59 protein-coding genes, 1 tRNA gene and 1 pseudogene (1 of these 61 running past the window's edge) are annotated in these 56189 nt (G+C 60.4%); 41 read left to right on the top strand and 20 right to left on the bottom strand.

All coding sequences use genetic code 11. The annotated features are described in order from the left end of the window. From rdfA to BMX17_RS14400, 3 genes are all read left to right on the top strand, one after another. Positions 1 to 196, top strand: the end of a protein-coding gene (gene rdfA, locus BMX17_RS14410) for a rod-determining factor RdfA (RefSeq protein ID WP_092661277.1). Its footprint begins 482 nt before the window's first position; the window shows 196 of its 678 coding nt (coding positions 483–678); its start codon lies beyond the left edge, outside the window; it ends in the stop codon at positions 194 to 196. A gap of 67 nt (positions 197 to 263) precedes the next feature. Continuing rightward, complete coding sequence (locus BMX17_RS14405; RefSeq protein ID WP_092661275.1) at positions 264 to 2093, top strand: archaea-specific SMC-related protein; 1830 nt, start codon at positions 264 to 266, stop codon at positions 2091 to 2093. Between the two features lie 103 nt (positions 2094 to 2196). Beyond that, positions 2197 to 3030: an HpcH/HpaI aldolase/citrate lyase family protein gene (locus BMX17_RS14400; RefSeq protein WP_092661273.1), complete on the top strand. Its 834-nt coding sequence runs from the start codon at positions 2197 to 2199 to the stop codon at positions 3028 to 3030. 8 nt (positions 3031 to 3038) lie between these two features. Here BMX17_RS14400 and BMX17_RS14395 read toward each other — a convergent pair. From BMX17_RS14395 to BMX17_RS14350, 10 genes and pseudogenes are all read right to left on the bottom strand, one after another. Further along, positions 3039 to 5053 (bottom strand): annotated as a pseudogene (locus BMX17_RS14395) (AMP-binding protein). Between the two features lie 29 nt (positions 5054 to 5082). After that, entirely contained in the window at positions 5083 to 5547 is a 465-nt protein-coding gene (locus BMX17_RS14390; RefSeq protein ID WP_092661271.1) for a MaoC family dehydratase, read from the bottom strand. Positions 5548 to 5562: 15 nt separating this feature from the next. Then, positions 5563 to 7281 (bottom strand): acyl-CoA carboxylase subunit beta, encoded by a 1719-nt coding sequence (locus tag BMX17_RS14385; RefSeq protein ID WP_092661269.1) that lies wholly within the window; start codon positions 7279 to 7281, stop codon positions 5563 to 5565. Between the two features lie 6 nt (positions 7282 to 7287). Beyond that, positions 7288 to 9054 carry an acetyl-CoA carboxylase biotin carboxylase subunit gene (locus BMX17_RS14380; protein ID WP_092661267.1) on the bottom strand — a complete coding sequence of 589 codons (1767 nt, stop codon included), beginning with the start codon at positions 9052 to 9054 and terminating at the stop codon, positions 7288 to 7290. Continuing rightward, positions 9054 to 10220, bottom strand: coding sequence for an acyl-CoA dehydrogenase family protein (locus BMX17_RS14375; protein ID WP_092661265.1), 1167 nt, complete (start codon positions 10218 to 10220; stop codon positions 9054 to 9056). The genes BMX17_RS14380 and BMX17_RS14375 overlap by 1 nt, the downstream gene beginning before the upstream one ends. 34 nt (positions 10221 to 10254) lie before the next feature. After that, positions 10255 to 11937, bottom strand: a complete 1683-nt coding sequence (locus BMX17_RS14370) for an acetate--CoA ligase (protein ID WP_092661263.1) — start codon at positions 11935 to 11937, stop codon at positions 10255 to 10257. 261 nt (positions 11938 to 12198) lie between these two features. Next, positions 12199 to 13569 (bottom strand): UbiD family decarboxylase domain-containing protein, encoded by a 1371-nt coding sequence (locus BMX17_RS14365; RefSeq protein WP_092661260.1) that lies wholly within the window; start codon positions 13567 to 13569, stop codon positions 12199 to 12201. Continuing rightward, entirely contained in the window at positions 13566 to 15071 is a 1506-nt protein-coding gene (locus tag BMX17_RS14360) for a UbiD family decarboxylase (RefSeq protein ID WP_092661258.1), read from the bottom strand. Before BMX17_RS14360 ends, BMX17_RS14365 begins: the two co-directional genes overlap by 4 nt. 3 nt (positions 15072 to 15074) lie before the next feature. Continuing rightward, positions 15075 to 15569: a ubiD operon protein gene (locus BMX17_RS14355; protein ID WP_092661256.1), complete on the bottom strand. Its 495-nt coding sequence runs from the start codon at positions 15567 to 15569 to the stop codon at positions 15075 to 15077. 134 nt (positions 15570 to 15703) lie between these two features. Continuing rightward, the gene (locus BMX17_RS14350) at positions 15704 to 16615 is read right to left on the bottom strand and encodes an MBL fold metallo-hydrolase (protein ID WP_092661254.1); all 912 of its coding nucleotides are present in this window, start codon (positions 16613 to 16615) and stop codon (positions 15704 to 15706) included. Positions 16616 to 16828: 213 nt separating this feature from the next. On the opposite strand from BMX17_RS14350, the gene BMX17_RS26165 reads away from it, so the two are divergent. The 16 genes from BMX17_RS26165 to BMX17_RS14275 all read left to right on the top strand — a co-directional run bounded on the left by BMX17_RS26165 (position 16829) and on the right by BMX17_RS14275 (position 29009). Further along, entirely contained in the window at positions 16829 to 16978 is a 150-nt protein-coding gene (locus BMX17_RS26165) for a hypothetical protein (protein WP_170845420.1), read from the top strand. Further along, on the top strand, positions 16975 to 17289 hold the full coding sequence (locus BMX17_RS14345) for a hypothetical protein (RefSeq protein WP_092661252.1): 315 nt from the start codon (positions 16975 to 16977) through the stop codon (positions 17287 to 17289). Before BMX17_RS26165 ends, BMX17_RS14345 begins: the two co-directional genes overlap by 4 nt. A gap of 106 nt (positions 17290 to 17395) precedes the next feature. Continuing rightward, positions 17396 to 17770 carry a hypothetical protein gene (locus BMX17_RS14340; RefSeq protein WP_092661250.1) on the top strand — a complete coding sequence of 125 codons (375 nt, stop codon included), beginning with the start codon at positions 17396 to 17398 and terminating at the stop codon, positions 17768 to 17770. Positions 17771 to 17833: 63 nt separating this feature from the next. Further along, positions 17834 to 18883, top strand: a complete 1050-nt coding sequence (locus BMX17_RS14335) for a hypothetical protein (RefSeq protein WP_092661248.1) — start codon at positions 17834 to 17836, stop codon at positions 18881 to 18883. Positions 18884 to 18934: 51 nt separating this feature from the next. Then, entirely contained in the window at positions 18935 to 19795 is an 861-nt protein-coding gene (locus BMX17_RS14330; protein ID WP_092661246.1) for a beta clamp domain-containing protein, read from the top strand. Between the two features lie 635 nt (positions 19796 to 20430). After that, complete coding sequence (locus BMX17_RS14325) at positions 20431 to 20637, top strand: hypothetical protein (RefSeq protein WP_092661244.1); 207 nt, start codon at positions 20431 to 20433, stop codon at positions 20635 to 20637. A 287-nt stretch (positions 20638 to 20924) separates the two neighbouring features. After that, positions 20925 to 21659, top strand: a complete 735-nt coding sequence (locus BMX17_RS14320) for a hypothetical protein (protein ID WP_092661242.1) — start codon at positions 20925 to 20927, stop codon at positions 21657 to 21659. A gap of 53 nt (positions 21660 to 21712) precedes the next feature. Further along, positions 21713 to 21967: a hypothetical protein gene (locus BMX17_RS14315; RefSeq protein WP_092661240.1), complete on the top strand. Its 255-nt coding sequence runs from the start codon at positions 21713 to 21715 to the stop codon at positions 21965 to 21967. Then, complete coding sequence (locus tag BMX17_RS14310; RefSeq protein ID WP_092661238.1) at positions 21957 to 22796, top strand: DUF6884 domain-containing protein; 840 nt, start codon at positions 21957 to 21959, stop codon at positions 22794 to 22796. Before BMX17_RS14315 ends, BMX17_RS14310 begins: the two co-directional genes overlap by 11 nt. Before the next feature lie 57 nt (positions 22797 to 22853). Then, positions 22854 to 23183 carry a hypothetical protein gene (locus tag BMX17_RS14305; RefSeq protein ID WP_092661236.1) on the top strand — a complete coding sequence of 110 codons (330 nt, stop codon included), beginning with the start codon at positions 22854 to 22856 and terminating at the stop codon, positions 23181 to 23183. Between the two features lie 207 nt (positions 23184 to 23390). Then, the gene (locus BMX17_RS14300) at positions 23391 to 23570 is read left to right on the top strand and encodes a hypothetical protein (protein ID WP_092661234.1); all 180 of its coding nucleotides are present in this window, start codon (positions 23391 to 23393) and stop codon (positions 23568 to 23570) included. Next, positions 23563 to 25317, top strand: coding sequence for a DNA cytosine methyltransferase (locus BMX17_RS14295; protein ID WP_092661232.1), 1755 nt, complete (start codon positions 23563 to 23565; stop codon positions 25315 to 25317). The genes BMX17_RS14300 and BMX17_RS14295 overlap by 8 nt, the downstream gene beginning before the upstream one ends. A gap of 1133 nt (positions 25318 to 26450) precedes the next feature. After that, positions 26451 to 27122 carry a hypothetical protein gene (locus BMX17_RS14290; protein ID WP_092661230.1) on the top strand — a complete coding sequence of 224 codons (672 nt, stop codon included), beginning with the start codon at positions 26451 to 26453 and terminating at the stop codon, positions 27120 to 27122. 44 nt (positions 27123 to 27166) lie between these two features. Then, positions 27167 to 27940 carry a hypothetical protein gene (locus tag BMX17_RS14285; protein ID WP_092661228.1) on the top strand — a complete coding sequence of 258 codons (774 nt, stop codon included), beginning with the start codon at positions 27167 to 27169 and terminating at the stop codon, positions 27938 to 27940. Next, the gene (locus tag BMX17_RS14280) at positions 27937 to 28554 is read left to right on the top strand and encodes a hypothetical protein (protein ID WP_092661226.1); all 618 of its coding nucleotides are present in this window, start codon (positions 27937 to 27939) and stop codon (positions 28552 to 28554) included. Before BMX17_RS14285 ends, BMX17_RS14280 begins: the two co-directional genes overlap by 4 nt. Positions 28555 to 28691: 137 nt before the next feature. After that, positions 28692 to 29009, top strand: coding sequence for an RPA12/RPB9/RPC11 RNA polymerase family protein (locus tag BMX17_RS14275; protein ID WP_092661224.1), 318 nt, complete (start codon positions 28692 to 28694; stop codon positions 29007 to 29009). A gap of 403 nt (positions 29010 to 29412) precedes the next feature. On the opposite strand, the gene BMX17_RS14270 is transcribed toward BMX17_RS14275, so the two are convergent. Continuing rightward, complete coding sequence (locus BMX17_RS14270) at positions 29413 to 29604, bottom strand: DUF5786 family protein (protein ID WP_092661222.1); 192 nt, start codon at positions 29602 to 29604, stop codon at positions 29413 to 29415. A gap of 321 nt (positions 29605 to 29925) precedes the next feature. Between BMX17_RS14270 and BMX17_RS14265 the strand changes: the two genes are divergently transcribed. The 3 genes from BMX17_RS14265 to BMX17_RS14255 all read left to right on the top strand — a co-directional run bounded on the left by BMX17_RS14265 (position 29926) and on the right by BMX17_RS14255 (position 32885). Next, positions 29926 to 30102, top strand: coding sequence for a DUF5786 family protein (locus BMX17_RS14265; protein WP_092661220.1), 177 nt, complete (start codon positions 29926 to 29928; stop codon positions 30100 to 30102). Between the two features lie 205 nt (positions 30103 to 30307). Next, entirely contained in the window at positions 30308 to 30565 is a 258-nt protein-coding gene (locus BMX17_RS14260) for a hypothetical protein (protein ID WP_139203526.1), read from the top strand. A 409-nt stretch (positions 30566 to 30974) separates the two neighbouring features. Then, entirely contained in the window at positions 30975 to 32885 is a 1911-nt protein-coding gene (locus BMX17_RS14255; protein ID WP_092661215.1) for a beta-CASP ribonuclease aCPSF1, read from the top strand. Between the two features lie 12 nt (positions 32886 to 32897). On the opposite strand, the gene BMX17_RS14250 is transcribed toward BMX17_RS14255, so the two are convergent. After that, on the bottom strand, positions 32898 to 33422 hold the full coding sequence (locus BMX17_RS14250) for a macro domain-containing protein (RefSeq protein WP_092661212.1): 525 nt from the start codon (positions 33420 to 33422) through the stop codon (positions 32898 to 32900). Between the two features lie 52 nt (positions 33423 to 33474). Continuing rightward, positions 33475 to 33867, bottom strand: a complete 393-nt coding sequence (locus tag BMX17_RS14245; protein WP_092661210.1) for an NUDIX domain-containing protein — start codon at positions 33865 to 33867, stop codon at positions 33475 to 33477. Positions 33868 to 34007: 140 nt separating this feature from the next. Here BMX17_RS14245 and BMX17_RS14240 point away from each other — a divergent pair, with 140 nt between their 5' ends. Next, positions 34008 to 34250, top strand: a complete 243-nt coding sequence (locus BMX17_RS14240) for an amphi-Trp domain-containing protein (protein ID WP_092661208.1) — start codon at positions 34008 to 34010, stop codon at positions 34248 to 34250. Positions 34251 to 34594: 344 nt separating this feature from the next. Here BMX17_RS14240 and BMX17_RS14235 read toward each other — a convergent pair whose 3' ends face one another. Then, entirely contained in the window at positions 34595 to 36886 is a 2292-nt protein-coding gene (locus BMX17_RS14235) for a DUF2298 domain-containing protein (RefSeq protein WP_092661206.1), read from the bottom strand. 475 nt (positions 36887 to 37361) lie between these two features. Here BMX17_RS14235 and BMX17_RS14230 point away from each other — a divergent pair, with 475 nt between their 5' ends. Both BMX17_RS14230 and BMX17_RS14225 read left to right on the top strand, forming a co-directional pair. Beyond that, the gene (locus BMX17_RS14230) at positions 37362 to 38030 is read left to right on the top strand and encodes a DUF7504 family protein (protein WP_092661203.1); all 669 of its coding nucleotides are present in this window, start codon (positions 37362 to 37364) and stop codon (positions 38028 to 38030) included. A 103-nt stretch (positions 38031 to 38133) separates the two neighbouring features. Further along, on the top strand, positions 38134 to 39372 hold the full coding sequence (locus BMX17_RS14225; RefSeq protein ID WP_092661201.1) for an MFS transporter: 1239 nt from the start codon (positions 38134 to 38136) through the stop codon (positions 39370 to 39372). Positions 39373 to 39387: 15 nt separating this feature from the next. On the opposite strand, the gene BMX17_RS14220 is transcribed toward BMX17_RS14225, so the two are convergent. After that, complete coding sequence (locus BMX17_RS14220) at positions 39388 to 41268, bottom strand: cation:proton antiporter domain-containing protein (protein WP_092661199.1); 1881 nt, start codon at positions 41266 to 41268, stop codon at positions 39388 to 39390. Positions 41269 to 41584: 316 nt separating this feature from the next. On the opposite strand from BMX17_RS14220, the gene BMX17_RS14215 reads away from it, so the two are divergent. Further along, positions 41585 to 42937, top strand: coding sequence for a ribonuclease J (locus BMX17_RS14215; RefSeq protein ID WP_092661197.1), 1353 nt, complete (start codon positions 41585 to 41587; stop codon positions 42935 to 42937). 132 nt (positions 42938 to 43069) lie between these two features. Here the strand turns inward: BMX17_RS14215 and BMX17_RS14210 are convergent. Both BMX17_RS14210 and BMX17_RS14205 read right to left on the bottom strand, forming a co-directional pair. Continuing rightward, positions 43070 to 43144: transfer RNA gene (locus BMX17_RS14210), tRNA-Met, on the bottom strand. Between the two features lie 56 nt (positions 43145 to 43200). Next, on the bottom strand, positions 43201 to 44052 hold the full coding sequence (locus BMX17_RS14205) for a hypothetical protein (RefSeq protein ID WP_139203525.1): 852 nt from the start codon (positions 44050 to 44052) through the stop codon (positions 43201 to 43203). Between the two features lie 106 nt (positions 44053 to 44158). Here BMX17_RS14205 and BMX17_RS14200 point away from each other — a divergent pair, with 106 nt between their 5' ends. Continuing rightward, positions 44159 to 44860, top strand: coding sequence for a tyrosine-type recombinase/integrase (locus tag BMX17_RS14200; protein WP_092661193.1), 702 nt, complete (start codon positions 44159 to 44161; stop codon positions 44858 to 44860). A 135-nt stretch (positions 44861 to 44995) separates the two neighbouring features. Here BMX17_RS14200 and BMX17_RS14195 read toward each other — a convergent pair whose 3' ends face one another. Then, the gene (locus BMX17_RS14195; RefSeq protein WP_092661191.1) at positions 44996 to 45322 is read right to left on the bottom strand and encodes a hypothetical protein; all 327 of its coding nucleotides are present in this window, start codon (positions 45320 to 45322) and stop codon (positions 44996 to 44998) included. 282 nt (positions 45323 to 45604) lie between these two features. Between BMX17_RS14195 and BMX17_RS14190 the strand changes: the two genes are divergently transcribed. The 9 genes from BMX17_RS14190 to BMX17_RS14150 all read left to right on the top strand — a co-directional run bounded on the left by BMX17_RS14190 (position 45605) and on the right by BMX17_RS14150 (position 49146). Further along, positions 45605 to 45952 (top strand): hypothetical protein, encoded by a 348-nt coding sequence (locus tag BMX17_RS14190; RefSeq protein WP_092661189.1) that lies wholly within the window; start codon positions 45605 to 45607, stop codon positions 45950 to 45952. Next, positions 45945 to 46511 (top strand): hypothetical protein, encoded by a 567-nt coding sequence (locus BMX17_RS14185; protein ID WP_092661187.1) that lies wholly within the window; start codon positions 45945 to 45947, stop codon positions 46509 to 46511. The genes BMX17_RS14190 and BMX17_RS14185 overlap by 8 nt, the downstream gene beginning before the upstream one ends. 150 nt (positions 46512 to 46661) lie before the next feature. Beyond that, positions 46662 to 46979 carry a hypothetical protein gene (locus BMX17_RS14180; protein ID WP_092661185.1) on the top strand — a complete coding sequence of 106 codons (318 nt, stop codon included), beginning with the start codon at positions 46662 to 46664 and terminating at the stop codon, positions 46977 to 46979. 10 nt (positions 46980 to 46989) lie between these two features. After that, positions 46990 to 47307: a hypothetical protein gene (locus BMX17_RS14175; protein ID WP_092661183.1), complete on the top strand. Its 318-nt coding sequence runs from the start codon at positions 46990 to 46992 to the stop codon at positions 47305 to 47307. After that, the gene (locus tag BMX17_RS14170; RefSeq protein WP_092661181.1) at positions 47298 to 47519 is read left to right on the top strand and encodes a hypothetical protein; all 222 of its coding nucleotides are present in this window, start codon (positions 47298 to 47300) and stop codon (positions 47517 to 47519) included. Before BMX17_RS14175 ends, BMX17_RS14170 begins: the two co-directional genes overlap by 10 nt. Next, positions 47516 to 47734 carry a DUF8129 domain-containing protein gene (locus BMX17_RS14165; RefSeq protein WP_092661179.1) on the top strand — a complete coding sequence of 73 codons (219 nt, stop codon included), beginning with the start codon at positions 47516 to 47518 and terminating at the stop codon, positions 47732 to 47734. The genes BMX17_RS14170 and BMX17_RS14165 overlap by 4 nt, the downstream gene beginning before the upstream one ends. A 55-nt stretch (positions 47735 to 47789) precedes the next feature. Beyond that, entirely contained in the window at positions 47790 to 48023 is a 234-nt protein-coding gene (locus BMX17_RS14160) for a hypothetical protein (protein ID WP_092661177.1), read from the top strand. A gap of 8 nt (positions 48024 to 48031) precedes the next feature. After that, positions 48032 to 48247, top strand: coding sequence for a hypothetical protein (locus tag BMX17_RS14155; RefSeq protein ID WP_139203524.1), 216 nt, complete (start codon positions 48032 to 48034; stop codon positions 48245 to 48247). Positions 48248 to 48321: 74 nt separating this feature from the next. Next, complete coding sequence (locus BMX17_RS14150; protein WP_092661173.1) at positions 48322 to 49146, top strand: hypothetical protein; 825 nt, start codon at positions 48322 to 48324, stop codon at positions 49144 to 49146. A 567-nt stretch (positions 49147 to 49713) separates the two neighbouring features. Here the strand turns inward: BMX17_RS14150 and BMX17_RS26700 are convergent. After that, on the bottom strand, positions 49714 to 49899 hold the full coding sequence (locus tag BMX17_RS26700) for a hypothetical protein (protein ID WP_139203523.1): 186 nt from the start codon (positions 49897 to 49899) through the stop codon (positions 49714 to 49716). 134 nt (positions 49900 to 50033) lie between these two features. Then, complete coding sequence (locus tag BMX17_RS14140) at positions 50034 to 50318, bottom strand: hypothetical protein (protein WP_139203522.1); 285 nt, start codon at positions 50316 to 50318, stop codon at positions 50034 to 50036. 178 nt (positions 50319 to 50496) lie between these two features. Between BMX17_RS14140 and BMX17_RS14135 the strand changes: the two genes are divergently transcribed. From BMX17_RS14135 to BMX17_RS14115, 5 genes are all read left to right on the top strand, one after another. Beyond that, a complete protein-coding gene (locus BMX17_RS14135; protein ID WP_092661167.1) occupies positions 50497 to 51312 on the top strand; it encodes an N-6 DNA methylase in 816 nt (271 codons plus the stop codon). 151 nt (positions 51313 to 51463) lie between these two features. Then, positions 51464 to 52039 carry a hypothetical protein gene (locus BMX17_RS14130; RefSeq protein ID WP_092661165.1) on the top strand — a complete coding sequence of 192 codons (576 nt, stop codon included), beginning with the start codon at positions 51464 to 51466 and terminating at the stop codon, positions 52037 to 52039. Further along, the gene (locus BMX17_RS14125; protein ID WP_092661162.1) at positions 52036 to 52272 is read left to right on the top strand and encodes a hypothetical protein; all 237 of its coding nucleotides are present in this window, start codon (positions 52036 to 52038) and stop codon (positions 52270 to 52272) included. Before BMX17_RS14130 ends, BMX17_RS14125 begins: the two co-directional genes overlap by 4 nt. 421 nt (positions 52273 to 52693) lie before the next feature. Beyond that, entirely contained in the window at positions 52694 to 53392 is a 699-nt protein-coding gene (locus tag BMX17_RS14120) for a hypothetical protein (RefSeq protein ID WP_139203521.1), read from the top strand. Positions 53393 to 54252: 860 nt separating this feature from the next. Continuing rightward, the gene (locus tag BMX17_RS14115; protein WP_092661157.1) at positions 54253 to 55491 is read left to right on the top strand and encodes an orc1/cdc6 family replication initiation protein; all 1239 of its coding nucleotides are present in this window, start codon (positions 54253 to 54255) and stop codon (positions 55489 to 55491) included. Positions 55492 to 56189: the final 698 nt, after the last annotated feature.

Genomic DNA, 56189 nt, shown 5'->3' with positions numbered 1-56189 from the left:
CAGTAACAAAGACCGGCTGGCCGGCTACGAGAACGCCGAACTCGAATTCTCGGCCTCCCTCCGCTGTGATCACTGTCCCACGCGTGTCCCTGTGGAGACTGCTGTTGAACAGGGCTATGTCTGTGCCACTCACAACGATCTCGATATTGCACCGGACGCGAGTTCTGTCGAAGTCGTCTCCAGCTTCTTAGCGTGAACCCAGTCCCCTAGCCGATGATAATCCTACAGAAGTTAAGAACCCACACCACGTTCTACTGAAGTAGATGACGTGGCAGCTGGAGATATCCAATATCGCGGGGATTCGCGACGGGACAGCAATGATCCACCCAGGAATCAACGCAGTCCAGGCCTCGAACTGGCAGGGCAAAACATCCCTGATTACTGCGATCCGGACGGTCCTCGGGGGCGAGGTCTCCGCGACCACGCTCACTGACGGAGAGTCAAAGGGCTCCGTCCACCTGCAGACACCCGATGACGAATATCAAGTCACGCTCCAACAGAGTGCAGGGACCGTCTCTCGGTCAGGGACGCCGTATCTAACCGATGAACAGGACCAGATCTGTGCCGAACTGTTCGCGTTTCTCGATGAGGACAACGCCATCCGGACTGCTGTCCGCGATGGTGCAGACCTCACGCCACATCTGATTCGGCCACTCGAACAGGAGAACATCAGCGAGCAGATCCAGTCACTCCAGGAACAGCGTCGAGCCGCCGAATCGGACCTCGAAGACGCTGAACGGGCGGCCGAGAAACTGACCGCCAAAACCGAGGAGATCACGTCACTCGAATCCAAACTCGAGGAACTAGAAGATGAACTCGCCGAAATCGATGGCGACGAGTCCGACTCCGGTGACCAAGAGGCACTGGAAGACGACCTCGCAGACGCCCGTCGTCAGCGAGAACGCGCCCAACAGCGGGTGTCCCGGCTCGAAGCCAAAATCGAGTCACTGGAATCTCAGATCGAAGACAAAGAGGCAGCACTGGACGCCATCGACGTACCATCAGCCCCCGATTTGAAAGTCCAACTCAAGGACAAGCAACAGAGTGTTCGCGAACTCTCCGGGGAAATCGAGACGCTCGAAACACTGTACAATACGAACGAGCGAGTGTTAGAGGAAGGTCATCTCGACCTTGTAGCCGACGTCGACCGCCAGATCGACACCGACCAGCTCTCCTGCTGGGTCTGTGGCCACGAGACGACACGCGACGATATTCAGGCCCAGATCGATGCACTGAGCGAGGCCATTTCTGAGCGACGGGAGCAACGGTCGACGCTCAAAACTGAGGTCAGCGACCTCAAGGAGCGACAGAAGGAGATCCGACAGCAGCGCCAGGAAAAGCAATCACTCGAAGAGGACCTGTCCTCGCTTCGGTCGACGCTCAGTGAATCTCAAGACGAACTCGAAGAGGCTCGCTCGGATCTTGAAGAGGTGATGGACCGAGTCGACGAACTGGAATCGCAGGTCGAGGAAACGGACGACCGCCGCAGTACGCTGGAACAGGAGATCGCCCGAACGGAGGCAACGCTCGAACAGCGTCGCACAGTGAAGTCAGAGCTCGAAGACGAGGCCGCTCAGCGTGATGACCTGCAGGCTCAGATCGATGAGTTGAGCCAGGAAATCCAATCGCTGCGAGCCCGTCGCGAGCATGTGATCGCAACCGCTCGCGAGGCGTTCGATCACGCGCTCGAAGATGTCGTCGAGAAATTCGATCCCAGCTTCGAGAGTGCACGGCTCGAAAAGCACGTTGACCCAGACACCGGCGAAACATCTGACCTCGAACTCATCATTGCTCGCGATGGCCGGGAAATCACCGTCGACGCCATGTCCGAGGGTGAGGTCGAGCTCGTCGGCTTCATCGCTGCCCTCGCTGGCTATGAAGCCTTCAGCGTCGCCGACCGAGTGCCGTGTATGTTGCTGGACGATATTGGGGGTCTCGCCAGCGAACATCTCCAGACGCTCGTGGACTACCTCAGCGACCGGACCGAGTACGTCGTGACGACGGCCTACCCCGAAGCAGGCGACTTCGGTGGCACAGTTCTTTCGCCCGATGACTGGGACGTGGTCTCGGATCAAACGGAAGCTGTTGCCTAAGTCACAGACTATCTTGGCTACTATCAGCAACTACTGAGAAGGAGTGGGGCGTCCGCTCGCCACGTGTCATAACCTCTTATCGTCAGGCGATAGAAGGTCGGATATGGTCCGACGAAGTGTTCTGTTCGCACCGGGTGACGAACCAAAGCTAATGCGTAAAGCGGCCGGTAGTACGGCGGATGTCGTGGTCTTCGATCTCGAGGATGCGGTTGCACCAAACGATAAGCAGCAGGCGCGTGAATCCGTCCGGACGGTACTCGCAGATGTTCGGTCAGAGAATCACATCTGTGTTCGCGTCAATCCTGCGGGATCCGGAGCCGCCACCGACCTTGACGTGGTACTATCCGGATCGATTCCAGACAGTGTTATGCTACCGAAGACAGGTTCCGCTGGAGACGTCTCCTCGCTGGCACAACAGCTCGAAGAGCGCGACGTAGAGCTCCCTGTGCTCGCGCTGGTCGAATCCGCTGCAGGCGTCCTCAATGCCGACGAGATTGCTGCCGCCGATCCCACCGATGCACTCCTATTTGGAGCGGAGGATCTGGCAGCAGACCTCGGTGCGAGTCGCACTAGTGACGGGACCGAGGTGCTCTATGCACGCGAGCGAGTCGTCGTCGCAGCTAGCGCCGCCGGTATCGACGCGATCGACACGATTTACCCGGACTACGGCGATCAGGAGGGGCTCCGCGAAGCGACGGAGTTCGCCGCCCAGCTCGGCTACGACGGGAAGATGGCGATCCACCCCGATCAGGTCCCGGTCATCAACGATGCGTTCACGCCCAGTGATGAGGAGATCGAATGGGCCGAACGCGTCGTCAAGGCCGATAACGAGACCGATGCCGGCGTTTTCAAGGTCGACGGGGAGATGATCGACGCGCCGCTCATCTCGCAGGCCGAACGCATCCTCGAACGTGCCCGCGAAGCCGATCGGCAGTAGGGATACACCTACCGCGCGTTCTCGATGGCCTCCAGCGCCGCGGGGTTCTCGATGCTACTCATGTCACCCAGGTCTTCGCCCTCGTAGGTCGCCTGGACGGCCCGGCGGATGATCTTGCCCGACTGGGTCTTCGGGAACGCCTCGACGAACAGGACCTCCCGGGGGCGGAACGGCTTGCCGAGTTCAGCGCCGACCTGCTCGCGGATCTCCTCGCGGAGGTCGTCACCGGCCTCGAACCCGTCTTCGACGATCACGTAGAGGACGACGGCGGTGCCGGTGGTGTCGTCGTCGGCCCCGATGGCGGCGGCCTGGTTGACGGCGGCGTGGTCCATCGCCGCCCCCTCGACCTCGGCGGGGCCGACCTTCCGGCCGGCCACGTTCAGCGCGTCGTCGGCGCGGCCGTGGAGGAACCAGAAGCCGTCTTCGTCCTTCTGGGCCCAGTCGCCGTGGTCCCACAGATCGTCCCAGGTCGACCAGTACTCGTTGAGGTAGCGTTCGTCGCCGCTCCAGAGGGATTTGGTCATCAGGGACAGGAGTCCCGGGCGACCAGATAGCCCCGTTCGTGGGTGTCTTCGATCGAGTTCCCGTCGGAATCGACGATGTCGATGTCCATGCCCAGCCCCGGCCCGCCGAGGGTGCAGGGCTTGAGATCGTTGATCGGCATCGGCATGAGAAAGCAGCCACAGATCTCGGTCCCGCCGGAGATGTTGATGATGGGGGTGTCGCCGCCGCCGACGGTCTCGTGGAACCACTGCCAGGACTCGGGGTCCCAGGGCTCGCCCGTCGAGCCCAGCAGACGCAGGCTGGAGAGGTCGTGGCCCTCGACCCACTCGTCGCCCTGCTTGCGGAGCGCGCGGATGGCGGTGGGCGAGATGCCGAACTGGGTGAGGTCGTGGCGGTCGATCATCTCCCAGAACCGGTCGGGCTCGGGGTAGTCCGGTGCGCCCTCGTACATGAAGATGGTCCCGCCGAAGGTGTGGTTCCCGATCAGAGTCCACGGCCCCATCATCCAGCCGATATCCGAGACCCAGAAGAAGCGGTCGGCGGGTTTCACGTCGAACCCGAAGTAGAGTTCCTTGGCCGTTTGCGTCTGGACGCCGGCGTGCGTGTGGACGATCCCCTTCGGTTTGCCGGTGGTCCCCGACGAATACAGCAGCATCGACTCCTGGTCGCTGGGGAGGGATTTGGTGTCGTACTCGTCGGACTGGGTGGCGACGGCGTCGGCCCACCACTCGTCGCGGCCGTCGGTCATCGGAATCGAGAGGTCCGTGTCCGGGTCGCTCGCCCCCAGACGGTCGTAGACGATCACCGACTCCACGTCAGTGTCGGCCTGCGCGATGGCCTCGTCGGCGGTCTCTTTGAGCGTGACCGGATCGCCCCGCCGGAGGAAGCCGTCGCCGGTCACCAGAACCGAACACTCGGGGTCCTCGATACGGGTGGCGGTGGCGTCGACGCCGAAGCCCGAGAAGATGGGGACGGCGATGGCACCGATCTTGAAACAGCCGTAGAGGATCGAGACGACCTCGGGGACCATCGGCATGTAGAGGCCGACGGTGTCGCCGGTCTCGATGCCGCGTGCTTCGAGCGCGTTGGCGACCTGGTTGGCCTGTCGCTGGAGTTCGTGGTAGGTGACCTCTCGAATCTCGCCGTCTTCGCCCTCCCAGATGGTGGCGACCTTGTTCCGGCGCTCGTTGTCCGGGGCGGCGTGGCGGTCCACGACGTTGTGGGCGATGTTGAGCTTCCCGCCGGGGTACCAGTCGGTGAACTGCGGGCCGTCCGTGTCATTACGAATCTGGTCGTAGTCCTCGTAGAACTCGATCCCGAGGTAGTCGACAAGTTCGTCCCAGAACCAGTCGACGCCGGACTCGGGCACGCCGTCAATATCGGTCGTGGTCCGCTCGATCAGTACCTCGTAGTCATCGATGTCGTGGGTCTGCATGAACTCCCAGACGTTCGTCGATTCGACGAACTCCTGGCTCGGCTCGTGGACGATCTCGTCCATCTCCGCAATCGAGTCTGTCATGATACTAAAATTCTGAATTCGGGAAGCTGTTACTCGGTGTGTTCGCGTTTCAGTGAGAGTGCGGTGCGGTCGAACTCACAGACGAGTTGTTCCTCGTCGCTGTTCACCTTATACACCTCGACGTGCATTGTGACGATGCCGCGTTCGCCGTCGCTGGTCTCGCGCTTGTCGGTCACGGTCGACTGGACGCGGATCGTGTCGCCGTGGAAGAGGGGATTCGGGTGTTCGACGTTGTCGTACGAGAGGTTCGCGACGATGGTCCCGTCGGTTGTGTCCGGAATCGTCAGCCCGACGGCCAGACTCATCGTGTAGAGGCCGTTGACCAGTCGCTCGCCGAACTCGGTGTCGGCCGCGAACTCGGCGTCAAGGTGCAGCGGCTGCTGGTTCATCGTCATGTCGCAGAACTGCTGGTTGTCGCTCTCGCTAACCGTCCGGCGTTTCCCGTGTTCGATGGTCTCGCCGACCTCGAACTCCTCGTAGTACTTCCCTGTCATTGTCTCTCTCGTGTGTTAGAGAATCGTGCCGTGTTTCTTGTCCGGCAGGTCCTTCTCGACGGTCTCGTAGAACGCGAAGCGGTTCGACAGCTCTTCTCGGAGATCGCTTGGCGGGACGATCTCGTCAATGACGACCTCGCTGGCCATTCGGTGGATGTCGATGTCCTCGCGGTACTCCTCGCGGAGTTCCTGTTCGCGTTTTGCGCGTTCTTCTTCGTCATCGATCTCCGAGAGCTTCCGGGCGTAGACGGCGTTGATCGCCGCTTCCGGCCCCATGATCGCGATCTCGCCGCTGGGCAGGCCGAGGGTCGATTCGGGGTCGTAGGCCGGGCCGGACATCGCGTAGATGCCCGCGCCGTAGGCCTTCCTGACGACGACGGACTGTTTGGGAACCGTCGCTGAGGACGTGGCGTAGATCATCTTCTTGCCCTGTTCGAGGATCCCCTCCTTCTCGACGCCGGAGCCGGCCATGAAGCCGGGGGTGTCACAGAGATACAACAGCGGGATGTTGTAGGCGTCGCAGGTCCAGATGAACTGAGCCGCCTTCTCGGCGGCGTCAGGGAAGATCGCACCGGCCCGGTGGTTGGGCTGGTTCGCGACGATCCCTATGGGTCGGCCGTCGATCCGGGCAAACGAGGTGATGATCTCCTTGCCGTATTCGGGTCGCAGTTCGAGCGTGGACCCGGCGTCGACGACCCGGTCGATCACGTCGAACATATCGTAACCCTTGTTCGGCTCCTGGGGAACGACGGCATCGATACCCTCCGGGGAGAGCTTCGGCGCAGCGCCGCTGGTCTGTGGTGGGTCCTCGTCGGCGTTGTCGGGCAGGTAGCCGATGAGTTTGGCGACGAGTTCGCGTGCGTGTTCTTCGTCGTCGGCGACGAGGTCCGCGCTCCCTGAATACTGGGCGTGGACATCAGGGCCACCCAAGTCTTCGAGGCTGATCTCCTCGCCGGTGACCATTTCGACCATCCGGGGACTGGCGATCGCCATCGCGCTCATACCTCGGACCATGACGGTGAAGTCCGCGAACACTGGGGTGTAGGCCGCACCGGCAATAGATGGCCCGTACAGCACACAGATCTGTGGCACCCGACCCGAGAGCATTGAGTGGTTGTAGTAATACTTCCCGATGCCCTCGCGGTTGGCGAAAAAGCCCGTCTGCTGGTCGATCCGGCCGCCCGAAGAATCCATCAGGTAGAGGACGGGCCGTCCCGTTTTCAGAGCCCGTTGTTGCATCCGCAGGAACTTCTCGACGCCCTTGGAGGCCATCGACCCGCGTTTGACCGTGTAGTCGTTGGCCATGAAGTGCAGGTCCCGGCCCTCGAACTCCGCGGCCCCGGTGATGAGCCCGTCGGCCGGGAGCTGGTCGTCGGAGTCGAACTCCGCGAACGTTCCGTCCTCGAACAGGAAGTCGTCGCCGAACCACAGGTCGACCCGGTCCCGAACGAAGAGTTTGCCCTCCTCGGGCAACTGTTCCTTATACTTCTCGGGACCACCTTCGAGGATCTCCTCGATCTCCTCAATCAGGCTCTCCTCGCGCTCGGTCGGGCCCAGATCGTCCTCTGCCCGCGCTGTGGCCACGTCACGCTCGTCACCGTCGTAGGTTGCGCTGCCAACCTCTTCGCCGCTGTCGACCACGAGGATCACGTCGTCCTCGAAGTGCGTCGCCAGTGCTTCGGCGATGGCCTGGGCTTCCGATTCCGTCGTGTCGTCTGAGACTTTGATTCGCATCTGTATTCACTCCAGTGTAACGAGGGTGTCACCCATGTCGACGCTTTCACCCTCCGCGATCGGGACCGACGAGACGGTCCCGCTCGTGGACGCGACCACGTCGTTTTCCATCTTCATCGCTTCCAGTACGCAAACGACGTCGCCCTGTGCGATCTCGTCGCCTTCCGCGACTTCGACCGAGAGGATGGTGCCCTGCATCTCGGCGGTGATCGCACCGGCCGCTGCCACGTCCGGACTGCCGCCGCCGGAGGACCCGCCGGAACTTCCGCCGCTGGACCCGCCAGCTGGAGCTTGCGGGAGTCCGTCTTCGACGACGACGTCGAACCGTTTGCCGTCGACTTCGACTGCGAGTGCAGCTGTCTCGGCTGCGTTTCCGGTAGTGACGGCGTCCGGCTCGGACCCCCACTGCTCGACAGCGTCGTCGAGGTCCGCCTCGTCGAGGTCCTGATCGAGGTACTTCGTGGTATGTTCACCACTGACGAACGTCTCGTCGTCGAGCATCAGCCGGTGGAAGGGGATCGTCGTGTGGACGCCCTCGACCTGGAAGTGTTCGAGTGCGCGCTTGGAGCGTTCGAGACAGTGCTCGCGGTCCTCACCGTCGACGATGAGTTTCGCGATCATCGAGTCGTAGTCGCCGCCGATGTCGTCGCCCTGTCCGACCGCGTGGTCGAGGCGAACGCCGATACTCGCGGGCGGCCTGTACGTATTCAGCGGGCCCGGCGTGGGTGCGAAGTCGTCGGCCGGATTCTCGGCGTTGATGCGGTACTCGACGGAGTGGCCATCGATCGACACGTCCTCTTGTGCGAAGTCCAGTTCCTCGCCCGCGGCGACCCGGAGCTGCCAGCGTACGATGTCGATGCCGGTCACCTCTTCGGTGACGGTGTGTTCGACCTGGATGCGGGTGTTGACCTCCATGAAGTAGAACTCGCCGTCCTCGACGAGGAACTCCACCGTGCCGGCGTTGGTGTAGCCGGCTTCACTGACGCCCTGGCGAGCAGCCTCGCCGATCTCCTCGCGCAACTCAGCGTCCAGTGCCGGACTGGGTGCTTCCTCGATAACTTTCTGGTGGCGGCGCTGGAGCGAGCAGTCACGCTCGCCTAGGTGGCGAACGTTGCCGTGTTCGTCCGCGAGCACCTGCACTTCGATGTGTTTGGGAGCTTCGAGGTACTTCTCGACGTAGACCGAATCGTTGTCGAAGTACGCTTCGCCCTCGCGCTGGGCGCTTTCGAGCGCGTCGTCGACCTCGGACTCACTGCGGACGATCTTCATGCCGCGGCCGCCACCGCCACCCTCGGCCTTGATGGCGATGGGATAGCCGTACTCTTCGCCGAGTTCGCGTACTTCCGCAGGATCGTCGACAGGATCGGTCGTCCCGGGGACGACCGGCACGTCGGCCTCCTGCATCACCGTCCGGGCTTTCGTCTTCTCGCCCAGCGTCTCCATGGCGTCGCTTGGCGGGCCGACCCAGGTGAGGTCGTCGGCGGCTTCGACTCGGGCGGCGAACTCGGCGTTTTCGGCGAGGAAGCCGTAGCCGGGGTGGATCGCGTCCGCGCCGGCCCGCTGGGCGACGTCGACGATCTCTTCCTGATCGAGGTAGGAGTCGCTGGCGGGTGCGGGACCGACGTTGTAGGCTTCGTCGGCGTAGTCGACGTGGCCGCTATTGCGGTCGGCGTCGCTGTAAACGGCGACCGTCTCGATGCCCAACTCTTCGCAGGCGGCCATCACGCGGACGGCGATTTCGCCGCGGTTGGCGACGAGAACTTTCCCGAACATTAGTAGGATTTGGGGAAGCCGAGTTCCTGGCTGATGTGGTTGTAGGCCATCTGTTGGGAGACTGGTGCCAAACGCGTGAGGTTGACCTCGCGCCACCAGCGCTCGACGTCGTACTCCTTGGCGTAGCCCCAGCCGCCGAAGGCCTGCATCGACTGCTTGACGGCCTCGATGCCGGCGCTGACGGCGGTGGCCTTGGCCACGTTGGTCTCGTAGCCACACTCCTCACCCTGGTCGTAGAGCCAGGATGCCTTTTCACGCATCAGCGCGGCCGTCTCCATCTTCGCGTAGGCCTGCGTGATGGGGAACGAGACGGCCTGATGGCTGCCCACGGGCGCACCGAACACCTCACGGTCGTTGGTGTACTCGATAGCCGTGTCCGCAGCCAGTTTGCCGATGCCGGTCCCGGCGGCCGCGAAGCCGATCCGCTCCGGATTCAGCATATCGACCAGCGCCCACCAGCCCTCGTCTTCTTCGCCCAGCAAGTTCTCCGCAGGGACGCGAACGTCCTCAATGAAGACCTCACAGGACTTCGAGTAGTTGATACCGTGCTTGGGGATTGGCGACACATCGATCCCGGGATCATCCATGTCGACGATGAATAGGCTGATTCCGTCGGTCCCGCGCTCAACCTCCTCGCGTGGCGTGGTGCGCGTGACGAGGATCATGTTGTCGGCCCTGTCCGAGAAGGTGATCCAGGCCTTGTTCCCGTTGAGGACATACTCGTCGCCGTCTTTCTCGGCCCGGGTCGCGACGTTCAGCGTGTTCGTCCCGGCTTCGGGTTCGGTGATCCCGATCGAGAAGTTCCGCTCTCCATTGGCGATGTCCGGCAAATAGGTCTCTTTCTGCGCTTCGGTCCCATTCTCGCGGATACCGACGGCGGCCATACCCGCAGTTAGTACGAGGTACCAGGTACCGGCCATGCCACACCCCTCTGCACAGAGGGTCTCCATAGCCAGCCCCATCTCTTGCATACCCATGCTAGCGCCCTCGTACTCTTCAGGAACCAACAAGCCGTGGAAGCCAGCCTCGGCCAGTTCGTCCCAAAACTCGTGGGCGAACTCCCCGGCCTCTTCTTTCTCGCGCCAGTACTCCGGTCCGTACTTGGCCGCCACGTCCGCCGCGGTCGACCGAATCATCGAACGTTCGTCGGTGGATTCGAAATTCATTGATATATAATATTGTGGCTCTGCTCAGCAAGCGTCAGGGCTCAACGTCGGCTTCTTCCTCGGCTTCGTCCTGGAGTTCGGTCCGGCGGATCTTGCCCGTCACCGTCTTGGGCAGTTCATCACGGAACTCGATCTCGCGTGGATACTCGTGTGCCGAGAGTTCCTCTTTTACGTGGTTCTGGATGTCCTCCGCGAGACTATCGGACGGCTCCGACCCCTCGCTCGGAACGACATAGGCCTTGACGATGTTGCCCCGTTCTTCGTGGGGTTTGGGGACGACCGCTGCCTCGGCAACGGCCTCGTGTTCGCCCAGCGAACTCTCGACTTCAAAGGGACCAATCCGGTAGCCCGACGAGAGGATCACGTCGTCGGCCCGCCCCTCGAACCAGAAGTAGCCGTCTTCGTCTTTGTGTGCCAGGTCGCCTGAGAGATACCACTCGCCATCGGGGCCGTCGACGAAGGCCTTCCGGGTCTTCTCGGGTTTCTCCCAGAACTCGGCGAAGAAACACGGGTAGTCCCCACGCTGGGCGATCTCGCCGGTTTCGCCAGGTTCCATGACCTCGCCCGTCTCGGGATCGACGATGTCGGCTTCGATACCCGGGAGTGGCTTCCCCATCGACCCCGGCCGGAGATCCATCGTCGGATAGTTGTTGATAATCATATTCCCGGTCTCGGTCTGGCCGTACGTATCGAGGATGGTGACGCCGAGTTCCTCCTCGCCCCACTCGACGACGCCGGCGCTGAGTGGTTCACCGATCGAGAGGGCATGTCGCAGGTCAAGATTGGCGTCGTCGAGTACCTCTTCGTTCTCCCGAAGCATCCGGTAGGCCGTCGGGACCGAGAACAGGACGTTGATCGGGTACTCGTCGAGTAAGTCGGCCCACTCTTCGGGGTCGAACTCGCCCTCGTAGGTGAACAGTGAGGTGCCCCAGAACCACGCGCCGAGCGTGTTGATCGCACCCGTCAGCCAGCCAAGGTCGCCGGTCGACCAGTAGAGGTCCCCGTCTTGGAGGTCGACGGCGTACTTCTGGGTCGCCGCGACGCCGGCGATCCAGCGCTGTTTGTGGAGGACGCCCTTGGCGAGGCCGGTCGTTCCAGACGTGTAGTACAGCAGAGCATCGTCTTCACCGCCGGTCTCGGCAACCTCGTACTCAGTACTCGCCTCGTCCAGCGCGGTGTTGAAGACCACGTCGTCGGCCGGTGCACCACCGCCGCGGTCGACGGTGATCACGTGTTCGACTGCTGGCGCGTCGTCTAGCGCGTCTTCGACCGTATCGCGATTGTCCGTCGTTGTGACGACAACCTTCGCGTCGCAGTCGTCCAGCCGATAAGAGATCCCGTCGGGGCCAAATCGTTCGTTGACGCTCCCCCAGACGGCGCCGTGCTTGAGTGTCCCGACCAGCGCCACGTAGTGTTCGGGGATTCGGGGCATATACGAGAAGACACGTTCCCCCTGCTCGACGCCGAGGTCCGCGAGGACGTTGGCGAACTGGCTCGATCGGTCGGCGAGTTCCCAGAACGTCATCGTGGTCAGTTCCCCGTCGGTTCCGACCTGATAGAGCGCGACCTGTCCACGGTCGGTCGCGTGGCGGTCGGCGACCTCGTGCCCGATGTTCAGTTCGTTCGGCGCATCCCAGTCGGCTTCCGCGTAGATGTCGTCCCACGAGAACTCTTCTCGAACCGTTTCGTAATCCGTGAGGTTGTGGCTGGTCACCATACACCGCTCGGAATAGTGGCCCCTTATATAAATGTACTGTAAAATTTTATTATTATAATCATTGGAAGAAATATAAGTAATTGACCTTTGAAGGAAATAATAGACTGGAGTATTGCGTAAACAGGATCGTTTTCGATTTATACTTATAATTTTGTTTCTCAGAGTTAATACTAACGGCCGAGTTCACTGACAAGCCATTCAAGCCCCGCGCCACCGTGCGCGGGGTGGCAGTTGACCCTCGATGAAGGCAGGTAACGGGACTCAGCTGGTAGTTTCTTCGTTCCACAGCGCCAATGCCGTATCGCGGACGACGCTCGGGAACGAGTTCTCGAACGTGACACGTGGTGCGATGTACGTATCCTCCCAGCGCGGATCCCAGGCTGCATTGACGTACACGCGAGATCCCGTCTCGCCGTCCCGTCTGTACCGGGGGCGTGTCGCCGCAGGCGCGTCCGGGTCGCTAAAAATCCAGTCGCGAGCGGGGTGGGCCTTCAGCCAGATGTCGGCCAGAACACGGCCGAAGTCCTGTGGCGGGACGTCCTCGTCGACGATGACGACGGTATCGAACAGCGACGAGAACGAGAAGAGAATATTCGCAAGTTGCCACTCAAACCCAGCATAGAGGACATCGCTGGCCACGAAACAGACGCCAAGTTCGGCTTCCGCCGGCACGAGAATCCACTCCACGGGCGAGATGCCCCAGTAGTTGTTGACTCGGTGGTAAAGTGCCGCAGCCGTCGTCACCCCCGTGAGCTGGAGATCGTCAGCGAGCGGCCGGCCGACTGGGGTGACGGGAACGACCGGATCGTCGGTGGTGAGGACACGCTCGACTGACAGCGAGAGCGACTCACTTTCGGTAACGTACTCCCAGGCTTCTCGACGGTCGGACCGGAAGTCCGGCTTTCGGTCGGTAATCTTCGTCTCGACGACGATCTCCGTCGTACTCGGGACGAGTCCGCCGTTCGTCGGCACGAGCGGGACAGCGCTGGCCACCCCACAGGATTGAATCGGCGTGTCGACGCGCTCGGTGACGGCAAGCAGGTACGCAGCCGTGATAGCTGCCGGCGGGACGCCGAGGGCGATCGTGATCGTTGCGTCGTCGCTTAGGAGCGACTGTAAGGAATCGGGCACGCGGACCCTGAGTTTTTCGCCACTCACAACCGAGCCATGGATCGGCGCCCAATGTGTCCCGTCAGCCGTTGCAACCGACGCAACACCGAGTGTCAGCGCGGGCCACGTGTCGGCCTCCCCCTGTGGCAATTGTACTTCCTGTACGTCTGTATCTGTCCCCGACGCCGACTGCCCCGTATAGGTCGGGCCCGGGTCCACGGCGCCCGGTCCGAGATCGCTGATCCGCTCCAGGAGGTCGACGAGTGTCGCGTCGGGATCCAACCCGAGTCCGAGCGAGAGTCGTGACCACGGTTGAGCGTCGCGTTGCTGCATCAGATCCGCGCCACTGAACACTCCACTGACCAGATCGACCCCGTTGGAGCGCTCGAACTGGAGGGCCGGGCCGCTCGCACGAAGCGCCTCACCAGCGAGGACATCGACCGGAACGTCGAATGGCCCGTCGAGGTGCACGAGATCGTCGTCGCCGGCCAGTCCCTGTACGTACTGCGCAAACGGAATCATCGTGACTCGCCCTCCCGCTCGTCGAGGCGGTCGAAGCGTCCAGCGTCTAGTCCGGCCTCGACCAGGCGTTCCTGGGCTTGTTTCCGGGTTTCGGCGGCCGAAGTCGATTCCTTCGGGTCACCATCGGTTGTCGCATCGATGTAAGCTTTGGCAGTCTTGGCCTTCGAGGTTCCCACATCTGCGCTCCCTTTCTCGTCGGGCGTCTGGTAGATGTTGAGCGGGACTTTTGGCATCCGTTCGACACCGAATTGGTGGAAATCGGCATCCGGATCGGCGTCGAGTGCGATTGTCGAAAGCACCGCTCGTGGGTTGTGCGGATCAACATCGGCATCGACGAACACAAAGAAGTCGATATGGAGCATTCCCCACGTCGTGAAAATAAAGTTCGCGAGCTCGTGGAGGTATCCCGGGTAGGGACAGTCCGTCGAAATAACCCAGACGGTTCGTGACGTAAACTGCCACGGAACCGCCATTTCGACATCGAAACCGGCGGCCCTGAGCCCGACCGTCGCGTCGGGCCCGGCCGCCGCGACTCGGAGTGTGCTCGAAGAGTTTTGCCCATATCCGACGCCGGTTCCCTCGACGCAGAAGGGGAGACGTGGTTCTCGTCGGTGCGTAATCGCGTCAACCTCGAACACCGGCATGGACCGACGTGGCCCGTTCATGTACCCGAAGTAGTCCCCGAACGGGCCCTCGTCAAGACGATCCGCGGGGCGAACGTGCCCTTCGAGCACCAACTCGGCCGTCGCCGGGACGTATAGGTCACTCGTCTCGCACTCGACGAGAGTTACGGGCCCGTCCTTGAGTCCACCCGCGAAGGCAGCTTCACTCCGACCGGACGGAATCCACATATCCGCAGTGCACTCGACAGTGGGTTCCGCGCCGATGACGACTGCGATCGGCATCGGTTCGTCCCGTGGTTCGTAGTCATAGTAGTACCGGTTAGGGACCTGCTCGCCGGCCAGTAACAGCAGACTGGCCTGCGAATCGTCGTGGAGCATCATCCGATGGCTCGACCAGCGCCCCCACTCCGTGTCGGGATCCGGTGCGACGATCGTGTGGAGGTTCGAGTATCGCCCCCCGTCACCCTCGTGAATGTACGGCCACGGAAACGAGAGGAGGTCGACGTCACCGCCCGTCCGGATCGTCGTTTTACAGGGGGCGTCCTGTCGGTCGACGAGTCGCGGCTCCGCCGGTGTGTGGAGTCGGTCGATGACACGGTCGTAGTACGTGCGCCCCGAGAGTCCCGCTGAAAACCCCAGCGCACGAGCAAAGTGGTCCCACGGACGGGAACGGGGGCCGCGGTACGGATCACCGACCAGCTTCGTCTCCGTTTCCAGCCCTGCGATCGACTGGAAAAAGGGAATCGGCCCATCACGGACATTAGCGAGCATCGTCACTGCACTGGCTTCGAGGTCCCATGATACCGACTCCTCGAACGTCCGAATCCAGCCATCCGCATCGAGCAGGTCGAGATAGTCGCGAAACGAGTTGGCAGCCATTGGTCACTCTCGTTGCTCGAGAGCACGCCCGAGCGGATCGTCGTCCAACTCCTCACGGACCTCGGCGTAGGTGTCGATGAGGGCCGGATGTTCTGCTGCGAGGTAACTAAAGGCGATTTCGCGGAGAGCGTTGGCAGTTGATTCGTACTCGCCGGTTTCGACGAGATATCGGAGTAGTACGCTCAGGTCGTCGGACCGAGTGTTGAGGATATTCGAGCGGGTCTCCTGTTCGGTCGCTAACTGGGTCAACAACTCTCGGTCGAAGCCCGACGCTTCGGTTTCATCGAGGAGCTCGATATATCTGGTTTCGCTGACGTTCTCATGTGGGCCAGCGACGACTGTCACCGGCTCCGGATCGGTGAGTTTGTCCGGGTCCTGTGCGATCCGTACGCGTGCCTCGAAGATCCGTTTTGTCTGGGCGTCTGTGATCTGAAGCGTGGTTTCAGCCTGTGACTCCTCGGGTAGATGGTCTGCTGATGTGATGTAGTGGCTCGACATTACAGGGCCCCGATTGTTTCGTGGATGTTCCTAGGAGTCTCTAGCGCCACTGTAAAATATGTACCGTCAACGCACTCCGAAGCGACTTTCTCCGCGGTCACCTCCTACTGTGTCAATGGAACCGGTGTCCCGGCTCAACTTGATGCTGCAAAAATACCGTCCTCTGCGTACGAAATGACGACTTCATTTTCGTCTTCGAGATACTCCAAGTACTCACACACGACAAGCGTGAGGAACCCGATCGTCTCCTCCGTCGCTTCGAACACCTCTCTGGCGAGTTGGCCGGCTGCGATCCGGTCGTTGGTGGTTTCCACAGCTGTCTTGATACCACTCATGGCTCTCCGAGTCTTTCCGAGTGCCTCCTCGATCCGTTTCGTTGGATCCGAAATGACTGGACCGTGGCCCGGCACCAAATAATTCGCATCGTAGGTCCGCAGTCGTTGCAGGGAATCGATATAGGAGCCGACATCTCCATAGAGCGGGCCGTACATGAAGTGGCCGTTCGTCGATACGAGATCCGCCGAGAACATTGTTTTGCTGTCGGCATGCCAGAGTGCCATATGCTGTCTGGAGTGGCCCGGGGTATGGATGACTTCACACGAATACTCCCCCAATCGAACCGTATCGCCGTCCCCGACGACGCGACCGATCTGGATGTCGTCTTCGGCGTAATCGTCGATCGGAAAGTAGGATTCATCGATGGCGCTTCGATCCGCGGCAAGCCCGATACTCCGTTCCTGAATCTCTTCGTGAACGCGCTTGAGGTACCGCCGAAAGTCGGTGATAATCGACGGGACGCCCTCGAAGACAACGTGAGGAAGCGCCGCAAGTTCGGGCAGTGTCTGACTCCCGCCGACGTGATCGATGTGGGGGTGGGTCAGAACCACACGCTCGACATCAGCAAGGCCCCCGCTATCGAGCGCATCAGCCATCGCCATCCGGGAGTCCTCGGTGACGTGGCCGGTATCAATGAGCGTGTCCCCGATTCGGTAGATGTTGACTGTCCCGTAGACCGGTTGCGGGACCTTTTGCCGCTCAAATTTCATACTGCATCTCAATTAGCCTCTCTAAAAAGGGGCTAGCCTCAACCACCATAGTTTTCGGTCTGGATTGGACCCCTCAGGGGTGTGTGAGCGACAGCACAGCCAGGCAGTCAGCATCCCAATTCTGGAAATTGTGATTTTTGAAATCGTCATTTCGAAATTCGAGGGGATAATGTTCCACAACAATTTTGTTGGCAGGAAAGAAAGAATATATCGATGACTGACAGTGACGACCATCTCATCCAGAAATCAAATGTATCGCTCTCCCGTGACGGCGATACCGTCTCCTTCGAACTGCAGGGGACGGAACTCCTAGCGATCGGTCGCCACGGAGAAGACCACGAGGCTGTTCCCGTCCTGGGATGATCAGACGGTTCCTTTCCAGCGTCCGGGGATCGACCGACTCGCTGAAAACCTTCGGCAACGAGTTCGTCGACGCACTCCCAGAAATGGCTGAAAACTTCGTCAACTACTGGAAAAACCAGCGGTTCATCGCCTACTTCATCATCTATTCATTTGCTGTCTCGATGCTCCTGGCCGGCCTCGGCGCCTTCTACAGCGACTACTGGCTCATGGTCGGGGTCATGACTGTCTACGCCCTGACTGCCCTGCCCGTGTTCTACAAGGCTGGCCAAGAGTACCACGACGACGAACTTGATGCCGAGGATCTCGTCTAGCAACGTTCTCTCCCCTTTCGTCCTCTCGAGCAAACAGCGTCGTTTGTCCCTCTCACGAGGCTGAAGATCGAATCGAAAACCAACCGCAGTGCAATTCCACAAATCCATGTCGACAAAGAATTCTCCAGCTGCAGGACCAGCACAATCGACGAACAGCGCACCGACGATCGAACCCTCGGTCGGCGAGTCGCTCTCTCACCGCGAAGCACTCCGGACAGCAGCCCAGTACACGGTTGATCCCACCGCCGGCGATCTGGACGACCTCGCTCGGGCGTTCGACGCCGCAGCATCTTTAGCTGAAATCGCCGACAGCGTCAATCCCGAAATCGAGCTTGCTGACCAAGAGCTCGTGCTTCTGGCGTTCGCGCACACGGTGACTGCACACTCGCTCCGGCGCAGCGGTCGTGACAACATCGCCGACAGGTTCGCAGACCTGGCGACCAAGACCGTCACCCTCGTCCTCGAGACTAACGAGTCCTGACCGTCTCGCGGCTTGTTTTTTGTCTTCCAGAGGGGTGGGAGAACTGATCCTCCCAAGACTACCATGACCGACTCTCGCACGTCTCTGAGCGCGTTCGGAAGCACAGAAGAAGACCTCGATCCGGCCCCGACTAGCGTCGCCCGGTGTGCCCGCCTGACTGCGGCTCCCGACCGATCCGAGTTTCCGGACTGGGAGTCTCCTGACACTGAGTGGGGCCTTCAGACGCGGCGACCAGCCTCGCCGATCCAGACCAGTGCTGGCCACGTCAGTCCTCAGCAAACCCGCTGGATCGTCGACGGTGACGTCGCCGAGTACGTCGAGGAATACGGCAGCGGCGAGATCTGGGGGATCCCGGACACCTACGGTGGCTTCGACGGGATCGATCCGCTCGTGACGCACGTCGACGGCTGTTGCGAGGCATACGGCTACGGTATCGATGGGACCGCCCTGGAGAAAGCCCTGCGGGTGCTCACTGGCGGCGGCAGGTACTCAGCGACGGACTACACCGTTATTCCCTGTGGCCCGTTCCCGTGGATCCTGACCGGGCCAGAAGGTTCCCTGCTGTGCAGCTGTATGCCCGTCGATCGTCCAGATGCAGGGCAGGGTCGACGCAGTAGCGAGATCCAGGCCGGCGACACGCGGTTTAGCGTCGAAGAGGAAAACGACCAGATCCTCCACGGCCTCGCCCACTTCGTGCGTCTGCTCGAGGAAGCGAAGGATATCGAGATCGAACGAGCCAAGTACCACACCGTTCGCGGCGACGTGAAACACAGTGTCCACTCGACAGACGGCGAGTCGTTCAGCATGGAGGCGGCGGACCTCGCGACGCTGGGCACGCTGGCAAAGACGCCATCCAGTGTCGAAGTCGCGGATCGAGGTCGGATCAAGCCGCCCAACGGCGACCACACGGTCGCGATCAATTGGGACGGGCCCGAACACGAGGTGGGCGACGTCGTCGACGATCGAATTATTGCTGGCTACGAGTTTGCCTGGGAGGATCCGGCCGATTCGCTAGAGCGTATCGCGACTGTCAGGACCTACTGGCTCTCTGAAGGCTACAGCAGTTTCCGACTCAATTACTGGTCCGCCCGGCTTGTGACCGTTCTCCCCTAAGCGAGAGGATACAGGGGCAGTTTGTTCACCCCAGTCGAGTGGAGGCCATCAATGTCGACCGAAGCAGACTCCGCAGACGAAGTCGAACCGACACCCGAACAGGACACGCAGGCTCAGTCCGCCGCCGAATCTGAACAAGATGACGATTCTCCTGCCCGCGACTCTCCGCCTGCCGTTTTCAAGCTCACGTCGACGGTCAGCACACTCCAAACGGTGGTGAGCGCGGTCGATCCAATCGTCGACGAGTGTCGAATCGCCGTCGACGACAGCGGCATCCAAATTCAGGCGTCGGATCCGTCACAGGTCGCAATGGTCGACCTGCAGGTCGATGCCCAGTCGTTCACGCAGTTCGAGAGCACGACTGGCGTTCTCGGCGTGAACGTCAACCGGTTGGACGAAGTGCTGTCAGTCGTCGACGAGGAGCTAGTCCGACTCGTGCTGGACCCCCAGACGAACACACTCCAGGTTAGCTCGGACGAGATGACGTGTACGCTCTCGCTGATCGACCCGAGATCAATTCGTCAGGCCCCAAGCCACCCGGATCTGGAGTACCCAGCGGTGTGCCAGCTCGATGAAGACGATCTCGATCTAGCTGTTACCGCCGGCAAGAAGGTGAGCGACCATCTCTATGTCGTCGTCGACGAGGATAACCCAGAACTCCGGTTCGACGCCCGTGGCGACACAGATAGCGTCACCTACAGACGTGAACCGGGAGATCTGGTCGCGTTCGAGCCGGCGGAAGCGGCTTCGAAATTTAGTCTCGATCATCTCAGCGAGATCAACCGCGCGCTCCCGAGTGGGCCGACTCGGCACCTCCAGATCGGAAACACGATCCCACTTGTTGTTCGCGCTCCGCTTCCCGGCGCTGATGGGACAGTCCAGTTCCTTCTGGCTCCTCGGACCGACGATTAGCCTCGGGGGAGCGCGTGAGAACACCGCCACGATCTTGCTTTCACCCTTTAGCCGAACCATCCGCTAGAAGGCCGTGCTGGAGTTTTCAGCCGGTTCGAAGGCTCTGACTCTGCAATTTTCGTTGTAGCAGAGCCAGTGATGGTCATAATACTTCGTCTCGCTCAACTGGTTGCAGTTCGGACAGCGCGCTGTACCACTGTCAACCGACCCACTCGTCAACGAAATCACCCCCTACTGATACAGGTTTTAAATGGTATGATCTGAAATCTAATTCATATGATGTTCGCAGATGACCTCCCAAGCAGTCCACCACGTTGCTCCGTGTGCAATAATGGGCTAGTGTTGCAGGGAAAGGGGACCTACTATTGTCGTAACTGTGGCGAACGGAGAGGCCGCAACGGTGACCGTTGGGGAGATCAAGATGACGACTCAGACTTACCGTTCCTCTCGCCTGACTCCGAGTAGTCCCCGCACGCACTGAGCGACCGCCGTCCGCGGCCACGTCAAGCGAGCACTGTTCGGACAGCGCGTCACCGACGCGGTAGCGATCAGTGCCGGACATACTACCGATTCTCCGTGAAATTAAGCCCTGATTTTGGCAAACCGTTAACAATCAGTTCATAATACCCAGATATATGGCGGAAATGGAAGAAGTAAGCGACGTAGCGATTGACAACATCCGGTTCGCACTGATGGCAATTGCGATGGCTGTAGCCGGGATCGGTGGTATGATGCAGGGTGTGACGACCTCGGCGGTTGGGTTGATGGTTGGTGTTTTTATTCAGTACTACGCCACCAAATTTCACCCTGACACCGTTGACATCCACATCAACAAATCCTAGCTGTGATTGTTCAGTACCGCTTCTGTACTGAGCGATCTAACCACCCGTGATCGGAAGGTAACTCCATGCAAGATTTGCGCCCTCTATTCAGCACAGGGTCTCAAATTATCGGCTGAGATCCAGAGCCCCGTGAGTTTGTCTCCCCATGCTGGGTGGAGGAGTTTTCCCATGAGTACCGACAAGCAACGCAGTCACGCATCGCCAGAGCATACCGACAACACAGAAAGTGACATTGTATCCGAACATCGAAACGCGCAACAGTCCGGCGCTATTTTCGCCGGACAGCAGTGGGTCGAAACCCGCCCAGTCATGCAGGAGGGGGAACAGCGATAACCGTCGCGGAGACACCGTTCGGGGCCGAGAAGCAGGCAGATTTCGCCCGCCGAGCCGCCCGTGAGTTCAATTCAATCCCGCTCCGGAAGCAGGTCCGAGACGACATCCGGAACGACTCCCAGCTGGGACACCTGCTGGACGCCGTCGCCCACCTGCGCTGTGCCGTCCACGAGCGTGAGCAGGAGACCGGCACCGAGTCGATGCTGTACCGCGAACTGGAAACCACCCAGAATGGGGTCGCCGGCTACGCGGAGGACTCCCGGGTCAGCGAGATCATCGCGCGAGCCTGTGCGACCGTGATCGAAGACGGCGCCGAGTGGGGCCGGAGCGATTCGCTCGATCAGGAGCATATCGACGAGGCCGCCACCGAGGGCCGCCAGTGGCTCAGCCAGCACACCGACATCGCAGGGCGGTTGGACCTGCTCGATCTGGTTCCAGATCCGCCAGAGTGTGACGGGTCCAGCCGGGTGCGCGTGACCTTCGTCCCCCAGACCTGGCACAAGGGCCGTCTCGTCCCCGCGAAAAATCGCGAACACTTCGTCGTCCCAGCCGAGGATGCGACCGACGACAACGGAGACTTGTTCGACGACGGCTCCTGCAAAGCCAAACAGCTCTGGGCTCACGATAACGCGCCAGATCAAGCTAGAGAGTGGGACGGCCCGTTCACTGTCGCACTCGATTGGGTCTAGCGGTCCTACCGCAGTCTGTTTGTTCTCCCCGAGGTGGGTGGAGGAATTTGTTCATGTCCATCCACGACTCGGCAGAGGCGACCGACGAACAGATCGAGATCAAATCAGTCGAGTGCGAATTCTACCGGGCCTGTACGGGACCGGCACAGTACGAATTCGAGGCACTCGTCTTCAACGCCGGCGTCCAGCAGGTCCAGGCGTGTCCCAGTTGTACCGCAGAGTTCCTCGCCCCCGAGCGGAATCGCCGCGTCGCCGAGGTTCGGAAGCTCGATCCCGCCGAACGGTGGGAAGCCACCGATGGAAACTGAGCGAACGAGAGGACGGTTCGTCCTCGTGGGCTGTGGCGACGCAAAAACCGACGAGCCCGTCGAGGCTCGCGACTTGTATACATCGTCATACTTTGTGCTCAAACGTCGCTACGCCGAGGCCGCCGTCCAGTGGGCCAGAACAGCCGACAGGCGGACGAACGCCTGGGCTGTTCTCTCGGCCGAACACGGGATTTTGCCGGCCCGAATGGAGATCGAGCCCTACGACACGACGATCGACGACCTTCGTGACGTGCCAATCGAGGGCGAGCCGCGATTCGAACTGCCCTCGGGCGATCCCGTCACGACGAAACTGGACAGCTGGGCCCGAAGGGTCCACTCTGGGCTGGCCGACTGGCTTCGCCGACCGTTCTGTGCCGATCAGGCGAAGTCCCCCTGCCGGGAGTTGGTCGTCCTCGCCGGGAGCGACTATGTTGACGCCCTCCGTGAGCGGGGGATCTTCGAGGGTCGACCGACAGCGCTGGAAACTGGGCGGGAGACACACACGGCTCTCCCGCCGAAGGCGTCCGTGCGCTTCCCGTTCCAGGAGCAGGACTTCGATGGAATGTTCGAGCAGATGGGTTGGTTGGGCGATCGCGCTGAGGAACTGGAAGCCGTCGCAGCGCCGGCCCGAACCCGTGAACTTTCCGCGTTCGATGCCGGCTACGAGCGTGACCAAGCGCATTGGCAGCTCGATCGCCCCAGTGTCGACGTCGAAGCGACTGAGCAGGCTGGCCTCGACGACTTTGAAGAGGTCCCCGACCAGTACATCGCGACCGAGCAACAACAGCTGGGGGCGCTCTCCGTGAGCCAGGTAGTGAGTCAAAGATAGTGCCAGAGATGCCGTGCTGGCGTGTTTGTCTCACCCTTCGGACTGAGGGTACACAGAATGCCCAATCCATCCAGAGACGGTCAGTCTGTCGACGAACAAAACGAGCTCTCGGCTGTCCTTGCTCGCGAAATCGTCAGCGTGTCACCCAGTCGAGGACGAGTTGAACGGCTTCGGGATAAGTTCCGAAAACACGACTGTCACGCCGATACGTCGACGCTTGACCTACAGGTCAAGCACCCTAAGCGCGACGGGGATCAGGCAGAAGCGACACTCATCGGGCTCTGCAAGCAGTGCGACTGGGGCGATTTTGTCGTTCTCCAGGGTGAGATCGATATCGAAGTGACCTTCGCCGGCGATCCGAAGCACATCGAGAGTGAGTCGACGTGAACGTCGCCGATGCCGACGAGTGGTGGTGCTGCCGCGGCTGCCTTGAGCAGTTCGACGCAGCAGTCTACGACGAAGGGGAGTGTCCGCGCCCGTACTGCGAGAATTCCCCGAACGCGACCCTTGCGGATTTCGGAGGAGGGGCTTAGTCCGGGAAGACATTCCGGTCAGCGCCCAGAGTTTGTTCCCCTCGAGTAGGGTGGAGGTAAGATGACGTTCAGCGACATCCACCGAGAAGAAGCACCGCACGTCGGCGAACCAGAAGACGCCACCGTCCAGGACCTCGCGGGTATCGCGCCACCCTGCGCGGACTGTGGCCAGCGCGAAGTCCTTCCGAACGCGGACCGCTGCGAGGAGTGCCACCACACGGCGGGTGAGTCGGATGGCTAGCGCAACGACCGTTGTCGACCTGTTCTGTGGTGCCGGGGGATTTTCGACTGGCGTTGCTCTCGCTTGTGAGCAGCTGGGGCAGACACCCGGCGATGATGTCGAAATCCACGCGATCAACCACTGGGAGCCAGCGATCGAAACACACGAAACTAACCATTCGTGGGCCGAGCACTACCACGCCAAGATCGAGGAACTCCATCCGCCCGACGTCGTCGAGCCGGGCACTGTCGACCTCCTGGTCGGCGGTCCCGAGTGCGTCCACTTCAGCCGCGCGCGGGGCGGCAAGCCCGTTCGCGAGCAGAAGCGTGCCTCTGCGTGGCACGTTCTCGACTGGGTCGAGAAACTCCGTCCGGAGAACGTCCTCCTCGAGAACGTCCCACCGTTCCGCGATTGGGGACCTGTCGTCGACGGGCAACCCACACGGGACGGGTCGATCTTCGAGCAGTGGGTCGGGATGTTCGAGGCCCTCGGCTACACCGTCGAGTACCGAACGCTGAACGCTGCTGACTACGGCGATCCCACCAGCCGCGAGCGGCTGTTCATCGTCGCGAGCCGGACCAAGCAGCCGACGTTCCCCCAGCCGACCCACTCCGCAGAGGACGACGACGACCTCGCCGATCATCGGCCCGCAGCCGAGATCATCGACTGGGCGGATCCCGGTGGGTCGATCTTTACCCGGGATATCGATGCCCCCCGGAAGAAGCCGCTGAAGAACTCGACGATGCAGCGGATCGCAGAGGGGATCCGCCAACACTGTCCCGACCGCTACGAGCCGCTGGCCGACGCGCTGGCCACTCTCGGTCGCGACGACGTCCGGGAGCTACGGAGCAACCGAGTCGTCTCTCTAGAGGAGGCGGCGACTGTGGCCCAGGCCGTCGACGAACCGTTCCTCGTGCGGTGTCCCACTACCGGTGGCGTCGGCCTCTCAGCCTCCTACCTCCTTCGACAGCAGGACGGCGCGAGTCCAGTGACGACCAATGAGCCAGTCCCGACGATCGCGACCCGAGGCGGTCATCAGAAGGTCGAAGCCCGCCCGCTTGTGATGCCTCGGAACGGTTTCCAGCGCGGCCTGCACTCGAATCCACTCTATCGGCCGGGAGCGCGACCGCTGCACACGGTCACCGCGAAAAACACGGACGGCTACCGCGTTTCGCCGACGCTGCTTCGGTACTCCCACGGTGGGGCAACGCTCGATATCGAGAAGCCACTCCCCACAATCACGACAGCCAAAGGCGGCGTGTTCGGCCTTGGCCAGTCATACCTCTGTCCGCTCTACAACGGTCGCAGCGGCCAGCAGCCACGAACGCGCTCAATCGAGCGGCCGCTGATGACTGTCCCGGCGTCGAAGAGCCCGGCTGGGGTGGCAAGCCCGTTCCTCGTGGACTACCACGGACAGTCCGACGCCGGCGCCGTCGACGAGCCACTCGGGGCTGTGGAAACCCGTGATCGCTTCGCCCTCTGTGTCCCCGAAGCGTGGCCGTGGGGGCTAGATGTCCGCTACCGAATGCTCAACCCCCAAGAGTTGAAGCAAGCGCAGGGCTTCCCGGCGGAGTACGACATCTGTGGGTCAACAAAGAAGGCCGTCACCGAGCAGATCGGCAACGCCGTCCCCGTCCATCTCGCGACGGCCCTGTGTCAGTATGTGCTGGCCAGTGAGAACCCGAGTCTCTCGACCTATGGGGGCGGTATCTCTGAAGAGCCTAACGCAGAGGTACCCGATTACGAAGAAGTCAATTCAGCGGATTAGCCCGGAGGTTTTCGCTATTCCTTGATGACAAGGGGCAAAAGCGCTCTCCTCAGGTGGTTCTCTGAACGGTTCCGGCGACAAACAGCGTTCGCATTAGTGGTGGTTCGACGACTGTCAGAGTGGATCTATGCGGAGATGTCCGTCCCTCTGTCGTGTATACCAGCGTACTCACTCGAGAAAGGGGAGTAAACATGGTATCCCTGAGCGTGGTCGGTAGTGCTTGGAGGTCATCAGACTGCGTTCCATAGAGTGGATTCCCACCGTGGATCTGCAATCGGCGAGTATCGCCAGCGGTTCCGAGCGTCTCTTCAGCCACCGGCTCCGTCGGCGGACGCCGATCTCGAGTGAGAATGAGCTGGCGAAGTGGCCACGTTTTTTGCATTCCGGGCAGTGACTCGCCGACGGTATTAAACACCGGCTCGACTGTTTCAGGACGGGTCAGTGGGCCCAGCATCATCAGTCCTACCCGTATCTGGAATGTTGCATCGTCGGTGACGCTATCACGGTGTGCTTCGACGATGATCCAGCCGGATTCAGTCTGCCAGCAACAGCTCCCAACGTGGTCAGGAGCCGGTGTCTGCTGTGGTGGCGGCGTCAGCGCAGGAGCATCATCAAGTGGGTCAGTGAGTGTCCGCTTGAATTGTCGAGCACCACGGCCGTAGGCCTGTACATACTTGTGGCGAACCCCGTAGTAACAGGGAGCCACCGGATCACAGTGGGTTCTGATAGCGTCGAGGACATCGGCGATCCCGCTCTCAGTTGCCGTAGTTGATGTCGTACACGTTGTGAAGTGGGGGGAGCCCCGTTCGATAGATGGAATCTGCAACTGCGGGCAGCAGACAATCGCTTTTCGCGCCGTGGTGTGAGTGAGAATTTGATCTGGGTCTTCTGGAGTCGGCCAAGGTGGATCCTTGGGATCCCGCCATGTACAATTATCAGGCAGAGATATGGCTCTCGTTTCGGGTTCCGTAGCCATCAAGCAGTACTGCGAATAACCAACATATAAGCGTTGGACCGGTCACTTCCAGTAATTTATTTCATTCATTCTCCATATCACTGTGTTAGTCTAGAAAGTGAGTCATGAGGAAGAGAACTCGTAGCGTCTGTTTTTCTACCCCCGAATGGGTGGAAGGATGGCAACAACAGAGCCAACCAGCGACAGCGAACAGAACAGTGGCTTCGATTTCGGAAATCCTGAATCCGACCACGACGTTACGGTTGCGTATAATTGGCGGTACGTCGACTCGCTATACGTCACCGAAGATGGCATCAAGCGGAGTCAGGATACGGACGGGTATCCCGCAGAGGACGGCAACGACGCCGTGCAGTGCTCCTGCGGCGAAGAGTTCGACTCTGTCGAAGAAGGACGGACTCACCTCAAACAGGTTGGAACACTCAGTATCCCTCCGCTCGACATTCCACGAGCGGTCACGTGGAGAGACGAACGGACAAAAATACACAACGGGCCCGTGGAAGTGGAAGTCGTCCCAAACCGATCCAAAGCTCTCGGAAAAGTCGTCAAAGGAGCCGACTACTTGGTCGCCACAGCCCGGGAAGCGTATCACCCACCCGAACGGTTCCAGTTCGAAAACTGGGACCCACTCATCGACGGCCGCCTCACCTGGGGGGATGGGAGCCCCCTGTTCCGCTCCCGCTGCCTTCGGCGCGCTCTTGGAGCCATAGCTCCGTCGGCAGACTACGAACCAGCGCGGTACACGATCCACTGCCGTGGGCAACGAGGGCTGTTCATCGAAGGAGCCGGGACCGGCATCGTCGTTGCTCACCTAGAAAACAACGACTTCTAGCAGCGGCGCCACCGACAGTTTGTCTCTTCCCAGTCGGGCGAGGGATGACCCACCAGACACGCACAACCACGAGCCCGACAGAATCGTTCCAGCACCGACATCGTCCCACCTGCGAGTGTCCAATCCACGCTGACGGCGAGCCCTTCACTGCCCCCCTCGGCCTCCGGTTCGCCGACCACGTCACTGTCGAGCCGATCCCGCGCGAGACAGCAGCCGCAATTTACGACGCGCACCACTCCTACATGGATTCGTTGCCGTCGGTGAATCTCGTTCACCACGGCGTCCGCTTCCAGGGGAATCTAGTCGGGTCAATCACCTACCGATACCCCCTGATCTCGAAAAAGAGGATTCGCTACCGGACTGGCGGCCAGCTGGCACCCGAACCTGTGACTATCGACGATGATCTCCCTCGCGAGCTACGCCCGACCGCACGGAGGGTCCTCGACGAGATCGAGCCCAACCAGATCGTCGACGATGAGGTCGTCGCCGGCGACACGCTCGTCGAGGCCGCCCGAATCTGTCTCGGTGTTCGGATGCCCAACCTCGCCTCGGCGGCGCTCGCGCGGTCCCAAGAGCGGTTCGTCGCTGACTACGCTGAACGAGAGGGGATCCGGTTCCTGCTCACCTGGGTGCGTGCCGACTACGACGGCGCGATGATCCGAGCCCTCCGAGACAAGGGCTGGACCTGCACTGGGTTCGCCAAACCGAGCGAGGCCAGCAACCGCGAGGACAAAGCCATTCGCCAGCGCTGGAAGTGGCGGTTTCTCTGTCCCGTCGAGGAGGTGAAAGAGCAATCCACGCTCGACTCATGGGCATGACCCAACAGACCGACCTAACTGACTTCTCGACCGAGGCAGAATCCAACGACAGCATCCGTGCAGTCGCAGAGTATCGCGTCGACGACGCCCACGCCTACGAGGCCGATCCCGATACGTCACCGACCCTCTGTGGGTCCCCGATTCCATCCGGACGCTTCCACGTGGTCCTCGATCCAAGCCACTACGACGAGAGCGGCCCTCGCGACGAACCACTCTCGCCGGGTGTCTATCTCTGGCACAACGCGAACGCCGATTTCCAGGATGCGCCCAGCGAAGTCGCCGCCTCGGATGCACAGCTCCGCGAAGCGGTAGAAGCGGCCTGGGACGCGATCACTGCCGTGTGCGACGACATCGAGCCTGTCGTCGGCTTCCACTCTGGTGTTCGCTGGTCGTCGCTGAGCATCCACATGGCTGATCGGGAGCGGGGCGACAAGCGTCGCGTCCACAGTGGGTACGATGGTTTGGCTTGTCCCGAACGCGACCGGGAGACGACCCTCCAGCACGGCTTTGCGTCGATTCGTCTGTTCGGAACACCTGTGGATTCGCTGATTTGTACGCCAGATCCCCGTCTGGACTTAGAGGGAATTAGATCTATTCTAACATCTGTCGGCTGATAGGAGTGGTCTGCTGAATACAGGGGCGCGTATGCAGCATCTTCGAGAACGCGGTACAGTCATATGAGCAGTTGCACGGGGTCCACCACAAATCGGAAGTTAACACATATATTCCGACACCCGTCTATTGTACTCATATGCAATTCTGTGACGAGTGTGGGTCGCTGATGCACACGGAGGGAGACACGTGGGTGTGTCGCTCCTGTGAGAACGAGGAACCACGGGACTCGAAGGCGGAAGCGGCGATGACGACCCAGGAGGGGCAGCGGGACGACGGGGCACCCGACGTGGCCGACGCGACTCAGGACGCCAACGAAACGATGCAGGAACCCTGTCCGGCCGAGGACTGTGACAGCGACCAAGCCTACTACGAGATGCTGCCCAAGCCGGGCGGCTCTTACGAGGTTCGGCTGTTCACCTGCGTCGAGTGCGGCCACAAATGGCGCGAGTCCTGAAGGCGCATCTCGCGACCCCCGTCGCTTCTATGTGTACAGACCGCCACATCGGGCTCCCAACTCTCGCGAGTACTCGTTTCAAAGTGGAGCTACCCACCGACTCCAACAACGGTCTTAAAACTATCAACAATCTCTGTACAAGACCCCATAGGTCACCAATTCTGGATGCAGGTTTCACGTAAACCCCCTTGCGGGGGATGGCGAAACAGCAGTGGATATTTTGGGGATACCCACGCTACCACGCGAACCCGCGTGCGTTGGTGACGAACACGGGCATTGCATGGAGCCCTCGGCCGAGTGGCTTCATCGGGCTCTGGATATAGAATAATCGCCGCGCCGTCAATAAATCGCTTGTCTTTTGTGCCAGTCCTAATGGAGGAATAGCTGAGTACCAGGATGCGACCTACTCGGTGGTCTCATTTTGGTCTTTGATTTTCTGTAGTTCGTCGAGGAGCGTGTCAGTCGACGCCCCTATCTCGTATTCGACATTGCCATCGTGCTCGTGTTCATGGACACTGACGCTTTCAGAGTCGCCATCATCTGTCTCGATCTCCTGGTTCTGCTGTTCCGACTCATCGTAGCTCCCAAAACCCATATGGTATCACATACCTTCCAAGCACTAAACTCGTACGGCGAAATTGGAACTTGACTTCTGGGGCCACAATGCTTATGCGACGACATTAGATAGCTACCCCCGGGACACCGTAGGGGTACAGCCTAATGAGGCCAAATCGGCCGAGGGCAATCGGTAGTCTCGGACCGTTCGTTCTGCAAGACGCGACCAGGACACCCGCAGACGGCGGGTAGTGCGATCTTTCGACCGCTGAATCAGCCTACTTCCAGTCGGGAATCCACCGATTGACCGACAGAAGCCGTAGTCACAATCGTTTTGACGACCGAAAGACTGGTCTCTAACATGGGGTTTGGTAGCTACGACGAGTCCGAGCAGCAGAATCAGGAAGTGGATACAGATTCGGAAGAGGAAGCAGTCAACGTCCACGAGACGGACCACGAGGGCGATATCGAGTTCGAGACGGAGAAATCGACGGACGAACTCGTCGATCAGCTCCAGCAGATGAAAGACTCCGAGTAACCACTGGAGACCGAATTTCCGGTGAAATCCAAAGGGCGGCTCGGTCAGGTCGCGTCATCACAAGGGGCTCAGCGGGGTAACTCAATCGTCATAGCCGCCATTGGGTGGTATACAAACCGGGAAGTTGAGCGTTCTGGTGTTCCCAGTAAGCGAGAGGGTTGCGGCGACCCCAAAGCACTCCTTCCTCTTCATTGAGTGGTTCCACATGGAGTCTGATTCGTCGGACGAAAGCGTTTCTCCGGAGCAGCTACAGGAAGCGGTGGATACGATCGTGAGCCAGTTCGACTATCCAGGCGAAGTGACGATCGAATATCGGACGCTCGAAGACGGGACCAAGCAAACGGAAATTACGATTCCGAAATCAGACTCTAACTCGGCATCGGTGGCGACACTGAAACACGATATGGCGAGTGAACACCCGCTCTTGACGATAGAGAATGCAACTGAAACGGCTGCCGAATGAGTGGACTCCTTTTTTCGACCCTGGTCCCAACTCTTATTCATCGCCGCCTCGTCACACAGTCACACACCGCGCCTCACATAGCGGTTATTAATCAGGTTGGGCAGCGAAATTCACCGGCCCGATGAGGCCAACCGGGCTGAGGGCATCACCCGTCTTCGTGGAAAGTAACAGGCAGTCAGTCTCCCCCGCCTAGACTGATGACAGGATGGCTGCACAGGACTACTACCACTGTTCATCCATCGTATCAAAATATCATCCTCATCTAACAAAACTCATATAACCGTTGACTGGAATTCCTAATCAGATCGCGGCGAACGGTTTTCGTTCTTCCGCAGTCACCGCCGTCCGAACACACCAACGGACAGTCCATGCCAATTCGACCACCGTTACGCCACGAGTCTGAGAATTCATGAGCACGAACGACCCCGACTTCGATACCCTCCGGGAGAAGATCACGTCGGAGATACCTACCGACCTGTCGGTCACTCGCGTCGCCTACGAGGGGCCACGGCTCGTCATCTATACGGATACACCCAGAAAGTTCGCCGAAGCAGACAGCGTCATCCCCCAACTGGCGAGTACACTCAGGAAGCGAATCACCGTTCGACCGTCGCCGGAGAGTCGAACACCGCCAGCCGACGCCAAGAGTCATCTCCACGACCTCCTCCCTGACGAGGCCGGCGTAAGCGAACTGGAGTTCTATCCCGAAACCGGTGAAGTCCTCATCGAGGCCGAAAAGCCCGGATTGGTCATCGGTCGGCAGGCGAGCAAACTCGACGAGATCACCCAGGAGATCGGCTGGACACCGGAGGTCCTGCGGACACCGCCGATGGAGTCCTCCACGGTCGCGAACGTCCGGAACTTCCTCGTGCAGGAGCGAGCCGAGCGCCGGGAGTTGCTCGAAGATATCGGGTCAAACATCTACGGCCCGTCGCCCGACGAGCCGGAGTGGGTCCGGATCACGACTTTAGGGTGTTGCCGTGAGGTCGGACGGGCGAGTTTCATTCTGAGTACACCGAATACCCGCGTTTTGATCGACTGCGGCGACAAACCCGGTGCCGAGGGCGAGGTTCCGTACCTCCAGATGCCCGAGGCGAATCCGATCGCCGATCTGGACGCCGTCGTCCTGACACACGCCCACCTCGATCACAGCGCCCTCCTCCCGCTACTCTTCAAGTACGGCTACGACGGGCCGATCTACACGACTGCACCGACGCGAGACCTGATGGGACTGCTCCAGCTGGACTACCTGAACGTGGCCGCGAAGCAGGGCCGGACGCCGCCCTACGAGAGCGAGATGGTCCGGGAGACGCTCAAGCACACGATCCCAGTTGACTACGGCGACGTCACCGATATCGCGCCAAATATCAAACTGACCCTCCACAACGCAGGACACATCCTCGGGAGTGCAGTCGCGCACTTCCACATCGGCAGTGGCTTCCACAACGTCGTGTTCTCGGGTGACATCCACCACACGGACACGCGCCTGTTCAACGGTGCCGAGAACGACTTCCCACGCGCCGAGACGCTCTTGATGGAGTCGACGTACGGACGGGAGGGCGATTACCAGACCGATCAGGAGGACTCCGAACGGAAGCTGGTCGACCTGATCTCCGAGACTTACGAGGACGGCGGCAAAGTCGTGATCCCGGCGTTCGCGGTGGGGCGCTCCCAAGAGATGATGCTCGTCTTCGAGGAGGCGATGCGCGAGGGACGGCTCCCGACGATGCCCGTGTATCTGGACGGGATGATCCGGGAGGCGACGGCGATCCACACCGCTTACCCCGAGTTCCTTCGGGACGGCCTGACCGACCGAATCCTCCACCAGGATGATAACCCCTTCATGGCCGAGCAGTTCCAGCAGGTCGACGGCGGTTCGGAAATGCGCCAGGATATTGCCGACGGCGAGCCCTGTATCATCCTCTCGACTGCCGGGATGGTCAACGGTGGGCCGATCCTCTCCTGGCTGGAACTGCTCGGGCCGGACCCGGACAACGCGCTGATCTTCGTCGGCTATCAGGCAGAAGGTACCCTCGGTCGCCAGATCCAGGGCGGGCGGCGGGAAATATCCCTCGACGACGGCAGGGGTTCCGACCGCCTGCAACTCCGGTTCGATATCAAGTCCGTCAGCGGATTCTCGGGTCACGCCGACCGGAACGGACTGGAGAACTTCGTCCGCACGATGCACCCCCAGCCCGAGGAGGTCCTCTGTGTCCACGGCGACGAGACTGCCACCGACCAGTTCTCCTCGGCTCTGTACCAGAAACTCAACTGCCGGACGTACGCGCCGAAGAATCTGGAGACTTTCAGACTCAGGTGAACGAGCGTTTCGTCACTCCTGCTGGTCGTCGTTCGACTCAAGTCGATCCGCGATCTCCTGGACAGTCTCGTACTCTGGCCTTGAGTACGCGATCACGCGAACGTCGTCTAGCGTGTCGGGTCCGTACTGCCAGATTGCCTCACAGACGATCTGGGCACCGGTCTCGAAGTCGAACCCGGCTGCGCCGGTGCCGAGAATCGGAACGACAAGTGATTCACAGCCAAGTTCGTCGGCTCTCTCCAACGTGTTCTCCGTCGCCTCGCGGATACTCTCCGTGGTCGCCAGTCCGTCGCCGTAGTGGGGCATCGCGGCGGCGTGAATGACGTGTTCGGCGTCAAGTTCGTATGCGTCGGTGACGGCGACTGCCCCGAGATCGACGGGTCCCTTCGAAACCGCTTCGTCGTTGATCGGTCCGTGTGCGCCTCGACGGAGCGCGCCCGCCACGCCGCTGCCCATCTGGAGGCTCGTTCCGGCCGCGTTCACGAGTGCATCGGCGCTCTGATCGGCGATGTCGCCTTCGATCACTGTGAACTCCATGTGGTTCCGTACGCCGTCGCCACAGTAAAATTCTCAGGAGCGTCGGGCTCGATCACTGGGGCAGTGCGTCGGTGACGATCCGCTCGTGATCGAATCCGAGCGGTGGCAGATCAGACGGGTCGAACGTCTCCACCTGACGAGCCTCCTCTCGGGCAGTCGGCGATCCGTCGCCAACCGGTGCGCACAGATACGCCGCGCTGACGTTGCCGCGTTCGTCACGGTCGGGATCGTCGTAGAGTCCGACGAACTCCTCCACTGTGACGTCGAGGCCCACTTCCTCGCTCACCTCGCGAACGCAGGCCGCTCGGGCAGTTTCGTCTGGTTCGACGTAGCCTCCTGGTAACACCCAATGACCCTCGAAGGGCGGGTGGTTCCGCTCTAGCAGGAGTACCTCGCCGTCCAGTTCGATCACTGCGTCGGTGGTGAGCGCTCGTACGTCGCCCATACCAAACGATAGTGCGACTCCATGAAAGGGGTACAGGTCGGAGCGACCGCCTCGTCGGTTTCGGATCGACGGGAACCGCGTTTCCAAGTTCGTGAGAACTTGCCACACACCTATCGGACTGGACGGTGTGGTCCCGATCGATGCCCGAAGAACAACTCTTCAAGACCGAGAATCCACAGACCCGGTCGGCGATTGCCGAGACGCTCGCCGTTGCCGCGGAGGAGATCGAATCTGGGACGGTGCAACTGTCGGGTCCGGAGCAGGAACGGGAGGTCACTGTCCCGGAGGAGCCGACCCTGGAGGTGGAACTGGAACGGCTGACGGACTCCGAAACCGGCGAACAGCGATACGAACTCGAATACGAAATCTCTTGGACCGAGTAATTTGCCCCAAGGAATTGGGATTCGAGAATTACCCGCTGTTGTTCCGGCAGCGCCTCCAGTAGTCGATCATGCCAAAGAGTGCCGGGCTCTTTCGTCCCAAACCCCGATTCGATTACAAAGACGATCAACACACAGCGGGCGGCACTGGCATGTTACACCGGAACTGACTCCCCGCACGCTGGGCAGTTCGGCTCGTTATTTCCCGTCTCGAGCGCTGATTTGGGGCCAGTCCACCCACAGACTGGACACTGATGAGGGGATGAGTCACTCACACGGTTAGCTGGGTCTGCCAGACCGAAAAACGTGGTGTGGGAACACGAGCGACCCCGGTGTAGACCGGGGGGTCAGGCTGGTCTGGTCGAAAACTCGCGTCGGTCGATTGCTGACTGATTTACGCGGAATATCGTCACGTTATCGGCCTCGAATACCGGGGTCATAGCGGACTCGTTTCGAAAGAGCCCAGTTCCATATCGGTCACGCTCGATCGGCCCGTAGAAGACGTACCTGACGTCATATCGCTCCAGCTGACGATACCGTTCCTGCCGGCTCCCGTTGAATATGAGTCCGACGTCGTCCACGCGACCCCAGTACGTATCGGAGCCTCGATAGCCGGCTTGGTGTGCCCAGCCAGCGGCGGTCGGAAGCCCAGTGAGACTGGAGGGTGCGTTGACCCAGTGGTATCCCTTCCAGATGTACGCACCAGGCGCACTCGCGATGGTCGGGGTTCCCGACCGATCGTCGAGCCAGTTGATCCCGGCCATCTGATCGGGATACCGTTGCTCGGCGAACGACAAGGCATTGAGCGTCGGATCGTCGGGTGTTCTGACACCATCGCTGTCGGCTGTCGTCCATTGATGAACGGCGCCAGCCCCGTACACGCCCGTCGAAAGGAGGAGCATGGACACCAGCACGCCCCGAGTGGCGCGCCCGGAGATGGTCGGAATGGATCGCGACCAGTTACTGGCGAGGTACCGGGCGACGACGACGCCGGCGGCGACACCGAACAGGAGCCAGATCTGGGCGTAGGTTTTGAAGAACGTATTGAATCGACCGGGCACGGCCGGTTCCTGGAGATATACGAGTTCGACCAACACGACGAGACTCAAGCCACCGAACGCGAGAATGGCCTCGTAGCCCGTGGAGTCGAGATCGACGCTACGAGTCCGGCGGAGAACGAACCAGGCGACGACGGCGAGGACGCCAAATAGGACGACACCGGCGAAATCGGGGAAGAGTACACCGGGTGTGACTACGGCACCACCGACGAGAGCGACACGCGTGCGTGCGGAAGCGTCGGGAGAGAGCCGCCTGACGAGATACGGGACGAGTACGATCAGAAACCCACCGTGAACGAGTAACAGCCCGGATAGCGGGCTCCGAGACGGGAAGAACGCGAGTGACATCCCAGACGTTGCGGTGACGGTCCAGAACGGAAGCGACCAACCGACCGAGAGCATCATCACGACGGCGACCGCGAGCGTCGAGGCGATCACTCGCCTGGCAGCAGTTGTCCACGCAGGGATCGACAGCCCGTCCACTGGTGCGACCGACCAGAGTCGATCGAAGCCGAGTGTCACCGGTGGTGCAGGCGCGAAATACAGCGTCAACCAGACCAGTCCAGCGAGAACAGGTAAGGCCCACGCGTTCGTGGCCGTGACGAACCCCGAAATCGCGGGAACGACACCGAACAGCAGTACGATCCGGTACCGTCGTCGGTCAGCAGGGAGCCAGAAGTAGACGTAGAGAATCGCAATAACGAGCAGTTGGAACGGCATCGCGAGCATGTGGGCGTGCAGATCGCCGTTGAGATAGGCGAACAGCGGAAATTCGGAGATCATCCCCGGCACGATTCTGCTGGCCGGCCAGTAGTCGAACGAACCGGGCGCGAGCCCGACTTCGGCCGACGTTTGAGGAACGAACGCTGACACGAGCAGATCCGGGAGCATCCAGGCCCCGAGCCGAGCGACCGTCAGCAGATTGCTGGCGAATCCGACGAAGAATGCGCCCAGCAACGCGGCCGTGCGGCCGACCTTCCACCGCCGTCCGATGGCGCCGGCCAGCCCGTAGGCCGCGGTCACGAGGGTCGCGTAGAACGTCGCCAGTGAGAGGTTGTAGGCGAAGCGAGCGGGCGTTCCGGTGAGCCTGGCGAGCAGCGACGCGACGAAGTGCCCGCCGTAGTAGTAGCTGAACGGTTCGCCGGCGAACCAGATATCCTCGGCCGGGAGCACGTCCGCTTCGAGGTGCGCCGTGAGGAGGCCGAAGTTCAGGAACTTCTCGCCACTGGATGGATTGACCGCTGGGTCCATGGCCCGGAGTGAAATCATAAACAGAAAAGCGACGGTGAACAGCGCGTAGGCCGGCAGTCCAGCCCGGAACTGATGCCACCAGTTCCCCTGTCTTGTCGCGACAACTGCCCCTAACGCCAGGAGTCCGAGACCGACCCAGAGACCGAGTGCGATCGAAATGTGGCCGACCCACAGCCCGACGATGCCCAGGAGAGACAGGGCTATCGGCAGCCCGAACGCAGGCGCGTAGCGTCCGAGCTGCGGGAGTCCGCCGAGCGCTATCGAGCCACCGGCTAGCCCGAGTCCCACACAGAGGAGCAGCCAGACGGTGACGACGGAGACGTCGACCACCGTTGTGGTTGGTGGCTACTGGTCACCGGATAAAAACACGTCGACATCGCCTGAATCGAATCGGGGGCGAAGAGTATTTATCTCCGCGCCGTGATTTGTGAGGTAACTGGGCGATCGGTCCCGTCCTTTTTGCGCTTGCCGTTTGGCCCGCCGTCGCGGACCCGTGACGGCACTGCTATCGAACGCGTGCCGGGTGTCCGTGTGTTCCGGCGGCCACCGGTCCGCCTCGTGGGACGCTACCGCGACCGCCCCTCGAATAGCCATGACACATGAAACAGACCTCCCCTGCTCGGACTGCGGTGCAGGCCTTTTCGAACGGACGATCGACGTACAGGACCTCCCGTTTGCGTCAGCAGCACGTGAAGCGGTGACCGTCGCCGAGTGCCCGCGCTGTGGCGCGCGTTTCTATCCAGAGCAAACACTCGCATTGCTGGGCCGATCAGCGGCCAACACATCTCCAGGGGGGAGCTAATCGATGGACTCTGTCCCCGAATCCGATTCCGAACACGACCGGCGAGAGACCCTAACCTTCCCGGAAGCATTGACCGACGGGGCGACGGTCCTGCTGTGTGGATTCGACCCCACGGAGTACGCGCTCGGACTCCGGTGTCTCGCACAGTTCGGATCGACGGACGACAGTGCCATCGTCGTGACGACGAACCAGGGAGTTTCGGAAACGAGCGACACATTTTCGTCGTTGACCGGTTCCGCGCAGGGCGCGTCAATCGGGGTCGTCGATATGGTGTCGGAAGGGCAGTCGATTTCGGCGGCTTACGGTGAGGTGCCCACGGTGTACACCCCGTCACAGGGAGATACCGAGCGACTGGTCATCGGACTCTCCGACTTGACCACAAAGATCCCAGCGGGTGGCAATCGACACCTGGTAGTCCGATCACTCTCCCCGATGCTCTCCGCGACATCGAGGGCAAACGTAAGCGACGTCGTCGAGCGAATCTCCGGGCTGCGGACCCCGGACGGTCTAGCGGTCTTCGGGCTCGATTACACGGCCCACGACGAAGAGACGGTGACCGCGATCGCGGAGACCGCCGACCGCGTCCTCTGGATTACCGAACAGCCTGACGGAGGCTTCGAGATGGATCTGCGATCGACGCGGGCGGATTTCGGGCAGCTCACCGGCGAGTGAGGCCCGTCACTGTCTTCGAGTCCCGTTCGTCGGTGAGTGGTACTACCCCACAGTGACAGCCCGAGCCGAGCGGCTTACCTGTCCGCCCTGACTGGCACCGAGTATGTCGAGTCGTCGGCAGTTCTACCCGCTCTACCTGACCCGGTTCGTCGGCAGCCTCGGGTTCATCACGCTGTTGACCCTGCTGCCGACCTACATCGAACAGCTCGGGGCGACCGGCGTCGTCGTCGGCCTGTTCGTCACGGCGCTCAGCCTCGGACGGGCCATCGCGATCGTGCCGATCGGATGGGCCGCCGACCGGTACAGCAAGCGCACGATACTGCTCGTGTCGCTGGCCCTGAGCGTCCTCGCGTACGCTTCGTTCACCGTCGTGGAGACGCCGGCCGGGTTCATCGTCGCACGGACGCTCCAGGGGCTGAGCATCGTCGGAACCGGGATGATCAGCCTGGCATTGGTCGGCGACATCGCTGGACCGGACGAACGTGCCAACCAGATCGGGAAGTACAACGCATGGCGGATGGCCGCCGGCGTGGTCGGGACGCTCGGTGCCGGCGCACTCTACGACGCCTTCGGGTTCGACCCCATCTTCGCGGCGCTCGTCGCGCTGTTCGTTCTCGCGACGCTCGGCGTCTGGGTGTTCGTCGAGGCCGACGAGACGCAGGTCGAGGGGTTCGCCTTCTTCGATCTTGCCCTCAACGAGCGTATCCTCACCATCACGAGTTTCCGGGCACAGTACGCCGTCTCTGTGACGCTCGTGCGTAACTGGGTCCCGATCTTCGTTGGCGTGTCGGTCGCTCGCGGCGGACTGGCGCTGTCCGCGGCCGCCGTCGGGGTCGCCGTCGCCGCGGAGAAGTTTACCAATATGCTCTGTCAGCCGATCAGCGGCAGGTGGTCCGACCGGTTCGGCCGGGGTCTATTCATCACGCTCGGTGGTGGTGCGTACGGCTTGATCGCACTGGCGATCCCCCTGGCACCGGCGTTTGGAACACGACTGGGATTCTCGGCGGCGGTTCCGATCCTCGGGACGGTCCCGGCCGTGTTTTTCGTCGTGGTCGGATTGAACGGACTCCTTGGGGTGGCCGACGCCGTCCGGGAACCCGCGAGCATGGCGCTTTTCGCCGACGAGGGGAAGGACAACGGTATCGCGAGCAGTTTCGGTATTCGCGGCCTCGTCTGGCGGCCGGGCGCGCTTCTCGCTCCGCTCCTGGGCGGCTATCTCATGGACACAGCGGGAATGGCCTGGGTGTTCGTCGTCGGCGGTGTGACCGCTCTCACCGGTGTGCTGACGTTCGCTGGCATCGTCGCGATGCGATACGGCCCACGCGAACTCCTGCGGTGGTAGCGCCGAGACAAGACCTCAGGCGGTATCGGCGTGGAGGTCCGGATGGCACTGTTCGAGCGCACGGTGGACGGCGTCGCGACGGCCGACGAAGGTGAGGTGGTCGCCATGCTGGAGTGTCCACTCCGGCTCCGGAATCTGTGACTCACCGTCCCGGCTGACCAGCGCGACGAGGACGCCGTCCGGCAGTTCGCCGTCGAGGTCGCTGATCGACGTGCCGACGAGGGTCTCCGCGGTGACCTCGATCTCCTGCACGTCACCGGCGCGACCGAGTTCCGACATCCACTCCGAGAGTGCCGGGCGCTCGATGGCGTTGTCCATCGACTGTGCGATGGAGTCGTCGGCCGAGATGGCCCGGACACCGAGTTCTTCGAAGGCCTCGGCGTTGCCGGGCGTGTTCACCCTGGCCAGCACAGTTTCGACGTCGAACTTCGATTGGGTGAGTTGGGCGACCAGCAGGTTCGCGTCGTCGTCGCCGGTCGCCGCCGCGACGATCTTCGCGTTGCCGACGCCGGCCGACCTGAGAACGTCCGTGTCGGTTCCGTCTCCGAAATGCGCGGTGAAGCCCGCGTTCCGGGCCTGTTCGACCTGCTGCTGGTCGTTGTCGACGATGATGACGTTTTCGCCGCGATCCTCCAGCCGTTCGGCGAGGCCGCGACCGACGCGGCCGCCGCCAACGATGATTACACGCATGGGTAAGACGTTGAGTGCTTGGGCGATGTGTCGAGCGAATCCACCCTCAAACACGACGGTCGTCAGAATGACGAGAAAGACGGTCCCCACCAGAATGGTCGCCGCCTCGGGATTTGAGCCACGGAGTTCCAGCGCGAACAGCGTTGCCACGCTCGCGGGGATAATCCCCCGGGGACCGACGGCGCTCATGAACAACCGCTCGCGGAACGAGAACCGGTCGCCGAACGTCGAGAGCAGGACGGCCAGTGGCCGGATAACCACCACGACGACCACAACCACGAGCAGCCCACCAACTCCGAGAGATAGCAGGTCGTCGAACGACAGCAGTGTCGCGAGGGAGATGAACACGAACGAGAGGACGATCAGCGTTATGTCGCCTTTGAACGCCTCGATCTCGTCCTCGTACGGTAAATCGGTATTTCCAAGGAGGATGCCGGCCGTCGCGACGGCGGCGATCCCAGCTTCCGTGGCGAGTGCATCGGCGATTCCGTACGTCGAAATTGCGCCTACGAGAACGATCAGTCGGGTATTCCGGACTGCGTTCGACGGAGACAGGTCGACGTGTGCGAGGAGATACCACAGGACGCCAGCCGACAGGCCGCCGACGAAAACGCCGATCCCGAGGCGCGTCAGGAACGACTCGATCACCAGATTCAGTCCGGTCCCGGTGGATGTGAGAACCTCGAAGACGGCGACCGCCATGATCGCCGCCATCACGTCGTTGACGATCCCCTCCGTTTCCAGCGCGGCACCGACCCGGTCACGGACTGGAACGACGTTCAGGATCGGCGTGACCACGGTCGGTCCCGTCGCCACGAGCAGCGACCCGACGAGGAACGACAGCGTCCAGGACGCGTCAAGCGCGAAACGGACGGCGAGTGCTGTCCCGAGGAGCGTGATCCCGGCCCCAATGGTCACCAACCGGAACGCCTCTCGCGGCGTCTGCCGCAGCTTCGAGAGTTTCAGGTGGAACGCACCTTCGAAGACGATGATCGCGACCGAGAGTCCGACGATTCCCGAGAGCGGACCGGGACCGCCGAAGGATTCGAGACTCACGATGTCGAGTCCCTCCGGCCCGACGGCGATCCCGGCAAGGATGAGAAAGAGGACGCTCGGAATCTCCAGCCGATCGGCTAACACCTGGGCAGTGACACCCAGCCCTAAGATGGTCACGACGAGGGGGATCAAACTGGCCCCGGAACTCACGATACCGACACCTGCCTCAACGAACAATCCGACGATATAAAATCCGTGTGAAATCCACCGACAGACCGGGGTTCCCTCGGGCGGCCAGTCCTCTATCCGATCTCCACGTTCCGTAAAAGCGATCCACCGACTATTTACGTCGTGGCGTTCGAGTATACGTAACCGAAAGACGCGCTGTCCCCGGAGAAGGAGTGACAGTCGACGGGTGCTCTCAGCAGAACGCCGTACCGTGCCGACGATATCGGGTTACTCCCTCTCCTCCTATACCAGGCGCACTTGTTTCGAGTTCTGGGACTGCTCTGATCGGACTCCCATCATGGAAATCGAAATTGCGACAATCGGCGGTTACGAGGAAGTCGGCCGGCAGATGACGGCAGTACGAGCGGGCGACGACATCGTCGTCTTCGACATGGGTCTGAACCTCTCGAAGGTCCTGATCCACGACAACATCCGAACCGAGGAGATGCGGTCGCTCGACCTGATCGACATGGGTGCGATCCCCGACGATCGGGTCATGTCCGAACTCGACGGCGAGGTGCAGGCAATCGTACCGACCCACGGCCACCTGGATCACATCGGGGCCATCTCGAAGCTGGCCCACCGCTACGATGCACCCATCGTCGCGACACCGTTCACCCGCGAACTCGTCGACGAGGAGGTCCACGACGAAAGCGAGTACGTCGTGAACAACGACCTGATCTCGATGGAAGCCGGCGAGACGATGCAGATCGGCGAACATTGCGAACTGGAGTTCGTCAACGTCACCCACTCCATTATCGACGCGATCAATCCGGTCCTCCACACGCCCGAAGGGTCGATCGTCTATGGGCTGGACAAGCGGGTGGATCACACGCCGGTCATCGGCGATCCCATCGACATGAAGCGGTTCCGGGAGATCGGACGCGAGGACGGAGGCGTCCTCTGTTATATCGAGGACTGCACGAACGCGAACAAGAAGGGCCGGACACCGAGTGAGGCCGTCGCCCGCCGACAGCTCCGAGACGTGATGCGAAGCATCGAAGACTGGGACGGCGGTATCGTCGCTACCACGTTCTCCTCCCATATCGCTCGCGTGAAGAGCATCGTGGAGTTTGCCCAGGATATCGGCCGCGAACCAGTCCTGCTGGGGCGATCGATGGAGCAATACTCAGGCACTGCCGCCCGCCTCGACGGGCTCGACGTGGGCTTCCCGGACGATCTCGGGATGTACGGCCACCGCAAGTCCGTCGACAGAGCGTTCAAGCGAATCATGAACGAGGGCAAGGAAAAGTTCCTCCCGGTCGTCACCGGCCACCAGGGCGAGCCACGCGCGATGCTCACCCGGATGGGCCGCGGCGAAACGCCATTCGAGCTGACCGACGGTGACAAGGTCATCTTCTCGGCGCGAGTCATTCCGGAGCCAACCAATGAGGGCCAGCGCTACCAGTCAGAGAAACTGCTGAGTATGCAGGGCGCGCGTATCTACGACGACGTGCACGTCTCGGGCCATCTGCGTCAGGAGGGCCACTACCAGATGCTGGACGCCCTCCAGCCTCAACACGTCATCCCCGCCCATCAGGACATGGCCGGATTCTCGGGGTACGTCGAACTGGCCGGGAACAAGGGATACGACCTCGGTCGCGATCTGCATGTGACCTCGAACGGGAACACAATCCAACTCGTAGAATAGCGGGAGGTGGATTTGAACCGTGGTCGTTCCACTTCGCTCCATCCCTGACTTCGAATCTACATAGCGACTCTTGACGTTCGTGGAGGCGAGCACACGCGACGCGGTGCTCGCCGTGTTATTCACATCGAAAAGTAGCGGGAGGTAGATTTGAACTACCGATCTGCGGGTTATGAGCCCGCCGGAATCTCCGAGCTATCCCATCCCGCTATCTGTAGCGTTTTCCCGTACCGACAAAAGGGTTGAGAAGTCGTTCTTATTCCATGTTACAGCTCCGCAAGCAGGGTCTCCTGAACTCCGTCAAGCACGCTTTTGCGGTCGTACTCACCGCTCGTGATGGAGAGCAATCCGATGTTCTCCTCGTCGACGGGAACCCACACCTGTACGAATCCGGCGGCGCTGTCGAGGTGGGCGACCTTCGAGGCAGGTTTCTGCCAGAGTACGGCCTCGTTACCGGTGTATTCGGGGTGGATGTCGTCTGGAAGCGGGCGGACGGTCTGCTCTCGGAAGTCTTCGTCTCGCTGGAGCAACTCCCGAACGTCGCCCTCCAGCACGTGTTTTTCGACTTCTTCTTCGACTTCGCTTCCCAGCGTTAGCATGATATTTTTGAGGAATTTCTCCAGATCCCGTGCTGGAACGATCTTGTCGGCGTGTTCCAGAATCTCCGGCTCACGTTGGGGTGGATAGGCGTTTATACCGACGTTGAACTGATCGTAGTGGGTGTTATGATAGTAGGTAACGAGCACTCGTGGGTCCGATCCCGGAAGGTAGGGATCGGGGATCTCGAAAAACGTTACCAGTTCCAGTGGCTCGTAGACATCGTAGGTACTCGCGAGGTAGGCCTCGAGTTTGGGCATCTCCTCACGTGATAGCGTCCAGCCGAGATACCGCTGAATCTCCTGCTCGACCGGGTCGTCATCCAGATAGAAGAACGTGTGCCGGTCGTAGTCGTCGTAGGCCACCCATGCGAGGTGGTCGACCGGTCCATCGGTGACGAATATTGCCTCGTGGACCTGCTTCACAACTGCACTTGGACATTGCTCCAGAACCAGTTCTTCGATTCGGGAGAGGCCATCTTCCGGATCAATTTCGTATTCTCCGACGGGTTGCCCCTTCATCCAGATTGAGGTAGCACCAGGAGCGAATAATGAGTTACTGTTTCGATTGCTCCTGACAGTTCAAGAATACAAATACCCACGTGACGGCCGCGAGTGTAAGAGGACGATGACACAGTGGCAAACTGAGTCGAACGAGTGGGCTGATCGGCATCGGCGATCTCTGACGACGAGACATACATACGAAGATGTCCTCACCGACCGCGAGTTTGAGTTACTGGTGGAAGCCTGCTCGGAATTACCCGAGCCCCGGAGATTTCAAGCACGTTTCATCTGTCTGATCGCTGGTCGGCTAGGACTGCGTGCAGGAGAGATTGCGCATTTCGATACGAACTGGCTGGACTGGGACCGAAAGTTAGTGCGGATACCCAAATCCGAACCATGTGCGTGTGGCTACTGTCACCGGCAAGCTGCTCAAGAAGCGTCACACAATGAAACTCTCAGTGTCCAAGATGCGCTCGCTTCTAGATGGCATCCGAAGACGATCGCGTCTGCACGGGCGATTCCATTCGATCTTTCTCTGAGAGTCGAACTCTGTATTGAGCGATTTAGCGATCGGTATTCGTCGTTTCCTCATTCTCGGACGACCGTGAACAGACGAGTACAGGAAGCGGCAGAACAGGCTGCGCTCAGCGGACGTGTATATCCGCACTGTCTTCGGGCTACGGCTGCCAGTTATCACGCGTACAAGGGTGTTGCCCCCGTCCCGTTACAAGCCCTGATGGGTTGGAGTGACCTCGCTACTGCTCAAAAATACATTCGTATTTCAGGAACAGCTACGGCTGACGCAGTACGACAAGTTCACTACTGACTGGTTAACATCTTCCCCGCAATTTTGTTGCGTCGTGCTGTATACAACCTCTATATTCAGCACCCGACCACTGGAGAGATAGGATCTCAATAGAAAGTAACCTAATCCCTATATGAATATCAATTGAAAGACAGTTCATAGAAACACAAGTAAGAGCGTGAGTAAGAACAAAAGCGGCAATACTACTCGAGCAGCGAGGAGAAATTTAGAACCTGGATTTACAACACGTCTTATTTGCATTGACGTTCCGTTCTCTTCGATGTAATTGAGATACGGGATGAGTACGGATTCGATAATCCATCCAATCAAGCCGAAAACGAGGCCCATCATCCCGACGTAGAGAATATCTCTACTATTCAGGTAGACTGGTTCAATAAACAGCGCTGGAATAATCAATACGAAACCGACGGCAGCTAAGAATTTGTGAATGTTGTCGAAGGGTAAATCAGGTATGTCAACCATTCGCTACTATGACATCCACATCAGGGGTATTTAACATTTAATGAGGTTTATAAGATGTTTTCAATCACACATTCTGCGAATCTAATGACCTGCAACTTTGCTGTATGCACGCTCTGTATTTAGCACGCCAGTAGGAAACCATCACCAGTTTAGGGAGTGGTGATCACAGGAGATCGACTGGATCCACTAGCCGCGACATTACGGTGAGTTTTTCCCCCTCTGCAGGCTGGAAGGATGTCCAACCGATCCGACACACCACCCTGTCCGCAATGCAGTGCGCCGATGGAACTGTGCGATCCGAGCCACGAGAAGCCGTTCTGGACCTGCCCACTGGACCACGACCAACCGGCCGTGGTCCTCCCAAGTGAGAACATCGATTACGCGGCCGCGCTGGCCCGCGTCCGCCTGCTTGATACCTTCGACACCCAGGGGGTTGATCCGTTCGCCGGGCCGCTGCGCGAGACACCGGCCCCGCCGATACTGTTCAGTTCACTCGTTCTTGAGCGGCTCCAGCAGGTCTTCGAGCACAAACAGCTCCGAGAACGCAAGGACCACCACGACGAGGACGCCTACCAATCGTCGCGAACGGCAAGCGAACAGCGCCACCTCGGACAGTTCACCGATGTCTAGAGGGATATCCAAGACCGCAGACGCCGAGCACTGCCGATTCTGCGGGACCGCCGACGCTCGGTTCTTCGGCAGCGCGCATACCTACGTCCGCTGGCCTGCCGACGTCGCCAAGGAAGATGGAATGTACCACTTCATTATCTGCGACGACTGTGCGCTGTCGACGCGCGACAACGAGTCGGTCGTGGCAGACCAGTTCCGGCCCGGTGATCGTGACTACCTCCGGACCTGCGACATCTGTGGCGCCGTTGGCTGTCGCTCCGCCAGCGTCCGTGGCTGGGCCAGCGAGAAACCCGACGGCGCTCGCGACGACCGGACCTACCGGATCCAGGGCGTCATCGGCTGGACCGTCGAAATCGCCGGCTTCGAAGGAGGGGTCTGCTCCTGTATCGAGTGCAGTCCGATCCAACCCGTCGACTGTGTCCGCCGGCCCGACCGCGAGTACGACGACGACGCGACCGTCCTCGTGTCCCCACCGTTCGAGCAGGACGGCTCTGTCTCGAGCGAAGACTTGGACAACGAACACCGACAGGCCCAGATCGATACCTGGACTCGCCCGTAGCGACTCCAGTAGGAACTGATAGTCCGCAGTCTTAACCAACAGTCGAGCTATCACCTCCGTAAAATCGGGGATTCCGCCAGATGTGTTGGTTAAAGACTCAGCCCCGCTCGCTCGCCAGCGTCAGTTTGTGTCCTCCGGGCGGGTGAGAGTATGTCTTCCCAGATCGAAGCACACAGCGGCCAGCAGCGTGCGCTCGAACAGTTCGTGGCCACCGGCGCCCAGCCCGACAGCCACCAGATCCACCGCTCAGTCGTCGAGCAGGCCAGCGCCGACAGTTCGCCGCAGACGATCCGTGACCACGTCCTCAAGACGCTCTGCCGGCAGGTCCCTGCTCTCGGCGTGGCCGACATTCACGATCTTCGGGTGAGTCTCGACGTCGACGTTGACGCCGATTCGCCCGTCGACGCCCAGGTCACGACGGTCCTCCAGGCGGCCGTCGCGATGCTCGACGAGTGGAACCACCTCTAAGGAGAAACCAATGTCTGAGAACTTCACGCTCGGCGATTTCGGGGCTGGGGGTCAGCGCTCGCGAGCCGGCGACACTCGGATCGACATCGAACAGCGGGCCAAAGAGGCCACCGCCGGCGAGTGGGAATATCTCGTCCACACCGAGAACCGGATCGGCTGGCATATTCCGGACGACACGGCAACGCTCGCACTCCACCGAGGCGAGACTGGGACGACCCTGAAGCGAGGCTCCCGAATCGTCGGCACCGAAGACACGCTTGTTGCCGGTCTTGAGTTGGCTGCCGCGTATATGCGCGACCACCCGGAGGGGGAGTCTCGATGGTCCTGATCGAACGCGACGAGTGGCCGATTATCGAGCGTCAACGCGTCGACGACGCCCTCCGGCGAGCGCGCTGGTGGCAGACCGTCGAACCGCACAAGTGCGCGTTCTGGAGCGTGTTCGACAGCACTCTCCTCGCGCACTATCCGGAGTGTCGATTCAAACAGGGCCAGCAGGTCACACTCGGCGACTTCGGGGAAAACGGAGGTGCATCTGCGTGACCAACGATGAAGATCGGGATGCGATCCTTGACCAGCTTCCCCCGGAGAAACTGTTGTCGGCGACCAATCCAGAGTTGATCCGGGCGGGAATCCGATGTATGGACTCTCTGTCGACGGTTCGAGAGTATGTGGCCTACGAGAACACTCACGAGGCACGGACAGGTATTCTCGGACAGCTCCGTATGCGCGCTCGCGAACTCCGCCAACAAGACTGAACTCACGGTCTCGCCCTCAGTTTGTTCCGCCAAGGGGGTGCGGCGATCCAGACCAATGTCTCAAGAATCCACGACACCGACCGAACAGTCGTCCCCAACGGACACCCTCGGTACCGAGATCGAAGAGAACAGAGCCCGGATCGTGTTCGATCCAGAAGCCGCCCCCTGGTTCCGAACACTCGTCCACGAGCAACTCGCGACGGCTGACCTGCTTGCGACCGAGCGCCGCTCAACTGACGACGAGATCATCGAGGTCGAACTCAAGCCCGAAACGCACCCGACAGACTAACCATGTTGATGATTGAGCATCCGAGTGCTGCGTGTCCCGAGTGTAGCCAGCCACTGCTGTACGGGACGAAAGAGGAAGCCAGCAGCTGGAAAGTCTACTACGAATGCACCGCCAAGTGTGGATTCGAAGAACGAGTCGGGCGAGTCTCCATGTCGGAAGTCGACCATCAGGACGAACTCGACCGAAAAGCCGAGGAGATGGGTGAGCGATACACAGAAGGGTAGGTCCACCGTCGACGGCGGTTTGTCTTCCCCGTGGGGGTGAGGGTCGTGCCCGAGAGCGCGGCCCGCTCGTACCCATGTCCGTCGATGAATCCACATCCGCAAGTTCCGACACTGACCAGCAACCGACCCAGCAGTGCGCCCTCTGCGACGCATCGCTCTCGCGCAGTTCCCAACACCTCGCGGACAACCGCGAGACGCTCATCTACACCTGTGGCGACTGTCGGATCGGCGCCACGGCCGTCGTTCAGCAATCCGGTGCGCCAAGCGAGCGCTGCCAGCGCCGTCTCGACAGCCGACAGGGCAACGCGATAGACGGCCTGTCCGTCTACCGGCTGTCCGCCTTCGTCACCGACGAGTTCCCTGCCGGCCAGTACACAGTTACCCGGACCGGCGAACACACATTCGAAATCGCCCTGCCCGAGTCCGCGACTCAGTGGGACATCCTCCGCCTCGTGGATCAGCTGTCGGTCGGCCCCCTCGACGCCGAGGCCGACGACCGAAGCGTGATCGTCCGGGACACCCGCTGGACCGACGGCCCGTCTGAGGCAGTTCCCGACGGCGGCGTCGTCCAGGCTCGGATTGCAGACGGGACCGTTCCCGATCCCGCCGACGATCCACTCGCCGTCGCCGACGACGACGAACCTCGGACCAAGCGGGCCAAGCGCGAGGAGATCGACGTCTCGTTTCAGGAGAAACCCGGTGTGTACGAGGTCCACTCGGCCTCTGGGAGTTACTACGACGTCGACGTGGTGACAGAACAGTGTACCTGCCCCGACTTCGAGCAGACCTGCAGCGATCCAGACACGCCCGTCGACAAGTGCAAGCACCTCCGGCGGGTCGCGCTTGAAATCGAGGCCGGCACCGTCCCGCGGCCAGACGGGAAACTCCCTGACGCGTAAGAATTGAGTCAGCTACCCTCCCCTAGGAGTGGTCGCCCCAAGGGTTTCCCCCAGCAGGGGTTTCTCCCGTAGCCCACTCCCAGTTGGCCGCCCTCACGCGCCGGATTGCTCGGCGCGGATCCGGGAGCGTCCCCCTCTGTGCCGCCCGCAGAGGCAAGAGCCGCTGCGTACTGTCGAAAGCGGCTGTTCGGTTTAGCTCCCTGGGCTCGTGCTGGTATCGCCGCAAGTCCCGCTTGTTCGGGTTGTCCCCGGCAGCAGGTAGCTCAGTCCAGTGTGGGAACGCTATGCCGCGCTGGAAACACGCAGCCGACGGGTGTGTTCCCGCCTCCCGTACTGGACGTGCAGGCTACGGTGGCCAATTTGCGTTTTCCAGTGTATATTTCGTCCGATGTTGCCCTGTTTGTCCTCCCCAGTGGCGGTGCGGGACGTACCTCAGATCGCGTCCTCGAACGAACCATGTCCATCGACGAAACCACCGCTCGCGACGACCACGTACAGCTTCGCTTTGACCAGCACGGCGCCCCGATCTCCCCCAGAATCGGCGACCCAGATCGAACCGCTCCCTGGTCAGACCTGAACTGCAGCATTCCGAATTCGCTTCCAGAAACGCGCCAGGTGTCCCTCGCAGAGTGCGTCCTCGTCGAACTCGAGCACGAACCCGTCGCCGTACAGCTGGCATTCCGCGACGAGTGGACGCTGTTCTTCCACGCCGAGTTCGCCAGTGGCGATCAGGAAAGCGAGTTCGTCCGGCACCGGCTAACCTCGGCAGCGGGCCAGCAGACTGTCGCGATGCCACGGGCAGACGTTCGCGATCAGCTGCTCACCTACCTGGGCCGCTCGGACTCCGCTGGGCGAGGGTCGCTGACAGTCCGCCCCCTTTCGAGGCTCTAGTCACGAGCGACCGAGGGAATCGACACGTCGTCGATCACCGCTGCCTGCCGGATTGCACAGAGGTCCACACAGACCCCGTGGTCCTCGAACTGAGCGCAGCTGCACCACCCGACGTGGCCATCCTCGCGTTCCGCAAGACTGCAATTCGCGGGAATTTCACCGCTGGCGTCGACGAGGAACAGATCCGGGCGGCCCGCTTCAGAAATTTCGACCGAGTACTCGAGTGCAGTCTGCCAGATGTCCGGTCGCTGTTCGCGCTCGGCGTGGAAATCGACCTCCACGGCATCGTCCGGGATCCGACTAATTTGGGTTCGAGCCGTCGACATTTCGGGGTTCGAAGCAGTGGACTCGGCTGTTTTCATCGTGAGTCCTCACTATTTCTTGTTACAATATCTAGAGCTAAGAAATTACCGGAATCGATCACTCTCGGTCAGTTTGTCTCGCTCTCCGGGTGCGAGCATGGCGTCACCACAAGTCGATACTGACCCGATTGTTTCGATTCTCAACCAGATCCAGCAGCGCGGCCACAGCGCCTACACGATTTTCGAGGACTGGGTCGACCTCATGCTGTATGCCCTCCAGCGCCGTGACGATCCGTACCTGGAGATCGTCGACGAATACAACGAGGCCCGAGATATGGACCACTCCCAAGGAGAACGGACGATGGACCTCTTCGCCAACGCCTTCGGCCAACTCCAGAAACAGATGGCCGATACAGACGCCGACATCCTCGGCGCCGTCTACGAGGAGTACGGCATGAGCAGCGACAATTTCGGCCAGCACTTCACACCTCACAACGTCTGTGAAATGCTGGTCGAGATTACCCACACCGTCGACGACCAGCCCCGAGACGACGGCACCCAGCGGGCTGTCACTGACCCGGCCTGTGGGAGCGGGCGGATGCTGTTGTGCGGTGGCCGGAGACTTCCAGAGGCAGTGTTCGTCGGCCAGGACAAAGACCCCCTCTGTGCCAAGATGACTGCGCTGAACCTCTGTTTCTTTAATCTCGACGGGTATGCGATCCTCGGGGACTCACTCACACTCGAGTATCGTCGCGTCTGGCAGACGACCCACTCCCCTCGGGGCGGCGCTGTTCGCGAACTCGACGACGAACAGATCCAGACTCTCCGAGACAACCTCGCTCCGGAGGACGACACCGATGCGTCCGAGGAGAAGTCAGAGCCCGCAAAACTGGTCGCTAAAACAGGCTCGGTCCCCGACGACACTGCAACCGAACAGCAGTCATTGACTGTGTTCCAGACTGAGGATATATAATATCCTAATTATATTTTGTCACCCCCCCACGTTTCCAGTGTAAATGTTCGATAATACGGCATTACACTGCTTCATCCCACTGTTCACAATTCGATAGCGGGGTGCCTCTCCCGAGTTTGTGTCCCCCATCTGACTGGAGGACTCAAAGAAAATGAGCTCCGAAGCATCCGACTCTTCGACCGACACGCCAGCACAGCAGTCCGAGTCGACAACTGTGGAACCGACGCTGACGGTCGTCGCGACCGGGCCGGCGACGTTCACCCGCCAGGTCAGTGGCGACGATGAAGCAACCATTCTCGCCGAACACGACACCGTCGAACTCTCCATCGAACGGGAGCTACAATCAGCCGACGACTTCGAGACAGTGATCGACCCGATGTTCGACGGGAACGGCCCGACTGTCTGCAAACTCAGGGTCATCGAGGACCTGATCTACGACCATGCGATGGACGGGTACGAACGCGCCGGCGGCAGGGACGACTGGTCGATAGAGATTAGCGGGACGACCGCCGACTGGAAGCAAATGGGTCTCGACCTTGTTCCCGATCTCCATCGGCGCAGCACTGACGAGGGTGCGGCGGTCAGGCGACTCTGGAACCTCGCTGCCGACGGCGTGACCAACGACGGCGCCGTCCTCGCTGCGCTCGATCTCGTCGACCAGCACGACATTGACACCCGTCGCGAGAAACTGACCGATCTGCTGACCGACGTGGGTGACGGCAAGTGATCGATCCCATTGCCCTTGTTGTTCTCAAGAACAACGCAGTCGTAACCACGCCGGATGGAGACACCGAGGCAGAGCAGGTCGCCGTCCACGAGTTCAGTCGTTCGGATGCCCGCAACCTCCGCGTTCGGACGAGCATCGGTGACGTGTATATCCGGCGCGTCGATATCGACCACGTCGTCGACCTTCGCACTGACGAGTATCGGCCGCGAGAGCTCGAATACATCGTCGACTGAGCCCACCGTTCGTACTGGGCAGATTTTCTCTCCCTCTCGAGCAAACGGAATGTATCCTGACACTCAACAAAAACTAAGAGTCCCGTCGACGTACTCTCTTTTCGACTCGATGTCTGATAGAAATCCTCTCTACGACGAAGACGCTCCTCGTGGAACGATCTACTCTGACCCGACTGGCGACCCACATGCCGAACCGGACGAACACGATCCGGCCAGCGGCTACTATCCCGATCGGAAAGACCAACGCGAACAATATGACCGCCATACCTGCCAGGACTGCGATAGGGAGATCCCGAAATCCTATGACCGCTGTGGGCTCTGTGCCCGGAAAGCGGGTGAGACGCCGGATCGCCCGTGGCCCCAGGATGAAAACACCAAGACTGAGAGTGACCAAGAGACACCCGACTGGACGTTCGGTCGGGTGGTCTTTGCGGTCGTTCAAGCGTCAACGCGCTACGAAGCGCTCGCGCTTGGCACCTCGGCGTTCACCCTCGCCGATGGTGATGCACTGCTTGGTGACGCGAACGCTCGCCACGCCGATGTGAAGCCGGTGGCCGACTTCGAGAGTTCGCCGGCGAGGCACCTCACAGCTGGCTGGGTCGATGTCGTCGACGTCGCGCCCCTCCACAGCGATGATGGTGAGCGACTCTTCGAGGCGGCTGTCGAGCGGACAGTCCAGGACTCGGGAGCAAACACCCACCTCTATCTGACTGAGGGTAACCCGCTCGTGACTCAGGACGACGTCGACGCTCTCCAGGAGCAGATCAATGGAGGTGACGAGCAGTACTGGACCATCTCCGGCATCGTCCGCCGGTACAAGTTCAGCCCGGATCGTTCGATTCCCGACTCTGAGCCGAAAGTTCTTGAGTGTCAGGAGTGTGGAGCAGAAACAGCCCATCGGTACACAGGGAAGTCAGCGTTGGATGGAGAGCACGGACTACCGGTGTGGGTCTGTGCAGAGTGTGACATGCCCCGGTTTGGGCACGAACCAGACGACTCCAAACCGGACGAGGTGATCGAGGACTTCGTTGACGGCTGGCAGGACGGTCGAGCCGAGCTTCACGATCGGGTGATGCGTTCTTACTACGACGATCATGGAAGATATCCTTGGAAAAAGTGAATCGCCTCGGGGTCAAGCCCCGGATTATTCGCCTCGCTGACCAGTATAAAGGGGACGCTCCGACAATCGGGTGCCAGCTGGGTCCAAGCACCCCACTATGTCCGCAGTTCTTCAGTGATCTCCCTTCAGCACCCATCGAAAACTGCGGACATGGTGGGGTGGTGATTCCACTCCAATACATCACAAGTGCAAACTCACACAAAGAAGCCGTCTTACAATCGTTCGAGAAAATACGAGGGGTCAAGAAAAATATCCCTATATATCACCCCACCGTGTCCGCAGTTCTACACAGGCCCCAAGCCCGGAGTGGCCAAGAACAGCGGACATGGTGGGGAGTTCATTAGCAGTGGCTTTGCTAGAAATAGCCGGTAAAGAGGGCTGAAAGGCAGGTTAAGAAGAGGAAGACCAATGCTGAAAGTTGAATAGCACTACTGAGGATCATTAGGAGAGGAAGCGTGGACGGAAGCGATCTAGCGGCCAACGAGGAGCCACAGAGGGCAAACGGAGAAAGAAGGCGATAAGATACAGGAAATGACACACCCACCCCACCATGTCCGCTGTTCTGCGTAACAGAGGGGAGGGGGGAAGAGAAACACCCATTGAGGAACGGATCTTCGATTGTTCCTCTTGATGATAAGGAATCGTTCGGAGACTACTCCCTCTCCTATTATAAATCTATTCTAGTCACAATGAACATTATATGATAGCTGCGAAGGGGCCACTACACCTATTCACGATTACTGCGGACATAGTGGGGTGGGAGGGTCCCCTGGATGAACTTATAAGTTCAGAACAGCGGAAACGGCGGACACTGCGGACAGGGGTGGTTTTATCACCCATCCCTTCCATGTCTCCCGCAAATGGGCATGTTCGAACGGGATACCGAAATCTACCGAAACCGTGATGCCCTTCGTGAGGATTATCAGCCGGACGAACTCGTTGGTCGCGATGAGGAACTTGAGCGATACAAGACTGCTCTTCAGCCAGTGATCAACGGGGAGCAACCGAATAATATCTTTCTCTACGGCAAGACTGGAGTCGGGAAGACAGCCGGGACTCGGTTCCTCTTAGACCATCTCATCGAAGACGCAGCACAGTACGAAGATATCGATCTTACTGTGAAGATGCTCAACTGCGACGGGCTCTCTAGCAGCTATCAAATTGCGACGCGTCTCGTCAACAAGTTCCGTGCTGACTCGAACCAGATCTCCACGACTGGGTATCCACGGGCAACCGTCTACGATATGCTCTGGTCGGAACTTGACGACTGTGGTGGGACTGTCATCATCGTCCTTGACGAGGTTGACCACATCGAAGACGACAGCATCCTATACCAACTTCCACGAGCGCGAGCGAATGGCAACCTGTCAGAAGCGAAAATCGGCATTATTGGGATCTCGAACGACTTCTCGTTTCGAGATAACCTCTCTCCGAAGGTCAAGAGTTCGCTGTGTGAGGAGGAACTACAGTTCCCAGCTTACGATGCAAACGAACTCATAAAGATCCTTTCACAACGAGCACAGGTGGCCTTTCACGAGGATGTCGTTGACGACGGTGTCATTGAGCTGTGTGCCGCATACGGTGCGAAAGACGCCGGCGACGCCCGGCAATCTCTCGACCTGTTGATGAAGACCGGCGACTTGGCTCGTGACTACGATACGGATACAGTCACTGACGATCTCGTTCGCGACGCCCGAGAAGAACTCGAACGCGGGCGGATTCGTGAGGGGATTTCTGGACTGACCCAACACGGGCATCTCGTCTTGTATGCACTGCTGACGCTTGAACAGCAAGGCGAGACACCGGTGCGCTCTCGGGATATCCGACCGCGGTACACGAGCTTTGCCGAACAAGTCGGCGTTGATCCACTGGTTCCCCGCCGGATGCGGGATCATCTCGGAGAGCTCTCGATGCTGGGAATTATTTCCGCGGTCGAACGCAATGAGGGTCGCCGCGGAGGGACATACCGCGAGTATTCTACCGACATGGATGTCGGGATGATTCTGAAGGCGCTCGAAGAGACAGTTGAACAGGTCGGAATCCACGAATCCGTATCTGAGATGGTCGATCAGGAGACGACCCTCTCGGAATATACCTGAGGCGTTCAGCATTGTCTCCTTGCGTATTTGACCCAGTAGAACAGCGGACAAGGTGGGGTGCAGAACTCTGATTACGATCGCAGTCTTCTCCGCTCGATTTCAGACCACCTTACCGTGGAGGAAGAACAGCGGACAAGGTGGGGTCCCTGGTTTGCCCCCAAACGTGAGGATGTCATAGAACGAGTAGCACATCGCGCTGTGCCTTCGACTTGTCATCGCAATCACCAACTACGAACGCGGAGACAATCTGGGAAGTACGATCATCGCGGTGTGAGAAGAGTTCTATGACTCCCTCTTTCAGCTTCTATTCAGATGAGAATGTCCGAAATGCTCCGGTCGAGAACTATTGTATGACACGCTCTAGAGAGACATATCGTTAGCCGGCTGTCCCGATGGTAGGTGGAAGATCTTTTCGCTCATGCGTAGTACATTGTTGATCGACAGCCTTCTGGTGATTGCCTCTTCCCGTCGATCCGTCGCGATCCGCATCGTGAGCCGACCACCATCTCGATCAGAAACTACGTAGTGATCGCTCCAACTGTATCAACAATCTACTTCGGAAGAGCGTTCCGTGTAAATCAGACTATGTGAGGCCTATTGTAGCGTATCGAGAGAAGCAGTTAGCTGCTGTTGCATATCAAGACCTGTGTGGAACCGACCAACGATCTCTACTTGATGCTCTGGACAGGCAAGGATCG

The sequence above is a fragment of the Halorientalis persicus genome (genome assembly GCF_900110215.1).
In the GTDB taxonomy this organism is placed as follows: domain Archaea; phylum Halobacteriota; class Halobacteria; order Halobacteriales; family Haloarculaceae; genus Halorientalis; species Halorientalis persica.
The sequence above is the reverse complement of the archived record's forward strand: the minus strand, read 5'-3'. Positions and strand labels throughout refer to the sequence as shown.

What these genes read in the sequence shown, in the direction of transcription:
- BMX17_RS14215 (WP_092661197.1), top strand. Translation starts at nt 41,585, where the DNA reads ATGGAAATCGAAATTGCGACAATCGGCGGTTACGAGGAAGTCGGCCGG.
- BMX17_RS14130 (WP_092661165.1), top strand. Translation starts at nt 51,464, where the DNA reads ATGAGCTCCGAAGCATCCGACTCTTCGACCGACACGCCAGCACAGCAG.
- BMX17_RS14405 (WP_092661275.1), top strand. Translation starts at nt 264, where the DNA reads ATGACGTGGCAGCTGGAGATATCCAATATCGCGGGGATTCGCGACGGG.
- BMX17_RS14390 (WP_092661271.1), bottom strand. Translation starts at nt 5,547, where the DNA reads ATGACAGGGAAGTACTACGAGGAGTTCGAGGTCGGCGAGACCATCGAA.
- BMX17_RS14350 (WP_092661254.1), bottom strand. Translation starts at nt 16,615, where the DNA reads ATGAAATTTGAGCGGCAAAAGGTCCCGCAACCGGTCTACGGGACAGTC.
- BMX17_RS14150 (WP_092661173.1), top strand. Translation starts at nt 48,322, where the DNA reads ATGTCCGTCGATGAATCCACATCCGCAAGTTCCGACACTGACCAGCAA.
- BMX17_RS14225 (WP_092661201.1), top strand. Translation starts at nt 38,134, where the DNA reads ATGTCGAGTCGTCGGCAGTTCTACCCGCTCTACCTGACCCGGTTCGTC.
- BMX17_RS14245 (WP_092661210.1), bottom strand. Translation starts at nt 33,867, where the DNA reads ATGGGCGACGTACGAGCGCTCACCACCGACGCAGTGATCGAACTGGAC.
- BMX17_RS14260 (WP_139203526.1), top strand. Translation starts at nt 30,308, where the DNA reads ATGGAGTCTGATTCGTCGGACGAAAGCGTTTCTCCGGAGCAGCTACAG.
- BMX17_RS14290 (WP_092661230.1), top strand. Translation starts at nt 26,451, where the DNA reads ATGGCAACAACAGAGCCAACCAGCGACAGCGAACAGAACAGTGGCTTC.
- BMX17_RS14115 (WP_092661157.1), top strand. Translation starts at nt 54,253, where the DNA reads ATGGGCATGTTCGAACGGGATACCGAAATCTACCGAAACCGTGATGCC.
- BMX17_RS14345 (WP_092661252.1), top strand. Translation starts at nt 16,975, where the DNA reads ATGATCAGACGGTTCCTTTCCAGCGTCCGGGGATCGACCGACTCGCTG.
- BMX17_RS26165 (WP_170845420.1), top strand. Translation starts at nt 16,829, where the DNA reads ATGACTGACAGTGACGACCATCTCATCCAGAAATCAAATGTATCGCTC.
- BMX17_RS14360 (WP_092661258.1), bottom strand. Translation starts at nt 15,071, where the DNA reads ATGGCTGCCAACTCGTTTCGCGACTATCTCGACCTGCTCGATGCGGAT.
- BMX17_RS14325 (WP_092661244.1), top strand. Translation starts at nt 20,431, where the DNA reads ATGGCGGAAATGGAAGAAGTAAGCGACGTAGCGATTGACAACATCCGG.
- BMX17_RS14265 (WP_092661220.1), top strand. Translation starts at nt 29,926, where the DNA reads ATGGGGTTTGGTAGCTACGACGAGTCCGAGCAGCAGAATCAGGAAGTG.
- BMX17_RS14270 (WP_092661222.1), bottom strand. Translation starts at nt 29,604, where the DNA reads ATGGGTTTTGGGAGCTACGATGAGTCGGAACAGCAGAACCAGGAGATC.
- BMX17_RS14230 (WP_092661203.1), top strand. Translation starts at nt 37,362, where the DNA reads ATGGACTCTGTCCCCGAATCCGATTCCGAACACGACCGGCGAGAGACC.
- BMX17_RS14370 (WP_092661263.1), bottom strand. Translation starts at nt 11,937, where the DNA reads ATGGTGACCAGCCACAACCTCACGGATTACGAAACGGTTCGAGAAGAG.
- BMX17_RS14330 (WP_092661246.1), top strand. Translation starts at nt 18,935, where the DNA reads ATGTCGACCGAAGCAGACTCCGCAGACGAAGTCGAACCGACACCCGAA.
- BMX17_RS14205 (WP_139203525.1), bottom strand. Translation starts at nt 44,052, where the DNA reads ATGAAGGGGCAACCCGTCGGAGAATACGAAATTGATCCGGAAGATGGC.
- BMX17_RS14255 (WP_092661215.1), top strand. Translation starts at nt 30,975, where the DNA reads ATGAGCACGAACGACCCCGACTTCGATACCCTCCGGGAGAAGATCACG.
- BMX17_RS14365 (WP_092661260.1), bottom strand. Translation starts at nt 13,569, where the DNA reads ATGATTCCGTTTGCGCAGTACGTACAGGGACTGGCCGGCGACGACGAT.
- BMX17_RS14310 (WP_092661238.1), top strand. Translation starts at nt 21,957, where the DNA reads ATGGAAACTGAGCGAACGAGAGGACGGTTCGTCCTCGTGGGCTGTGGC.
- BMX17_RS14375 (WP_092661265.1), bottom strand. Translation starts at nt 10,220, where the DNA reads ATGAATTTCGAATCCACCGACGAACGTTCGATGATTCGGTCGACCGCG.
- BMX17_RS14200 (WP_092661193.1), top strand. Translation starts at nt 44,159, where the DNA reads ATGACACAGTGGCAAACTGAGTCGAACGAGTGGGCTGATCGGCATCGG.
- BMX17_RS14135 (WP_092661167.1), top strand. Translation starts at nt 50,497, where the DNA reads ATGGCGTCACCACAAGTCGATACTGACCCGATTGTTTCGATTCTCAAC.
- BMX17_RS14285 (WP_092661228.1), top strand. Translation starts at nt 27,167, where the DNA reads ATGACCCACCAGACACGCACAACCACGAGCCCGACAGAATCGTTCCAG.
- BMX17_RS14275 (WP_092661224.1), top strand. Translation starts at nt 28,692, where the DNA reads ATGCAATTCTGTGACGAGTGTGGGTCGCTGATGCACACGGAGGGAGAC.
- BMX17_RS14400 (WP_092661273.1), top strand. Translation starts at nt 2,197, where the DNA reads ATGGTCCGACGAAGTGTTCTGTTCGCACCGGGTGACGAACCAAAGCTA.
- BMX17_RS14280 (WP_092661226.1), top strand. Translation starts at nt 27,937, where the DNA reads ATGACCCAACAGACCGACCTAACTGACTTCTCGACCGAGGCAGAATCC.
- BMX17_RS14355 (WP_092661256.1), bottom strand. Translation starts at nt 15,569, where the DNA reads ATGTCGAGCCACTACATCACATCAGCAGACCATCTACCCGAGGAGTCA.
- BMX17_RS14385 (WP_092661269.1), bottom strand. Translation starts at nt 7,281, where the DNA reads ATGCGAATCAAAGTCTCAGACGACACGACGGAATCGGAAGCCCAGGCC.
- BMX17_RS14300 (WP_092661234.1), top strand. Translation starts at nt 23,391, where the DNA reads ATGACGTTCAGCGACATCCACCGAGAAGAAGCACCGCACGTCGGCGAA.
- BMX17_RS14195 (WP_092661191.1), bottom strand. Translation starts at nt 45,322, where the DNA reads ATGGTTGACATACCTGATTTACCCTTCGACAACATTCACAAATTCTTA.
- BMX17_RS14295 (WP_092661232.1), top strand. Translation starts at nt 23,563, where the DNA reads ATGGCTAGCGCAACGACCGTTGTCGACCTGTTCTGTGGTGCCGGGGGA.
- BMX17_RS14380 (WP_092661267.1), bottom strand. Translation starts at nt 9,054, where the DNA reads ATGTTCGGGAAAGTTCTCGTCGCCAACCGCGGCGAAATCGCCGTCCGC.
- BMX17_RS14180 (WP_092661185.1), top strand. Translation starts at nt 46,662, where the DNA reads ATGTCTTCCCAGATCGAAGCACACAGCGGCCAGCAGCGTGCGCTCGAA.
- BMX17_RS14170 (WP_092661181.1), top strand. Translation starts at nt 47,298, where the DNA reads ATGGTCCTGATCGAACGCGACGAGTGGCCGATTATCGAGCGTCAACGC.
- BMX17_RS14340 (WP_092661250.1), top strand. Translation starts at nt 17,396, where the DNA reads ATGTCGACAAAGAATTCTCCAGCTGCAGGACCAGCACAATCGACGAAC.
- BMX17_RS14190 (WP_092661189.1), top strand. Translation starts at nt 45,605, where the DNA reads ATGGAACTGTGCGATCCGAGCCACGAGAAGCCGTTCTGGACCTGCCCA.
- BMX17_RS14315 (WP_092661240.1), top strand. Translation starts at nt 21,713, where the DNA reads ATGTCCATCCACGACTCGGCAGAGGCGACCGACGAACAGATCGAGATC.
- BMX17_RS14250 (WP_092661212.1), bottom strand. Translation starts at nt 33,422, where the DNA reads ATGGAGTTCACAGTGATCGAAGGCGACATCGCCGATCAGAGCGCCGAT.
- BMX17_RS14175 (WP_092661183.1), top strand. Translation starts at nt 46,990, where the DNA reads ATGTCTGAGAACTTCACGCTCGGCGATTTCGGGGCTGGGGGTCAGCGC.
- BMX17_RS14160 (WP_092661177.1), top strand. Translation starts at nt 47,790, where the DNA reads ATGTCTCAAGAATCCACGACACCGACCGAACAGTCGTCCCCAACGGAC.
- BMX17_RS14335 (WP_092661248.1), top strand. Translation starts at nt 17,834, where the DNA reads ATGACCGACTCTCGCACGTCTCTGAGCGCGTTCGGAAGCACAGAAGAA.
- BMX17_RS14240 (WP_092661208.1), top strand. Translation starts at nt 34,008, where the DNA reads ATGCCCGAAGAACAACTCTTCAAGACCGAGAATCCACAGACCCGGTCG.
- BMX17_RS14185 (WP_092661187.1), top strand. Translation starts at nt 45,945, where the DNA reads ATGTCTAGAGGGATATCCAAGACCGCAGACGCCGAGCACTGCCGATTC.
- BMX17_RS14305 (WP_092661236.1), top strand. Translation starts at nt 22,854, where the DNA reads ATGCCCAATCCATCCAGAGACGGTCAGTCTGTCGACGAACAAAACGAG.
- BMX17_RS14155 (WP_139203524.1), top strand. Translation starts at nt 48,032, where the DNA reads ATGATTGAGCATCCGAGTGCTGCGTGTCCCGAGTGTAGCCAGCCACTG.